Annotated in this window: 50 protein-coding genes, 10 tRNA genes and 1 other RNA gene (2 of these 61 only partly in view); 19 read left to right on the forward strand and 42 right to left on the reverse strand. The window is 67.6% G+C overall.

The window, feature by feature from the left end; translation table 11 throughout:
- Positions 1 to 298: the 3' portion of a Slp family lipoprotein gene (locus GOY17_RS12675; RefSeq protein ID WP_115842953.1), read on the forward strand. Its footprint begins 188 nt before the window's first position; the window shows 298 of its 486 coding nt (coding positions 189-486); its start codon lies off the left edge, out of view; its stop codon occupies positions 296 to 298.
- An 81-nt stretch (positions 299 to 379) separates the two neighbouring features.
- Here GOY17_RS12675 and GOY17_RS12680 read toward each other — a convergent pair whose 3' ends face one another.
- The 4 genes from GOY17_RS12680 to dnaX all read right to left on the reverse strand — a co-directional run bounded on the left by GOY17_RS12680 (position 380) and on the right by dnaX (position 3,751).
- Positions 380 to 730: a histidine triad nucleotide-binding protein gene (locus GOY17_RS12680; protein ID WP_157030679.1), complete on the reverse strand. Its 351-nt coding sequence runs from the start codon at positions 728 to 730 to the stop codon at positions 380 to 382.
- Positions 731 to 802: 72 nt separating this feature from the next.
- Positions 803 to 1,402 (reverse strand): recombination mediator RecR, encoded by a 600-nt coding sequence (gene recR, locus GOY17_RS12685; protein WP_115842951.1) that lies wholly within the window; start codon positions 1,400 to 1,402, stop codon positions 803 to 805.
- A gap of 61 nt (positions 1,403 to 1,463) precedes the next feature.
- The gene (locus tag GOY17_RS12690; protein ID WP_115842950.1) at positions 1,464 to 1,784 is read right to left on the reverse strand and encodes a YbaB/EbfC family nucleoid-associated protein; all 321 of its coding nucleotides are present in this window, start codon (positions 1,782 to 1,784) and stop codon (positions 1,464 to 1,466) included.
- Between the two features lie 68 nt (positions 1,785 to 1,852).
- Positions 1,853 to 3,751, reverse strand: coding sequence for a DNA polymerase III subunit gamma/tau (gene dnaX, locus GOY17_RS12695; RefSeq protein WP_157030680.1), 1,899 nt, complete (start codon positions 3,749 to 3,751; stop codon positions 1,853 to 1,855).
- Positions 3,752 to 3,896: 145 nt separating this feature from the next.
- On the opposite strand from dnaX, the gene GOY17_RS12700 reads away from it, so the two are divergent.
- Positions 3,897 to 3,989, forward strand: a tRNA-Ser gene (locus GOY17_RS12700).
- 56 nt (positions 3,990 to 4,045) lie between these two features.
- Positions 4,046 to 4,142, forward strand: an RNA gene (gene ffs / locus GOY17_RS12705) — signal recognition particle sRNA small type.
- A 357-nt stretch (positions 4,143 to 4,499) separates the two neighbouring features.
- On the opposite strand, the gene GOY17_RS12710 is transcribed toward ffs, so the two are convergent.
- The 7 genes from GOY17_RS12710 to GOY17_RS12740 all read right to left on the reverse strand — a co-directional run bounded on the left by GOY17_RS12710 (position 4,500) and on the right by GOY17_RS12740 (position 9,428).
- Positions 4,500 to 5,507, reverse strand: a complete 1,008-nt coding sequence (locus GOY17_RS12710; RefSeq protein ID WP_157030681.1) for a beta-propeller fold lactonase family protein — start codon at positions 5,505 to 5,507, stop codon at positions 4,500 to 4,502.
- 25 nt (positions 5,508 to 5,532) lie between these two features.
- A complete protein-coding gene (locus tag GOY17_RS12715) occupies positions 5,533 to 5,958 on the reverse strand; it encodes a molybdenum cofactor biosynthesis protein MoaE (RefSeq protein ID WP_115842948.1) in 426 nt (141 codons plus the stop codon).
- A gap of 64 nt (positions 5,959 to 6,022) precedes the next feature.
- Entirely contained in the window at positions 6,023 to 6,265 is a 243-nt protein-coding gene (locus GOY17_RS12720; RefSeq protein ID WP_115842947.1) for a MoaD/ThiS family protein, read from the reverse strand.
- Positions 6,262 to 6,750 carry a cyclic pyranopterin monophosphate synthase MoaC gene (moaC, locus tag GOY17_RS12725; protein WP_157030682.1) on the reverse strand — a complete coding sequence of 163 codons (489 nt, stop codon included), beginning with the start codon at positions 6,748 to 6,750 and terminating at the stop codon, positions 6,262 to 6,264. The genes GOY17_RS12720 and moaC overlap by 4 nt, the downstream gene beginning before the upstream one ends.
- Before the next feature lie 143 nt (positions 6,751 to 6,893).
- Entirely contained in the window at positions 6,894 to 7,922 is a 1,029-nt protein-coding gene (gene moaA, locus GOY17_RS12730; protein ID WP_157030683.1) for a GTP 3',8-cyclase MoaA, read from the reverse strand.
- On the reverse strand, positions 7,919 to 8,677 hold the full coding sequence (locus GOY17_RS12735; RefSeq protein WP_157030684.1) for an MBL fold metallo-hydrolase: 759 nt from the start codon (positions 8,675 to 8,677) through the stop codon (positions 7,919 to 7,921). Before GOY17_RS12735 ends, moaA begins: the two co-directional genes overlap by 4 nt.
- 1 nt (position 8,678) lies before the next feature.
- Positions 8,679 to 9,428 (reverse strand): 3-deoxy-D-manno-octulosonic acid kinase, encoded by a 750-nt coding sequence (locus GOY17_RS12740; protein WP_157030685.1) that lies wholly within the window; start codon positions 9,426 to 9,428, stop codon positions 8,679 to 8,681.
- 22 nt (positions 9,429 to 9,450) lie between these two features.
- On the opposite strand from GOY17_RS12740, the gene GOY17_RS12745 reads away from it, so the two are divergent.
- Positions 9,451 to 10,554, forward strand: coding sequence for a glycosyltransferase family 9 protein (locus GOY17_RS12745; protein ID WP_232338425.1), 1,104 nt, complete (start codon positions 9,451 to 9,453; stop codon positions 10,552 to 10,554).
- Complete coding sequence (locus tag GOY17_RS12750) at positions 10,554 to 10,904, forward strand: BAR domain-containing protein (RefSeq protein WP_157030687.1); 351 nt, start codon at positions 10,554 to 10,556, stop codon at positions 10,902 to 10,904. Before GOY17_RS12745 ends, GOY17_RS12750 begins: the two co-directional genes overlap by 1 nt.
- A 235-nt stretch (positions 10,905 to 11,139) precedes the next feature.
- Here the strand turns inward: GOY17_RS12750 and GOY17_RS12755 are convergent.
- Positions 11,140 to 11,230: transfer RNA gene (locus tag GOY17_RS12755), tRNA-Ser, on the reverse strand.
- Between the two features lie 98 nt (positions 11,231 to 11,328).
- Here GOY17_RS12755 and GOY17_RS12760 point away from each other — a divergent pair.
- On the forward strand, positions 11,329 to 11,736 hold the full coding sequence (locus GOY17_RS12760) for a DUF6165 family protein (protein WP_157030688.1): 408 nt from the start codon (positions 11,329 to 11,331) through the stop codon (positions 11,734 to 11,736).
- A 220-nt stretch (positions 11,737 to 11,956) separates the two neighbouring features.
- Positions 11,957 to 12,661: a PP2C family protein-serine/threonine phosphatase gene (locus GOY17_RS12765; protein WP_115842940.1), complete on the forward strand. Its 705-nt coding sequence runs from the start codon at positions 11,957 to 11,959 to the stop codon at positions 12,659 to 12,661.
- Between the two features lie 165 nt (positions 12,662 to 12,826).
- Here GOY17_RS12765 and dnaQ read toward each other — a convergent pair whose 3' ends face one another.
- Genes dnaQ through GOY17_RS12780 form a run of 3 tightly spaced genes read right to left on the reverse strand, consistent with a single transcriptional unit; the run spans position 12,827 to position 14,782 of the window.
- Complete coding sequence (gene dnaQ, locus GOY17_RS12770; protein ID WP_157030689.1) at positions 12,827 to 13,567, reverse strand: DNA polymerase III subunit epsilon; 741 nt, start codon at positions 13,565 to 13,567, stop codon at positions 12,827 to 12,829.
- Between the two features lie 28 nt (positions 13,568 to 13,595).
- On the reverse strand, positions 13,596 to 14,081 hold the full coding sequence (gene rnhA, locus GOY17_RS12775) for a ribonuclease HI (RefSeq protein ID WP_157030690.1): 486 nt from the start codon (positions 14,079 to 14,081) through the stop codon (positions 13,596 to 13,598).
- Positions 14,078 to 14,782 (reverse strand): class I SAM-dependent methyltransferase, encoded by a 705-nt coding sequence (locus GOY17_RS12780; RefSeq protein WP_157030691.1) that lies wholly within the window; start codon positions 14,780 to 14,782, stop codon positions 14,078 to 14,080. The genes rnhA and GOY17_RS12780 overlap by 4 nt, the downstream gene beginning before the upstream one ends.
- A 92-nt stretch (positions 14,783 to 14,874) precedes the next feature.
- Here GOY17_RS12780 and gloB point away from each other — a divergent pair, with 92 nt between their 5' ends.
- The 3 genes from gloB (at position 14,875) to GOY17_RS12795 (ending at position 17,822) form a co-directional block, all read left to right on the forward strand.
- A complete protein-coding gene (gene gloB / locus GOY17_RS12785; protein WP_157030692.1) occupies positions 14,875 to 15,642 on the forward strand; it encodes a hydroxyacylglutathione hydrolase in 768 nt (255 codons plus the stop codon).
- Positions 15,639 to 16,901 (forward strand): lytic transglycosylase domain-containing protein, encoded by a 1,263-nt coding sequence (locus GOY17_RS12790; RefSeq protein ID WP_232338426.1) that lies wholly within the window; start codon positions 15,639 to 15,641, stop codon positions 16,899 to 16,901. Before gloB ends, GOY17_RS12790 begins: the two co-directional genes overlap by 4 nt.
- 126 nt (positions 16,902 to 17,027) lie before the next feature.
- Positions 17,028 to 17,822 (forward strand): enoyl-ACP reductase FabI, encoded by a 795-nt coding sequence (locus GOY17_RS12795; RefSeq protein ID WP_115842935.1) that lies wholly within the window; start codon positions 17,028 to 17,030, stop codon positions 17,820 to 17,822.
- Positions 17,823 to 17,960: 138 nt separating this feature from the next.
- Here the strand turns inward: GOY17_RS12795 and GOY17_RS12800 are convergent, their stop codons facing one another.
- The 14 genes from GOY17_RS12800 to GOY17_RS12865 all read right to left on the reverse strand — a co-directional run bounded on the left by GOY17_RS12800 (position 17,961) and on the right by GOY17_RS12865 (position 28,310).
- Positions 17,961 to 19,940, reverse strand: a complete 1,980-nt coding sequence (locus tag GOY17_RS12800) for a peptidyl-prolyl cis-trans isomerase (protein WP_157030693.1) — start codon at positions 19,938 to 19,940, stop codon at positions 17,961 to 17,963.
- Positions 19,941 to 20,119: 179 nt separating this feature from the next.
- Positions 20,120 to 20,196: transfer RNA gene (locus tag GOY17_RS12805), tRNA-Asp, on the reverse strand.
- 102 nt (positions 20,197 to 20,298) lie between these two features.
- Positions 20,299 to 20,375 (reverse strand) — tRNA-Asp (locus tag GOY17_RS12810).
- Between the two features lie 41 nt (positions 20,376 to 20,416).
- Positions 20,417 to 20,491, reverse strand: a tRNA-Val gene (locus GOY17_RS12815).
- A 73-nt stretch (positions 20,492 to 20,564) separates the two neighbouring features.
- Positions 20,565 to 20,837 (reverse strand): non-specific DNA-binding protein Hbs, encoded by a 273-nt coding sequence (locus GOY17_RS12820; RefSeq protein WP_115842926.1) that lies wholly within the window; start codon positions 20,835 to 20,837, stop codon positions 20,565 to 20,567.
- Between the two features lie 220 nt (positions 20,838 to 21,057).
- Complete coding sequence (gene lon, locus GOY17_RS12825; RefSeq protein ID WP_115842925.1) at positions 21,058 to 23,496, reverse strand: endopeptidase La; 2,439 nt, start codon at positions 23,494 to 23,496, stop codon at positions 21,058 to 21,060.
- Between the two features lie 207 nt (positions 23,497 to 23,703).
- Positions 23,704 to 24,993: an ATP-dependent Clp protease ATP-binding subunit ClpX gene (clpX, locus tag GOY17_RS12830; protein ID WP_115842924.1), complete on the reverse strand. Its 1,290-nt coding sequence runs from the start codon at positions 24,991 to 24,993 to the stop codon at positions 23,704 to 23,706.
- Positions 24,994 to 25,155: 162 nt separating this feature from the next.
- Positions 25,156 to 25,782, reverse strand: coding sequence for an ATP-dependent Clp endopeptidase proteolytic subunit ClpP (clpP, locus tag GOY17_RS12835; RefSeq protein WP_115842923.1), 627 nt, complete (start codon positions 25,780 to 25,782; stop codon positions 25,156 to 25,158).
- Positions 25,783 to 25,925: 143 nt separating this feature from the next.
- The gene (tig, locus tag GOY17_RS12840; protein ID WP_157030694.1) at positions 25,926 to 27,224 is read right to left on the reverse strand and encodes a trigger factor; all 1,299 of its coding nucleotides are present in this window, start codon (positions 27,222 to 27,224) and stop codon (positions 25,926 to 25,928) included.
- 404 nt (positions 27,225 to 27,628) lie between these two features.
- Positions 27,629 to 27,713: transfer RNA gene (locus GOY17_RS12845), tRNA-Leu, on the reverse strand.
- 125 nt (positions 27,714 to 27,838) lie between these two features.
- A tRNA-Lys gene (locus GOY17_RS12850) sits at positions 27,839 to 27,914 on the reverse strand.
- Positions 27,915 to 27,979: 65 nt separating this feature from the next.
- A tRNA-His gene (locus GOY17_RS12855) sits at positions 27,980 to 28,056 on the reverse strand.
- 35 nt (positions 28,057 to 28,091) lie between these two features.
- Positions 28,092 to 28,168, reverse strand: a tRNA-Arg gene (locus tag GOY17_RS12860).
- A 65-nt stretch (positions 28,169 to 28,233) separates the two neighbouring features.
- Positions 28,234 to 28,310, reverse strand: a tRNA-Pro gene (locus GOY17_RS12865).
- 141 nt (positions 28,311 to 28,451) lie between these two features.
- On the opposite strand from GOY17_RS12865, the gene GOY17_RS12870 reads away from it, so the two are divergent.
- Positions 28,452 to 29,216, forward strand: coding sequence for a Bax inhibitor-1/YccA family protein (locus GOY17_RS12870; protein WP_157030695.1), 765 nt, complete (start codon positions 28,452 to 28,454; stop codon positions 29,214 to 29,216).
- Positions 29,217 to 29,289: 73 nt separating this feature from the next.
- Here GOY17_RS12870 and GOY17_RS12875 read toward each other — a convergent pair whose 3' ends face one another.
- From GOY17_RS12875 to grxC, 4 genes are all read right to left on the reverse strand, one after another.
- Entirely contained in the window at positions 29,290 to 30,609 is a 1,320-nt protein-coding gene (locus GOY17_RS12875; RefSeq protein WP_157030696.1) for a Na+/H+ antiporter NhaC family protein, read from the reverse strand.
- Positions 30,610 to 30,806: 197 nt separating this feature from the next.
- Positions 30,807 to 31,814: an isocitrate dehydrogenase gene (locus GOY17_RS12880; protein WP_115842919.1), complete on the reverse strand. Its 1,008-nt coding sequence runs from the start codon at positions 31,812 to 31,814 to the stop codon at positions 30,807 to 30,809.
- Positions 31,815 to 31,996: 182 nt separating this feature from the next.
- A complete protein-coding gene (locus GOY17_RS12885; protein WP_115842918.1) occupies positions 31,997 to 32,395 on the reverse strand; it encodes a carboxymuconolactone decarboxylase family protein in 399 nt (132 codons plus the stop codon).
- Positions 32,396 to 32,506: 111 nt separating this feature from the next.
- The gene (gene grxC, locus GOY17_RS12890) at positions 32,507 to 32,809 is read right to left on the reverse strand and encodes a glutaredoxin 3 (RefSeq protein ID WP_232338427.1); all 303 of its coding nucleotides are present in this window, start codon (positions 32,807 to 32,809) and stop codon (positions 32,507 to 32,509) included.
- Between the two features lie 229 nt (positions 32,810 to 33,038).
- Here grxC and GOY17_RS12895 point away from each other — a divergent pair, with 229 nt between their 5' ends.
- From GOY17_RS12895 to ppx, 5 genes are all read left to right on the forward strand, one after another.
- Positions 33,039 to 34,688, forward strand: coding sequence for a M48 family metalloprotease (locus tag GOY17_RS12895; protein ID WP_157030697.1), 1,650 nt, complete (start codon positions 33,039 to 33,041; stop codon positions 34,686 to 34,688).
- A 104-nt stretch (positions 34,689 to 34,792) separates the two neighbouring features.
- A complete protein-coding gene (phoB, locus tag GOY17_RS12900) occupies positions 34,793 to 35,500 on the forward strand; it encodes a phosphate regulon transcriptional regulator PhoB (protein WP_115842915.1) in 708 nt (235 codons plus the stop codon).
- Between the two features lie 136 nt (positions 35,501 to 35,636).
- On the forward strand, positions 35,637 to 36,965 hold the full coding sequence (gene phoR, locus GOY17_RS12905; protein WP_157030698.1) for a phosphate regulon sensor histidine kinase PhoR: 1,329 nt from the start codon (positions 35,637 to 35,639) through the stop codon (positions 36,963 to 36,965).
- Positions 36,962 to 39,058, forward strand: coding sequence for a polyphosphate kinase 1 (ppk1, locus tag GOY17_RS12910; protein WP_157030699.1), 2,097 nt, complete (start codon positions 36,962 to 36,964; stop codon positions 39,056 to 39,058). The genes phoR and ppk1 overlap by 4 nt, the downstream gene beginning before the upstream one ends.
- A 90-nt stretch (positions 39,059 to 39,148) precedes the next feature.
- Positions 39,149 to 40,678, forward strand: coding sequence for an exopolyphosphatase (gene ppx, locus GOY17_RS12915; RefSeq protein ID WP_115842912.1), 1,530 nt, complete (start codon positions 39,149 to 39,151; stop codon positions 40,676 to 40,678).
- Positions 40,679 to 40,981: 303 nt separating this feature from the next.
- Here the strand turns inward: ppx and mdoH are convergent, their stop codons facing one another.
- Together mdoH and GOY17_RS12925 are read right to left on the reverse strand one after the other, a co-directional pair.
- Positions 40,982 to 42,895, reverse strand: coding sequence for a glucans biosynthesis glucosyltransferase MdoH (gene mdoH, locus GOY17_RS12920; protein ID WP_157031725.1), 1,914 nt, complete (start codon positions 42,893 to 42,895; stop codon positions 40,982 to 40,984).
- 17 nt (positions 42,896 to 42,912) lie between these two features.
- Positions 42,913 to 44,445, reverse strand: a complete 1,533-nt coding sequence (locus GOY17_RS12925) for an OpgD/OpgG family glucan biosynthesis protein (RefSeq protein ID WP_157030700.1) — start codon at positions 44,443 to 44,445, stop codon at positions 42,913 to 42,915.
- Positions 44,446 to 44,676: 231 nt separating this feature from the next.
- On the opposite strand from GOY17_RS12925, the gene GOY17_RS12930 reads away from it, so the two are divergent.
- Positions 44,677 to 45,849, forward strand: a complete 1,173-nt coding sequence (locus GOY17_RS12930) for a glycosyltransferase family 4 protein (protein ID WP_157030701.1) — start codon at positions 44,677 to 44,679, stop codon at positions 45,847 to 45,849.
- Positions 45,846 to 46,394: a phosphatase PAP2 family protein gene (locus GOY17_RS12935; protein WP_157030702.1), complete on the forward strand. Its 549-nt coding sequence runs from the start codon at positions 45,846 to 45,848 to the stop codon at positions 46,392 to 46,394. Before GOY17_RS12930 ends, GOY17_RS12935 begins: the two co-directional genes overlap by 4 nt.
- A 691-nt stretch (positions 46,395 to 47,085) precedes the next feature.
- Here GOY17_RS12935 and GOY17_RS12940 read toward each other — a convergent pair.
- The 5 genes from GOY17_RS12940 to creB form a co-directional block, all read right to left on the reverse strand.
- Positions 47,086 to 47,973 (reverse strand): carbon-nitrogen hydrolase family protein, encoded by an 888-nt coding sequence (locus tag GOY17_RS12940; RefSeq protein ID WP_157031726.1) that lies wholly within the window; start codon positions 47,971 to 47,973, stop codon positions 47,086 to 47,088.
- A 26-nt stretch (positions 47,974 to 47,999) separates the two neighbouring features.
- Positions 48,000 to 48,629 (reverse strand): GNAT family N-acetyltransferase, encoded by a 630-nt coding sequence (locus GOY17_RS12945; RefSeq protein WP_232338428.1) that lies wholly within the window; start codon positions 48,627 to 48,629, stop codon positions 48,000 to 48,002.
- A 94-nt stretch (positions 48,630 to 48,723) separates the two neighbouring features.
- Positions 48,724 to 50,046: a cell envelope integrity protein CreD gene (gene creD / locus GOY17_RS12950; protein ID WP_157030703.1), complete on the reverse strand. Its 1,323-nt coding sequence runs from the start codon at positions 50,044 to 50,046 to the stop codon at positions 48,724 to 48,726.
- A gap of 601 nt (positions 50,047 to 50,647) precedes the next feature.
- On the reverse strand, positions 50,648 to 52,075 hold the full coding sequence (gene creC / locus GOY17_RS12955; protein ID WP_157030704.1) for a two-component system sensor histidine kinase CreC: 1,428 nt from the start codon (positions 52,073 to 52,075) through the stop codon (positions 50,648 to 50,650).
- Positions 52,072 to 52,752 carry a two-component system response regulator CreB gene (gene creB / locus GOY17_RS12960; RefSeq protein WP_157030705.1) on the reverse strand — a complete coding sequence of 227 codons (681 nt, stop codon included), beginning with the start codon at positions 52,750 to 52,752 and terminating at the stop codon, positions 52,072 to 52,074. Before creB ends, creC begins: the two co-directional genes overlap by 4 nt.
- A gap of 87 nt (positions 52,753 to 52,839) precedes the next feature.
- Between creB and GOY17_RS12965 the strand changes: the two genes are divergently transcribed.
- Positions 52,840 to 53,700: a 23S rRNA (adenine(2030)-N(6))-methyltransferase RlmJ gene (locus GOY17_RS12965; RefSeq protein WP_115842905.1), complete on the forward strand. Its 861-nt coding sequence runs from the start codon at positions 52,840 to 52,842 to the stop codon at positions 53,698 to 53,700.
- Between the two features lie 41 nt (positions 53,701 to 53,741).
- Here GOY17_RS12965 and GOY17_RS12970 read toward each other — a convergent pair whose 3' ends face one another.
- Together GOY17_RS12970 and GOY17_RS12975 are read right to left on the reverse strand one after the other, a co-directional pair.
- Positions 53,742 to 54,656: a cation diffusion facilitator family transporter gene (locus GOY17_RS12970; RefSeq protein WP_115842904.1), complete on the reverse strand. Its 915-nt coding sequence runs from the start codon at positions 54,654 to 54,656 to the stop codon at positions 53,742 to 53,744.
- 129 nt (positions 54,657 to 54,785) lie between these two features.
- On the reverse strand, positions 54,786 to 55,101 hold the 3' portion of the coding sequence (locus GOY17_RS12975; protein WP_157030706.1) for an MmcQ/YjbR family DNA-binding protein. The gene runs 44 nt beyond the window's last position; only the last 316 of its 360 coding nucleotides appear in the window; its start codon lies beyond the right edge, outside the window — the gene reads right to left on this strand; it ends in the stop codon at positions 54,786 to 54,788.

Genomic DNA, 55,101 nt, shown 5'->3' on the forward strand with positions numbered 1-55,101 from the left:
CTGCTTCGAGATGATCTCCACCAACCTCAACGAATCGGCGCGCCCGTACTGGGGCAGCGACGACACCGGCGGCCGTTTCCTCGCCTGCCGCACCGGTTTCTACGATCCGGCGGTGTTCGAGAAGAACCGCGAAGTGACCTTCGTCGGCCGCGTTGCGGGTTACGAGAACCGCCGCATCGGTGGATACGACTACCGCTTCCCGCGCGTGGAGGCCGACGTGGTCTACCTGTGGCCGGTGCGCGAAACCGTCGATGTCGTGCAGTACCCGGCGCCGTGGCCGTGGTGGGGCTGGTGGTGATCGCCAGCGCGTTCGCTTGATGAAAAAGCCCGCCGGAAGGCGGGCTTTTTCATGCGGCGCATCGCGTGGTCGACGGCAGCTTCAGCGCGGCGTACCGAACCGCCCAAGCTGCGCGCCAGCCAGCAGATGCAGGTGGATCTGGAACACCGTCTGCCCGCCGTTGCCGTTGCAGTTCATGACGATGCGGTAGCCGTCCTCGGCGAAGCCTTCCCGTTTCGCGTATTCCGCCGCGGCATGCGCGAGTCGGCCGACGATCGAGGCCTGGTCTTCCTTCAGATCGTTGAGCGTGGCGATGTCGGTCTTCGGCACGAACAGCACGTGCACCGGCGCCTGCGGCGCGATGTCGCGGAAAGCGATCAGGTTGTCGTCTTCGAAGACGACGTCGGCCGGGATTTCGCGGCGGATGATCTTGTGGAAGATGGTCTCGGACATGGGCGCGCTCCTTGCGGGGCGAGAGTTGCGGATGAGGGCATCGATGATGCCGCAATCGCCGCGAAGGCGCCGCTAGTCCGCGACCTCGGTGCGGCTGCCGAAGGCGTGCGACAGCGTGCCGCGGTCCACGTATTCCAGTTCGCCGCCCAGCGGAACGCCGTGCGCGAGGCGGCTCGGCCGCACGCCATGCTGGCGCGCCAGCTGCGCGAGGTAATGCGCGGTCGCCTCGCCTTCCACGGTGGGATTGGTCGCGATGATCAGCTCCTGGACCTCGCCTTCGGCCAGACGCGCGGCGAGCGTGTCGAGCCCCAGTTCGCGCGGGCCGATGCCATCCAGCGGCGACAACCGACCCTGCAGCACGAAATACAGGCCGCGATAGCCCGTGGCCTGTTCGATCGCCAACCGATCCGCAGGCGATTCCACCGCGCACAGCTGGTGCGCGTCGCGCGAGGCGCTGGCGCAGGTGGCGCACACCGGCGTTTCGCTGAAATCGCGGCAACGCGCGCAATGGCCGATCTTCTCGACCGCTTCGGCGAGCGCGACCGACAGCCGCTGGCCACCCGCCCGCTCGCGTTCGAGCAGGTGGTAGGCCATGCGTTGCGCGGATTTCTGACCGACGCCAGGCAGTACGCGCAGCGCGTCGATCAGTTGTTCTAGCAGGGAAGACGTCATGCGTTGCGCCTGCGACCGTTCGCGCCAGCGCGGGCCAGCGGCCGGACGGCAGCCAGCATCATCAGAACGGCATCTTCATGCCCGGCGGGATCGGCATGCCGGCGGTGGCGGCCGACATCTTGGCCTGCGACTCGGCATTGACCTTGTTCACGGCGTCGTTGAACGCGGCAGCGATGAGGTCCTCGACCATTTCCTGGTCGGACAGCACGCTCGGATCGATGCGCACCTTGCGGCACTCCATGCGGCCGGTGATGGTCACGCTGACCATGCCGCCGCCGGCGTTGCCGGTGACTTCCAGCTTGCCGAGTTCTTCCTGGGCGCGCTGGACGTTTTCCTGCATCTTCTGCGCCTGCTGCATCAGTTGGGCGATGTTTCCACGCATGTTCGTTCTCGTGTTCCGGTGGGGGCGTTGTGCCGCGACTCGCATGAGCGCGGCGGGGGTGTTTCGACTCAGTTCTCGTCGTACGGACGGATCGAATCCGGCACGACCTTCGCGCCGTGTTGCGAAATCAGGCGCTGCACGTCGGGATCGCTCATGAAATTGGCTTCGGCATTGGCCTGCCGTTCGTCGCGCGCGCGCTCGTTGCGTTCGCGAAGCGATTCGGCCGGTCGCGACGCCTCGACGAAACGGATCTGCGGCGTGACGCCCAGCGCCGGCGCCAGCGCCTCGGCGACCAGGTTCACCGTCATCGCATTGCTGCGCAGCAGATCGTCGTCCGCCGACAGCGACAGGCTCAGCACGCCGTCGGCGTACCCGACGAAGCCGGCGTGTTCGGCCAGCACGCGCGCGGGGCCGCGCAGGTTCGAGTTCGCGACGAGCGAATGCCAGGCATCGGCGTCTGCGATGCCGGCGTCATGGACGAAGCCGGGACGCGGCGCGGGCGGCGCGCTCTGGGTCGGAGCGGGCGCTGCCGGCGCGGGCGGAGCGACAGGCTGCGGCGCGCGAACCGGTTCGCGCGGAATGTCGCGGGCGACGGCCGCTTCGCGCGGGACCTCCCACGGCGGCGAGTCTTCGGTCGACGCTTGCGGTGGGCGCGACGCCTCGCGGACCGGCGCGGCCTCACGCGCCGGCGGCGTTTCCCGCGGAGCCGGCGGTGCAGGTCGCGCGGACGGCGCCGCATCGGCAAACGGATTCGGCGGCGGCGTGCGCGGCGTGGACGCCGGCGCCTGCGGAGCCGCGGATGCGGTGCTGCGCACCGGCTCGCGGCTCACGCCGGGCGACGACGACGCGGCGCGCGCGCCCTCGCCTTCGGCCGGACGGAACGCGAGCATGCGCAGCAGGCTCATCTCGAAACCGGCGCGCGGGCTCGGCGCGAGCGCTAGGTCGCGGCGGCCGTTGAGCGCCATCTGGTACCACAGCTGTACGACTTCCGGCCGCAGCTTGCCCGCCAGGGCGTCGACGTCGACGCCGTCGGCCTCGACTTCCGCCCCGGGCACCAGCTGGCGCACCTGCACGCGATGTAGCGCGTCGCTGAAGGCGTCGAGCACGCCGCCCCACTCGGGCGAGAATTCGGCCAGCGTCGCCACTTCGGCCAGCAGCCGCTCGCCATCGCCATCAGCCAACGCGGTGAGCAGCGCGCCGACGCGGGTGCGATCGACCGTACCCAGCATGGCGGCCACGCCGGCGTCGGCGAGCACACCGCCGTCGGCGCCCGCGCTGGCACCGGTGTAGGCGATGGCCTGGTCGAGCAGCGACAGGCCGTCGCGCAGGCTGCCATCGGCGGCCTTGGCGAGCTGACGAATCGCGCCCGGCTCGGCCGGAATGCCCTCGGCTTCGAGGATCCGCGTCATCTGGCCGTTGATCTGCTGCTCGTCCAGCCGCTTCAGGTTGAACTGCAGGCAGCGCGACAGCACGGTCACCGGCAGTTTCTGCGGGTCGGTCGTGGCCAGCAGGAACTTCACGTGGCCCGGCGGCTCCTCCAGCGTCTTCAACAGCGCGTTGAACGCCGACTTGGACAGCATGTGGACTTCGTCGATCAGGTAGACCTTCACCCGGCCGCGGCTGGGCATGTACTGCGCGTTGTCGATGACCTCGCGCACGTCGTCCACGCCGGTGTTGCTGGCCGCGTCGATCTCGAGCAGGTCGATGAACCGGCCGGCATCGATGTCGCGGCAGGCCGCGCATTCGCCGCAGGGTTCGGCCGAGGTGCCGCGCTCGCAGTTGAGGGACTTGGCGAAGATGCGGGCGATGGTGGTCTTGCCGACGCCGCGCGTTCCGGTGAACAGGAAGGCGTGGTGGACGCGGCCCGTGTCGAGCGCGTTGCTGAGCGCGCGGACCACGTGCTCCTGCCCGACCAGCTCGGCGAAGCGCTTCGGACGCCACTTACGGGCGAGGACAAGATAGGACATGCCCTCATTCTGCCACGCCGCATCGCATCGACTGCGACCGTGAAGGCGTCGCTTGTCCATGCCGGGCCTGGCAGCTAGAATTCACGGCCCTGGAGTGCACCCCTGACCTGGCCTTGCGCCGCGTTCAGGCCTCTCCCGGAAAAACGGAGAGGTGTCCGAGTGGTTGAAGGAGCACGCCTGGAAAGTGTGTAAGCGTCTAAACCGCGCTTCGGGGGTTCGAATCCCCCTCTCTCCGCCAGATTCGATAAAGCCCCGCTGACGGCGGGGCTTTTGATGCAAGTCTCTATGGTGGCCCCGTCGGCCCCTCGCGACGCTAGGTCGAAAACCCCGCCAGGGCCGGAAGGCAGCAACGGTATCGACTGATGCGGGTGCCGAGGTCAGCCGGCGGGGTCATCGCCCATCTGGACGCTGCGCGTCTGCGACCCCACGCTTTTGCATTCGCAAAACCGCGGGCCCCGGGCCATGCACCTCCGATCCCCGCCGCTGCCGCGGCGCCCCCTTACCAAGGGGGCTGGTTATCTCGTCACGCTTACTTTTCACTGCGGCTCCGGCTCTTCGTCTGCGCTTTCCGTTCATCCGAGTGCGGATTGGCCGATGCAATGAAAAGTCGTCATCCCGGCGAAAGCCGGGATCCAGGCCCGCACCGCACGGGCACTCCCATCGGGGTAAACGAAGCTCACCGTCATTCCAGCAAAAGCTGGAATCCATCTTGATCTTCAAACGGCGCAAGCACGAAACGCGGCTCGCCCTACTCCACGATCCCCAGCGCGTCCGGCTCGCGGCCGGTCTTCCAGTGGTCGACGACCTTCCACTGCGCGGTGTCGATCACCGCGATCTCGTCGCCGCCGCTGACGGCGGCGTACACGCGCGGCAGCTTCGGATCGGCGATCACGCCGATCGGCAACGCCGCGCGGCCGAGCATGGTGTCCCGGTATTCGACGTCCGGACGCGACAGCGCCACGGTATGCGTGACGGCGTACTTGTGGGTGTCGATGACCGACAGCGTCGCGGCACGGGCATTGGTCACCAGCGCATGTCGATTGTCGGCAGTGAAGACGACGCGGATCGGAAAACCTTCGCTCGCGATGGTGTGGCGGATCGCCAGCGTCTTCGGATCGTGCACCGTCACGGTACCGGCTTCGCGATTGCTGACCCACACTTCACCTGTGCCCGGGTGCACGCCAACGCCTTCCGCGCCCGCACCGGCAAGCACTTCGTGCGTCTTCGCGCGCGTGACCAGATCGATGCGACTGACGGTGCCGGCATCGATCTTGGTGACGAAAGCGGCCTTTCCATCGCCCGACACCGCTACCATGTGGCCGCGGCCGTCGCCGAGGTCGATCGCATGGTCGACGCGGCCGTTCGCCACATCCACCAGCAGCAGCTTGCGCGAGGCTTCGGTCGTGACCACCGCGCGCTTGCCATCGGGCAACAGGCGCATGCCGTGCGGCTTGCCGTTCTCGCCCAGGTCGATCGTGCGCGTGCCGCCGGGCTTGTCGAAGTCGAGCACGGTGATGCTGCGGCCCGGCGTCGCCGCGCCGTAATTGCTGACGAGGGCGAAGCGGTTGTCGCGACTCACGACGATTTCGTGCGGTCCCTGTCCGGCCGCGAATTCGCCGACCCGCGCGCCGTCCTTCGTCGAAAGACGCCACACCGTATCGGCGGACTTGTTGCCGACCAGCAGGTCGCCGGCCGATGCGGGCGCGGCGACGAGCATCGCGGCGACGGAAAGCGGAATCACGAAATCGCGAATCACGACGTTTCTCCGTGGGAAAGGTGTTTCAGGGCTTCGTATCGGGATGCAGCCAGCCGGCGTCGCCTTCGGCGTAGCGCTCGTGTTTCCAGATCGGCACGCGCGCCTTCACCTCGTCGATGATGTAGCGGCAGGCGGCGAAGGCGGCGTCGCGATGCGCGGCGCTCACGCCGACCCAGACGGCCATCTCACCGATCACCAGGTCGCCGACGCGGTGCACGCAGCGCGCGTCGAGGATGTCGAACTTCGCGCACGCCTCGTCGAGCACCTTCTCGCCTTCGGCTTCGGCGAGCGCGGCATAGGCTTCGTAGCGCAGGCCCAGCACGTCACGGCCTTCATTATGGTTGCGCACCCAGCCTTCAAAACTCGCGTAGCCGCCTACGCGGTCGTCGAGCAGTTCGGCGCGAAGCGTCGCGGTGTCGATGGGGGTTTGCGCGAGGGAGAAACGGGTCATGGGGAGATTGTGGCACTCGTGGTGTCCAAGGGTTCTTCGAACTGGACGCAGCGGCTCGGGCCGCTCACCCACCACTGACCGGCGGAATGAAGGCGACCTCGCTGCCCTCCTGGGCGGCATCGCTCCAACGGGCGAACGCGCCATCCACCGCGACGCGCAGACGCTCCACCGGAAGTGCAAAACCGTGGCGCTCGCGCAATGCCACGTACAGCGCGCGCAGGTCGCCGTCGAACTCGACGCGTTCAGAGTCGATGCCCGCCGCATCGCGCAGGCTCGCGAAATACAACACCGTCACCTGCGTCATCACATCGCTCCGAAATCGTGCTTGCCGCCGCGCTTGCCGAGCAGTTTCGCCGGGCCCAGCACGATGCGGTGCGACAACGCCTTGCACATGTCGTACACCGTAAGCGCGGCGACGGTGGCGCCGGTCAGCGCTTCCATTTCGACACCGGTGCGATGCGTGGTCTTCACCGCACAATCGATGCGTAGTGACGACTCGCCATCCCATTCGATGGCAATGCGACATCCGTCGATGGGCAGCGGATGGCAGAACGGAATCAGTTCGTGCGTGCGCTTCACCGCCATGGTGCCGGCGACGATCGCCGTTTCGACGATACCGCCCTTGGCGCTCTTCAGGCCGGTCGCACGCAGTTGGCGCGCGACGTCGGCGGGGAAGCGGACGCGGCATTGGGCATGCGCCTCGCGCTTCGTCGCTTCCTTCGCGGATACGTCGACCATCGCGGGGCGGCCCTTGGGGTCGATGTGCGTGAGGGTTTTCGCGGGCTTTTTCATGCGGGTATTTTGGGGGTGGGGGCGGTGGGATGCACGTTGCAGGCTGCGTCGCGTTGGCAAGGGCATCGACTTCGGCGGCGTCGGTTCGGCCATCCATGGCGCGCGTGGCCAGCAGGCCGCGCAGTCCGCGCAAGCGGCCTGCCTCATCCCCCTATCAGGAACATCTCCACGTGTTTGCGCGACGCCCCGACGCCGCCGCGCATCTCGCTGTAACGATCGCCACGGCGCGTCCATATGGTCGATACGCGCTCGCGCAAGGCGTCGACGCCCTGGGACAGCGCGGGACGAAGATCGTGCCCATCGCCGGCGAACAGGCAGGTGTAAAGGCGGCCGTCGGCAGAGACGCGGGCGCGATGGCAATCGCCGCAGAACGGTGCGCTCACCGAACTCACGAAGCCGACTTCGCCCTGTCCGTCTTCGAACGCGTAACGCGACGCCACTTCGCCCCGGTAATTCGCTTCCAGCGCGCGCAGCGGCCACTGTGCGGCGATGCGGTCGCGCAATTCCGCGGAGGGAACCACGCGATCGCGCGACCAGTCGTTGCAGGTGCCCACGTCCATGAACTCGATGAAGCGCACGACGTGGCCCGTACCGCGGAAATGCGACACCAGCGGCAGCACCTGGTCGTCGTTGATGCCGCGCTCGACGACGCAGTTGATCTTGATCGATTCGAAGCCGGCCGCGCGTGCCGCTTCCAGCCCAGCCAGGACGTCGGACAGTTCGCCGCGGCCGCCGGTCATGTCGCGGAACCGCGCGGGATCCATCGCGTCGAGGCTCACCGTGATGCGCCCCAGCCCCGCTTCGCGCAATGCGCGTGCCTGCGCGGCGAGCAGCGACCCATTCGTGGTGAGCGCGATGTCGTCCAGGCCGGGAATGCGCGCCAGCCGCTGGATCAGCGACGGCAGGCTCTTGCGAAGCAACGGCTCGCCGCCGGTGAGGCGCAGCTTGTTCACGCCCAACTGCGCGAAGCCGCGTACGAGCGTTTCGATCTCGTCGAACGACAGGCGCGTGGCCGAATCGAAACCGTAGTCGTCCGGCACGCGATCGGCCGGCATGCAGTACGGGCAGCGGAAATTGCAGGCTTCGATCACCGACAAGCGCAGGTCGCGCAGAGGGCGCCCGCGCACGTCGAGCGGCGTCGTGGCAGTCAGCGGCTGCGAAGCGGCGTTCATGCCGGCTCCGCGCGCACCGCTGACGGTTCGTGCAGCGCGACGACCTGGCCGGGATGGGCCACGCGGTAACCGCGCGCGGCGAGGATCTCGCCTTCCTCGCGATTGCCGTAGTGATACAGCAGGCAGCGGCCGAGCAGCGCGGCGGAATACTCGCGCTCCAGGTCCTCGATGCCGCTATGCGAAGGGTTGCCGTGCAGCGCGCAGTCGTGCGCGACGAGTTCGCCGGCGTCGGCATAGCGCGCGAGCATTTCCGGGATCGGGCGCGTGTCGCCCGTCCACACCATGCTGCCGTGCAGACGCAGGCCGAACGCGGTTTCCGGCCAATGGTGGCGCGTCGGGAACACTTCCAGCCGCACGCCGTCGTGCCAGAACGATCCCCCGACCGGGATCATCTGGAAGGCGTCCCAGAAGTTCACGCCGCCTTCGGCGAGCGCATTGGGATAGTCGCCCACGCGCTGGTGGAGCAGCGGCACCACGGGCGCCGGCACGTACAGCTTCACGCGGCCACGGCGCGCATCGTCGAAATAGCTGCTGACGAACAGGCGCTCGAAGCCGGCCACGTGGTCCAGGTGCGTGTGCGTGACGAACAGCGCGCGCGGCATGTCGCCGTAGTACGCCTGGTATGCGGTGAGGCCTTCGCCGCCGCAGTCGATCGTCAGCCACGGCGCGCCGTCGCGCTCGATGGTCGCCATCGCCGAGCCGAGCTCGACCGCCGACGCATTGCCGACGCCATGAAGACGCAGTTGCCACGTCATCTCAGTAGCCTCGTTCCCAGGCACGATCGTACGCCGCACGCAGGCGCGCGTAATCGCGCTCGACGTCCGAGACCGTGCGTTTCCCGCGCAGCTTCAGCAGCGAGCGCTTGAGCCGCGCGAGGTTGCGTTCGCGCCAGCCGGTGGCGGGAATGCGGACGCGACCGCGGTCCAGATCGATGATCCAGCCTCGCCCGGTCGTGGTGAACAACAGGTTGTGGGCGTTGAGGTCGGCGTGATCGAGGCCCGCGCGATGGGCGCGGGCGATCAGCCGGCCAGCCTCCTCCCACGGCGCACCATCGGCGGCGACCGCGGCGCGGTCGGCCAGCGAGCGCACGTCGTCGAGGCGTTCGAGCAGGATCGCGGCGCGGTAGAACAGGCCGTCGCGGCGGTAGCACGCGGCGATGGGCCGGGGCACAGGCACGCCCTTCTCGGCCATCGCTCGGGTCAGGCGGAACTCGGCGAAGCTGCGCGTGCTGGCCGCGCCGTGCCACCAGTAACGATCGCGGCTGACCTTCGCCACCATGCCGCCGCGCAGGTAGCGCCGCAGCAGGGCCGGGCCGAACGGCGCGTCGACGAACCATGCGCCGCCGCGACCGCCGCTTTCCACCGGGCGCGCGCGTTGCTGCCAGAACGAAGGCATGAACCAGTCCGGGCTTGCTTGCCGCACCCGGTTACGGTCGAACAGAATGGCTCCGTACCCGCTGTCGTCGCGGAACGGCGTCAACTCTTCGGCAGCATCGAACCCCGTCATTGCCCGGAGTCTAGCAATTCACGTGTCCGCTGCCTCCTCCAGCGCGCCTCCCGCGCCCGCTTCGATCTGCCTGCTCCGCCTGTCCGCCCTGGGCGACGTGACCCACGTCGTGCCGCTGGTGCGCACGCTCCAGGCGGCATGGCCGCAAGTGCGGCTGACGTGGGTGATCGGCAAGGGCGAGCACCGCCTCCTCGCCGGGCTGCCCGGCGTGGACTTCGTCGAGTACGACAAGAAGTCCGGCGTGGCCGGCATGCGCGCACTGCGTGGCGAATTGCGCGAACGCCTCGGCGCCGCGAAGCGCTTCGACGTGCTCCTGCAGATGCAGGTCGCCGCACGCGCGAACCTGTTGTCGGCCTTCATTCCGGCGCGCAGGCGCGTGGGCTACGACCGCTCGCGTTCGAAGGACCTGCATGGCGTCTTCATCAACGAGCGCATCCCCGACCGCCCCAGCATCCACGTGCTCGACGCCATCGGCAGCTTCTGCGAGCCGCTGGGCCTGCGTCAGGAGCGCGTGATCTGGGACCTTCCCGTGCCGGACGACGCGCGCGAGTGGGCGCGCGCGCAGTGGCCGCAGGACGATGTGCCGACCTTGCTCATTTCACCCTGCTCGAGCCACGTCCTGCGCAACTGGCCCGCCGACCGGTTGGCCGCCGTCGCCGATCACGCCGCCGCGCGCGGCTGGCGCGTCGTGCTGTGCGGCGGGCGAAGCGACCTGGAACGTGCAACGGGCGATGCGATCCTTTCGGCGATGGGGCATCCCGCGCTCGACCTGATCGGCAAGGACACGCTCAAGCAATTGCCGGCGCTGCTCGAACGCGGCCAGTTGCTGATGACGCCCGACTCCGGCCCGATGCACATCGCCAACGCGATGGGCACCAAGGTGCTGGGCCTGCATGCGGCGAGCAATCCCGCGCGCAGCGGGCCCTACAGCGACCGTCGCTATTGCGTGGACCGCTATGACGACGCCGCGCGCAAATACCTGGGCAAGCCTGCTTCCGAACTGCGCTGGGGCACGAAGATCGAGCACGCGGGCGTGATGGACCTGATCACCGTCGACGACGCCATCGCCGCGTTCGAACGCTACTGCGCCGATCATCCGAACGTCAGTTCGCAGGAGAACCCGTGATGGCCGCCTGGTTCACCGTCGTCGCGCCGCTGCTGCCGGAGCTCATCCGCGCCGCGCGCCCCATGTTCACGCGCAGCCGCGAGCCGTCGCAGATTCCGCAGCAGATCCGCGAACTGCAGGACGCGGTCGATCGCAACGACCAGGCGATCCGCACGCTCGCCAGCGAGATGGAGCAGACGCTGTCGGCATTGAAGCAGGCGTCCGCGCAACTCGAATCGACGCTGGTCGACCTTCGCCGCCAGCAGGTCGAACAGGACCGCCGGCTGCAGGCCATGCAGTGGGTGACGGGCGTGGCGGCGACGGCAGCGGTGCTGGCGTTTGGGCTGGCGGGTTATGCCTTGGCTAGTTGAAAGGTATCGACCAATCGCCGTTCGGGCTCACACACGCATCGCGAACTGACGACGGGGTGGACTCGCGCCACCCATGGCGCTCGCCTTCCGGCGCTACGCGCTTCAAGGCAGCCTCCCGCCGTCCAAATCGGCAGTCCTGCCGATTCGTCGAACCGAGGGTTCTCATCACGACCTCCCTCTCCGCAACGCAAAAAAAAAGAAGACGCCCCCTTTCGGGGGCGTCTTCTTTTTTGTCTGGCGGAGAGGGAGGGATTCGAACCCTCGGTACGCTATAAACGTACGCCTGATTTCGAGTCAGGTACATTCAACCACTCTGCCACCTCTCCGGGTGCAGTGAGCCGGCAATTCTACGGGGACGACGTGCGTCCGGCAAGCGGTCCGAAAGCCCGGCTACACTGTAGCCCCCTGAATGAACGGCCTCGTCATGTCCGAAATCCTCGTCCCGGTCTCCTTTGGCGAACTGCTCGACAAGATCGCGATCCTGCAGATCAAGTCCGAGCGCATGACCGATCCGGCCAAGCTGGAGAACGTCCGCAACGAGCTGTCCGCGCTGGAGAAGACGTGGATGGCGCACCCGGCCGCCGGCAAGGACATCGCCCGCCTACGCGCCGACCTCAAGGCGGTCAACGAGCGCCTGTGGGTCATCGAGGACGACATCCGCATCAAGGAGAAGGCGCAGGCCTTCGACGACGAGTTCGTCCGCCTGGCCCGCAGCGTCTACTTCGAGAACGACGAACGCGCGCGGATCAAGAAGGAGATCAACCTCGCGCTGGGCTCGGCCTACGTCGAGGAGAAGTCCTACCAGGACTACCGGACCGGCAACACGCCGTAAGCGTGTACGTGGTCCAGCGGCTCCCGGTGCAACGCCGGGGGCCGGACGCAGCAGGACGTCCGTTCCCGGTTGTTCGCCGTATTTCGGCGCCGCACGACGGTCCGCTGCCTTTGCCCAGTCCGTCGGCAACGGAAACCTTAATCGCGCTCCTTGCCACCCGGCCGCTGCGCCCCGATGATTCCGTTACCGCCTGAAAGACCGCCGCCGAATCAACGGACGCATGATCGAATTCGGACACCTCACGCACGTCGGCCTGCGCCGCGAGCTCAATGAAGACACCTACTACGGTGACGGCGAGCTCGGCCTGTGGCTGGTAGCCGACGGCATGGGCGGTCATGAATACGGCGAAGTCGCAAGCGCCCTGGCTCGCGAGACCATCGTGCGCGAGATCCGTGACGGCACGCCGCTCGCGCAGGCGATCCGCATCGCCGACGAGGAAATCATCCGCACCTCCAAGCGGCGCAACGACGCGCTGCCGATGGGCACGACCGTCGTCGCCGCGCGCATCACCGGCAACCGCTTCGAGGTGGCCTGGGTCGGCGACAGCCGCGTCTACCTGTGGCGCGAAGGCAACCTCGCGCAGTTGTCGCAGGACCACAGCTACGTGCAGGAGCTGATCGCCAACGGCGCGATCACGCAGGAGCAGGCGCGCAGCCATCCGCATCGCAACGTCGTGACGCAGGCGCTGGGCGTGACCGATCCGCGCAACCTCAACGTCGAGACCATGACCGGGGAGCTCAAGCCCGGCATGCAGTTGCTGCTGTGCAGCGACGGTCTGACCGAGGAAGTGGACGATCGCGGCATCGCGCGCGTGCTGGCGCAGTCGGACTGCAGCGCGCAGGAATGCGTCGACACGCTGGTGGCCGCGGCGCTGGACGGCGGCGGCTCGGACAACGTCACCGTGATCCTGGTGCGGCATCACTGAAGGCCGCTGGGCCTTCAGGTGTCACCCGTTTCGAAGATCAGGATGGATTCCATGCTTGGCTGGAATGGCGGGACGTCTTGCTGAAGGGCGCCCGGATTGGGTCCCGGCGTTCGCCGGGATGACGCGCGGCGAGCGCGACCGCGTAATCGCCGATGACAAGGGCGACTAGGCCGTCGCGAGTTCCGGCTCCGCGACGGCCTCGACCACGGTGAACTGGTCCCACACCGCCTTGCCGGCCTTCTTGCGCAGCTTCTCCAGTCGCGCGTCGTGCGCGGCGTGTTCCTCGACGCTGATCTGGACGCGCGGACGGGCGACGTTCGGATCGACGCGGAACTGCGACGTATCGACCGCACTCGCCGCGGCCTCGACCGCGAAGCCGATTTCCTCCTGCCCGGAGGTCAGCGCGAGATAGACGTCGCCCAGGATCTGGGCGTCGAGCAGCGCGCCGTGCAGCTGGCGATGCGAGTTGTCCACGCCCAGGCGCTTGCAGAGCGCGTCGAGCGAATTGCGCTGGCCGGGGAAACGCTGGCGCGCGAGCAGCAGCGTGTCCTCGACGCGGCATCGATCGGTGATGCGCCCGTACTGCTCGCCGAGCCGGCGCAGTTCGTTGTCCAGGAAGCCCAGGTCGAACGCCGCGTTGTGGATGATCAACTCGGCGCCGTCGATGAAGGCGAGGAATTCCTCGGCCACCTGCTCGAACACGGGCTTGTCGGCGAGGAATTCGAGCGTCAGCCCCGTCACTTCCTGCGCGCCCTGCTCGAAATCGCAGTCCGGCTTGAGGTAGACGTGGAAGGTCCGCCCGCTCGGGCGGCGCTCGATGTATTCGACGCAGCCGATTTCGACCACGCGGTTGCCGCGTTCCCAGCTCAGGCCGGTGGTTTCGGTGTCGAGGATGATCTGCCGCATCGGCTGCATTCTCACAGGTTGGTTCGGATCAGCGCGCGGTGGCGCTGGCGCGGAACTGCTGCGCCTGAAGGCGCGCGAGGACGTCGACGCGTTCGTTGTCCGGATCGCCGGAATGGCCCTTCACCCACTTCCACTCGACGCGATGGCGCAGCGTCGCGGTATGCAGGCGCTCCCAGAGGTCACGATTCTTCACCGGCTCGCCGGCGGCGGTCTTCCAGCCGCGGCGGACCCAGTTGTTGATCCACTCGGTGATGCCCTTGCGCACGTACTGCGAGTCGGTGTGCAGCAGGACGCTGCACGGCTCGCTCAGCGACTCCAGCGCCATGATCGCGCCCATCAGCTCCATGCGGTTGTTCGTGGTGTCGGCCTCGCCGCCGGACAGTTCGCGTTCGTGGCCGCGATAGCGAAGCAGCGCGGCCCAGCCGCCGGGACCGGGATTGCCGAGGCACGCGCCGTCGGTGTGGGCTTCGATGTGTTTGGGGGAAGGTGCGGACGTCGGGTCGGGCGAATTCATGGATCCATTATCGCCGGCTCGCGTCGCACGAGGTGGGATCGCGTGCCCGCCTGCCATCGCAATCCACGCAGCGGCTTGGGCGGGATCAACGCATGCACGCGCTTGTTGACCGTGAGCGCGACACCCGCGCGCAGGCGATCGGACGCGCCGACGCCCACTTCGCCATGCGCCACGCGCCAGTGCGGCCCGAGCCACTGCAGGCTCACGGTGTCGGAGGCGAAACCCGCCCGGCGCAACGCGGATTGCCACACGCCCGGATCGCGCGCGCGAAGTCCGGTGCGGGCCCAGCGCAGGCGGTACGGACTCCACGGATTGAGCACCGCCAGCCACAGCGTGCCGCCCGGCGCGAGGACGCGGGCGCATTCGTCCAGCAGCGGATCGATCGGAACCTCGTCATCCAGCGCGTGCTGGAGCAGCACCGCGCCGAGGGCTTCGCTCGCCACGGGCAAGGGCAAGCGGCAGCGGACGGCGCCGTGGAAGCCCAGGCCGAAACGTCGAAGCAGCAGTCCGCGACCGCCGACTTCCGGCGCCGGCGCACCGACCACGCCGAGCCAGCCCCAGGCCGCCGCGGGGCAACTCGCGAGCACGCGGAGCATCGCCGCTTCCTCGACCGCGAGCAGTCCCTGGCCCGCCTCGCTGCTGAACCAGCCGAGCGCAGATCCGGATGTCTCCGATTGACGCGGTGGGTGGGCGGCGGGCATGGTCGGGCCGGCTTTTCTCCGGGCGCCCCAGGGCGCCGACTCCCCGATTGTGCGGCAGGACCGGCCGATCGGGGGCATTCCACGGACTGACGATGCACCTCACGCCCCTGCCCGCCCTGAGCGACAACTACATCTGGACGCTCGCCGCCGACGATGGCGCGCGGGCGCTGATCGTCGACCCGAGCGAAGCCGGGCCGGTCTTCGCGGCCGCCGACGCCGGGCTGCAGCCGGCCGGGGTCCTGCTCACCCACCACCACGGCGACCATATCGGCGGCGTGCCGGCGTTGCTGGAACGCTGGCCGGGGCTGCCGGTCTTCGCGCCGGACGACGACCGCATCCCGGCCGACTATCGACGCGTGGCCGATGGCGAGGCGATCGATGTCGCGGGCTGGCATTTCAACGTCCTTGCCGTCCCGGGCCATACGCGAAGCCACGTCGCCTACCACGGGCATGGCCTGCTTTTCTGCGGGGACACCCTGTTCAGCCTCGGCTGTGGGCGGATGTTCGAAGGCACTGCCGAGCAGATGCACGCGTCCCTGTCCCGGTTGGCCGCGCTCCCCCCCGGGACCCGGGTGTGTTGCGGACATGAGTACACGCTCGCAAACGCGGCCTTCGCCCGCGTGGTAGAACCCGGCAACCCGGCGCTCCAGCGCCGCTTCGAGGAGGCCACGGCCATGCGCGCGACCGGACGACCCACCCTTCCCAGCACCCTGGCCGACGAACTGGCCGCCAATCCCTTCCTGCGCGTGGACCGCCCCGAGGTGCGCGCCAGCCTGGCGCGCGAGACCGGCCGCGCCCCGGCCGACGACGTGGACGCATTCGCCGCACTGCGGCGCTGGAAGGACGGATTCACCGCATGACCGGCGCCGATCGATGGCGTCGCCGGCTGGGCGCGTTCTGCCTGGCCGCCCTCACGGTCCTGCCGGTCGTCGCGCAGGAGGCTCCGGATCAGCCGCAGACGGCCGCAGACAGCAAGACTGGGACGCCGGAAACGCAGCCCGACCCGCGCACCCGAAACGGCCTGGAGATCTACAACAGCTTCCGCGAGGGCCTCGCCGAGCCCGAATGCGATGCCGATGCGACGTCGACCCGCTGGCGCCAGCACTTCGCCCACGTGCCGCGCCGGCTCGCCGCCGGCGACGACGACGTCCTGCCCCTGTTCGGCTACGTCGTCGATGCCCTGCGCGAAAGCCACGTCCCGACCGAGTTCGCGCTTATCCCCTTCGTCGAGAGCGGTTATCGCCCCGCCGCGCGCAGCGCCGCCGGTCCGGCCGGACTGTGGCAGATGATCGCGATCACCGCCCGCAACCACGGCGTGCCGATCCGCAAGGGGTACGACGGCCGATTGTCGCCGATCGATTCCACGCAGGCGGCCGTGCGTTACCTGAAGACGCTGCACGGCATGTTCGGCGGCGACTGGCGCTTAGCCGTCATGGCCTACAACGCGGGCGAATACCGCGTGCTGGGCGCGCTCAAGCGCAGCGGCCAGAACATTCGTGACGTGCAGCTCGACAAGCTCGTCGGCCTGCCGGACATCACCGTCGCCTATGTGCGCAAGCTGCACGCGCTGTCGTGCCTGATCGAGCAGGCAGACGATCGCGCCGAGTGGATGACCGCGCTCGACCGCCCGGTTCCGCGTTTGCAGGCGGTGACGCTGCCGAAAGACGTCAAGCGCCTGGATCAGTGGGCCGCCCGCACGGGGCAGACCACCGCGCAGTTGCAGCGCTGGAATCCGGTTTACGCGGAGGGGCGGATCGTGCCGGCCAGCGGTTCCACCGCGCACGTGCTCACCGTCGCCGACCGCACCGATGCGCGCGTCGCGGAGGCCGGCGACGAGGCGAAGGTCGACTTCGCCGCTGATGTCGCCAGTTCGGTGTCGATGTCCGAATCCACCCCTGCATCGACGACGGCCGCACCGTCGACGTCGGCGCGTCGCCACACCGTCGCCAAGGGCGAGAGCGCGTGGACGATCGCACGGCGATACCGCATTACCGTCGCCGAACTGATGCGGCGCAACGGGTTGGCGCTGAAGGCCGTATTGAAGCCTGGGCAGTCGCTGCTCATCGATGCGCTTGAGTCTCCGTCGGGCGCGTTGCCGACGGCGACCGGTTCGCCCTGACCGGCGGGGCTTCCACATACGCCGGCGCATCGCGGCAACGCGGCGCCGGCTGCGGCTAAACTGCATTTTTGGGCCGCCGCATGGCGGCCGTCCCCACCGCATCGGCATCAAAGAAGGAATCGGCTCATGGGTTTTCTGCAAGGCAAGCGTGCACTGATCACCGGCATCGCCAGCGAGCGTTCGATCGCCAGCGGCATCGCCGAGGCCATGCACCGCGAGGGCGCGGAACTGGCGTTCACCTACCAGAACGAGAAGCTGAAATCGCGCGTGCAATCGGCCGCGTCCGAGTACGGCAGCGACATCGTGATCCCGCTGGACGTGAGCGACGATGCGCAGATCGCCGCGTGCTTCGAGCAGCTCGGCCAGCGTTGGAACGACGGCTTCGACATCCTCGTGCACGCCATCGCCTTCGCGCCGCGCGAAGCCATCGCCGGTGAGTTCCTCGACGGCATGACGCGCGAGAACTTCGCCATCGCGCACGACGTGTCGGCCTATTCGCTCTCGGCGCTGGCGAAGGCCGCGCGCCCGATGATGAAGGGCCGCAACGGTTCGATCGTCACGCTTAGCTACCTCGGCGCCGAGCGCGCGCTCGCCAACTACAACCTGATGGGCGTGGCGAAGGCGAGCCTGGAAGCGTCGGTCCGCTACCTCGCCCTCAACCTCGGCCCGGAAGGCACGCGCGTCAACGCGATCTCCGCCGGTCCGATCAAGACCCTCGCCGCCGCGGGCATCGCGGGCTTCCGCAAGATCCTCGGCCACGTCGAAGAAAACGCACCGCTGCGCCGCACGGTCACGATCGAGGACGTCGGCAACGTGGCCGCGTTCCTGTGCTCGGACCTCGCCGCAGGCGTGACCGGCGAAGTGACCTACGTCGATGCGGGCTACAACATTCTCGGCATGACGGGCATCCACGGCGAGTAACGCCGCGCGATCGCCACACAGAAAGCCCGGCCATGCCGGGCTTTTTTGTGGTCGCCGATCGAGGGGAGCGATCGCTCCAGACGCAAAGAAAAAGCCCGGCGATCGCCGGGCTTTTTCATCATCGCGAGGACGGAACCGTCAGAGGTTCTGCTCGACGACCTGCACCTTCACGCGCTTGCGCAGCGAATCGACGAGCGCACGCACGTCGTCGCCACCGCCGACCTGCGCGATCTGCTGCTGCAGCATCTGGCGCTGCTCCGCCGGCAGCGTCGCGACGTCGCCCGGCGTGACCTGGCTTACCGCGAACAATGCGATGCCGCCGTTCGACAGCTCGGCGTGGCCCGCCGACAACTTGCCCGCGGCCGGAGCCGGCACGGCGAAGATCGCGTCGGAAACCGCGGCTTCCGGCACCGGCGCACCACGCGGCACGCCCGGCACGACCTGCGGCGGCGGCAGCTGCTTCTCGGCGGCAATGGCGTCGAGCGTCTCGCCCTTGTTCACGCGCGCGACCAGCGCGTCGGCTTCCTTGCGCGCGGCCTTGCTGGCGCGGTCGGCACGCACGGCGGCAATGACCTGATCGCGCACCTGCGCGAGCGGCTGCGCGTGTTCGGCCGTATGCGCGGTCACGCGCAACAGCACGCTGTGACCGGGTGCGATCTCGATCGGATCGCTGATCGCGCCGCTCTGGATCGCCTCTTCCGAGAACGCGACGCGCTGCACGGCCGGATTGGCGCCGATGCCCTGCGCGTTGGTGCGCGCGAACGGACCGAGCTTCTGCAGCGGCAGGTTCATGTCGCGCGCGGCGGGCGCGAGCGACGACGGATTCTTCAACGTCAGGTCGACCAGCCGGCTGGTGAAGTCGCTCACCGTGCGCTCGCGGTCTACTTCGGCCTGCTCGCGCGCGAGCTGGTCGTGCACCTGCTCGAAGGTCTGCTGCGAACCGGTCTGGACGTCGCGCAGCTGGATGATGTGCCAGCCGAACTCGCTCTTCACCGGGGCGCTGATTTCGCCGGCCTTCATCGCGAACAGCGCGTTCTCGAACGGCGCGACCATCATGCCCTTGGCCACCCAGCCCAGATCGCCGCCGGCGACCTGCGAGCCGGTGTCGTCGCTGTTGGCACGCGCCAACGCGGCGAAGTCGGCGCCCGGCGCCTTGGCCTGTTCGGCCAGGCGCTTGGCCTTCTCTTCGGCGGCCTTCTGCGCGGCGGCGTCGGCCTTCTCATCCACGCGCACGAGGATGTGCGAAGCCAGGCGCTGCTCGGCTTCGACGAAGCGCGCCTTCTCCTGCTCGTAGCGATGACGCAGCGTTGCCTCGTCGGCAGCGGCCGGCGGCGGCAGCTTGCTCGCGTCGACTTCGACGTATTCGATTTCGACCGTTTCCGGCGCGCGGAACTGGGCGGTGTGCGCGTCGTACCACTTCTGGATTTCCGTGGCGCTGACTTCGGCGGTGTCCGGCGCGGGCGGCGGCAGCAGCACCAGCGACACATCGCGGCGCTCGCCCATCAGGCGGATCAGGCGATCCATCTCCGCGGTGGTGACGAAGTTGCTGTTGCCTACGCCCATCGCGAGCATCGAACGCTGCACGTCGTCGCGCACGGTCGCTTCGAACTGCCGCTCGCTCTGCGGCGGCGTCAGCGATGCGAGCGCGAGCTTGTATCGCGCGTAATCGAACTTGCCGTCCACCTGGAAACCCGGCACGTCCATGATCGCCTTCTGCACCATCGCGTCGCTGACGACCAGGCCGTTGCGCTGCGCGGCGACCTGCTGCACGCGCGCGTCGATCAGCGTTTCGAGGATCGCGCGCTTGTTGTCCACGCTCTCGAAAGCGCGCGCGTCGAACGCTTCGCCCTGCTGCGCGCGGCGCTGCATGCGCTCCTGCTCGAAACGGCTGCGGAACTCGTCGGACGTGATCTTCTCGTGCGTCCAGAACACCGACACCGGCCACCACGCCGGCGCCGTCGGCCACCAGGTCGGAGGCGCGTCGATGCGCGCGACGGAGTTGTCGGTGCGCTGGCCGAGATACTGCTCGATGCCGACGAAGGCGAAGGGAATGATCAGCAGGCCAAGGATCACGGTGGCGATCCAGCCCGAGGTCTTGTCGCGAAGTTTCTGCAGCATGTCCGGGACGCGTTCAGTCGTAAGCCGGACAGTTTAGCGCCGTCACGGCGGCGTGAGGCAGGAATTTCGATGGCCGGCGACGCGCCGGAAATGCCATCTCCGCATAGCGCCGGATGTGGTTTCCGCCCGGACACCGAAAAAACAAAAGGCGCCGTTTCCGGCGCCTTTCGACTCAAAACTGGCGGAGTGGACGGGACTCGAACCCGCGACCTCCGGCGTGACAGGCCAGCATTCTAACCGACTGAACTACCACTCCGCTTTTTTGAAACCTGGGCCTGAAGCCCCGGATCAGCGCGATGAACCGCGTTGGACCCTCTCACTAATACAAAGGCGCCGTTTCCGGCGCCCTTGTGAAGACTGGCGGAGTGGACGGGACTCGAACCCGCGACCTCCGGCGTGACAGGCCAGCATTCTAACCGACTGAACTACCACTCCGCGTGCTTCAAAACTCGTTACAACCACCGCTGGATGCTTGATGGTGGGTGCTGAGGGTTTCGAACCCCCGACCCTCTCCGTGTAAAGGAGACGCTCTACCGCTGAGCTAAGCACCCGTTTGCACTGCTGCCTGAGGGCCGAAACCCCGGCGGTGCTAACCGATTCGTTCAGACATCGGCGGCGAGTTGATTAGTTTACGGCATCCTTCAGCGCCTTGCCAGCCTTGAACGAAGGATTCTTCGACGCCTTGATCTTGATGGTCTCGCCGGTCTTCGGATTGCGGCCCTGGCGGGCGGCGCGCTTGCGGACCTGGAACGTGCCGAAACCAACGAGCGTCACCGTGTCGCCCTTCTTCAACGCCTTGGTGACCACGTTGATCATGGCGTCGACCGCGTTGGCGGCGTCGGTCTTGGACAGCTCGGCAGCCTCGGCGACGGCGCCGACAAACTCAGCCTTGTTCATTCGTTCTGACTCCCTGTGCGGACGAACGCCGCATGTTCGGATGAAGCAGCATGGAATCGAAGGCGATTCCCCCGATCGTTCTTCGCCGCGCAACGATCGCATCGCAACGGCTGCGCGGTCCGCAGCCGTTATACCAGCGGCATTTTTGAGCCGCAAGCCTGAAAGCTAGGCGTGGCGCGGCTTCCAGCGATTTCGAACGACATCCGACAGGCGGCGGGAATCAGTGCTTGACGTCCGTCTGCGTCACCGTTTTCGAACCATCGCGAACCGGCGTTTCGCCCTCGCCCGACGCCGAGGCAGGCGCCGGGGTCGGCGCACGTTCCAGCGCGATGTTGAGCACTTCGTCGATCCACTTCGCCGGGATGATCTTCAGTCCCTGCGTCACGGTCTTCGGAAGGTCGGCGAGGTCCTTGCGGTTTTCCTCGGGGATGATCACCGTGCGGATGCCACCGCGCAGCGCCGCGAGCAGCTTTTCCTTCAGGCCGCCGATCGGCAGCACGCGGCCTCGCAGCGTGATTTCGCCCGTCATCGCCACGTCGGCCTTGACCGGATTGCGCGTGAGCATCGACACCAGCGCCGTCGCCATCGCGATGCCGGCGCTCGGGCCGTCCTTCGGCGTCGCGCCCTCGGGCACATGCACGTGGACGTCGTGCTTCTGCAGGAAATCCAGATCGATGCCGAGCTGCTCGGTGCGCGCGCGCACGACGGACAAGGCGGCCGATGCCGATTCCTTCATCACGTCGCCGAGCTGGCCGGTGAGCAGCAACTGCCCCTTGCCCGGCACCAGCGTCGCTTCGATCTGCAGCAGGTCGCCGCCGACTTCGGTCCACGCCAGGCCCGTGACGAGGCCGACTTCGTTCTGCTCTTCGGCACGGCCGAAGTCGTAACGACGCACGCCCAGGTACTTGTCGAGGTTCTTAGACGTGACGTTGACGACGTTCTTCTTCGCGCCCTTCTTCGACGGGCCGGCCAGCGCGATTTCCTTCACCACCTTGCGGCAGATCTTGGCGATCTCGCGCTCGAGCGAACGCACGCCCGACTCGCGCGTGTAGTAGCGCACGATGTCGCGCACCGCGCTCTCGGCGACCTTCAGCTCTTCGGGCTTCAGGCCGTTGCCCTTGATCTGCTTGGGCAGCAGATAGCGCATCGCGATGTTGAGCTTCTCTTCCTCGGTGTAACCCGGGATGCGGATCACTTCCATGCGGTCCAGCAGCGGGCCGGGAATGTTGAGCGAGTTGGAGGTCGCGACGAACATCACTTCGGACAGGTCGAGGTCGACCTCCAGGTAATGGTCGTTGAAGGCGTTGTTCTGCTCGGGGTCGAGCACTTCCAGCAGCGCCGATGACGGATCGCCACGGAAGTCCATCGACATCTTGTCGATCTCGTCGAGCACGAACAGCGGGTTCTTGCTGCCGACCTTGTTGAGGTTCTGCACGATACGGCCGGGCATCGAACCGACATAGGTGCGGCGATGGCCACGGATCTCGGCCTCGTCACGCACGCCGCCGAGCGACATGCGAACGAACTTGCGGTTCGTCGCCTTGGCGATCGACTGGCCGAGAGAGGTCTTGCCCACGCCCGGCGGTCCGACCAGGCACAGGATCGGCCCCTTCATCTGCTTCACGCGCGACTGGACGGCGAGGTATTCGAGGATGCGGTCCTTGACCTTCTCCAGGCCGAAGTGGTCGGCATCGAGCACGTCCTGCGCGGCCTTGAGGTCCTTGCGCACCTTGGTGCGCTTCTTCCACGGCACGCCCAGCAGCCAGTCGAGGTAATTACGCACGACGGCGGCTTCGGCCGACATCGGCGACATCTGCTTGAGCTTGTTGAGTTCGGCCTTCGCCTTGGCTTCGACTGCCTTCGGCATGCCGGCCTCGGCGATCTTGCGCGTGAGCTCGTCGATGTCGTTGGGCGCATCGTCGATCTCGCCGAGCTCTTTCTGGATCGCCTTCATCTGCTCGTTGAGGTAGTACTCGCGCTGGCTCTTCTCCATCTGCGACTTCACGCGGCCGCGGATGCGCTTTTCCAGCTGCTGCACGTCGATTTCGCCGTCGACCAGGCCGACCAGCTGCTCCAGGCGCGCGCCGACGCCGTGCGTCTCCAGCAGCTTCTGCTTGTCGCCGATGCGCACGCCCAGGTGGGCGGCGATGGTGTCGGCCAGGCGACCGGGCTCGTCGATGCCGGACAGCGTCTGCATCAGTTCCGGCGGGAGCTTGCGGTTGGTCTTCACGTACTGCTCGAACAGGCCCATCAGCGAGCGCGCGATCGCCTCGATCTCGCGTTCCTCGCGATCGCTCTCCGGCTCGACGACTTCTGCCTGGCCGCTCAGGGCGCCGCCGCGCTCGGTGACGTCATGGACGTTCACGCGCGACACGCCTTCGACCAGCACCTTGATGGTGCCATCAGGGAGCTTCAGCAGCTGCAGGACTTGGGCGAGCGTGCCGACCTTGTAGAGGTCGTCGGCGCCCGGGTCGTCGGTCTCGGCGGACTTCTGCGCGACCAGCAGGATGCGCTTGTCGGCTTCCATGGCGACGTCCAGCGCATGGATCGACTTGTCCCGGCCGACGAACAGCGGGATCACCATGTGCGGGAACACGACGACGTCGCGCAGCGGCAGGACCGGGAGGGTGAGCGTCTCGTGCTCGGTTGATACGGCCATGGGGGGGACTCCGGAAAGCGGGTGCGGGCGGGAACGCCCGGGACTTCGTGGGCTGGCTTCGCCCATGGCGACGGTTATGGGGTCCGGCGCGAACGGATGCAAGCGGCCCGCAGGCTATGCTGCGGGCCGGGGGCATTTATCCGTTGTGAATCAGACGTTTAGCCCGGCCTCCGAGATGTCGGAGGCGGGACGCCGGTCACGTCGCCGTCAGTCGGCGGCCGCGACCTTCGGGGCGGCCGGAGGCGTCTGGTAGATCAGGTACGGCTCGGTCTTGTGATCGATCACCGACTCGTCCACGACCACCTTGGAGACGTTCTCCAGCGACGGCAGCTCGTACATGGTGTCCAGCAGGACCGACTCGACGATGGTCCGCAGGCCGCGGGCACCGGTCTTGCGCTTGAGCGCCTTGCGCGCGATCGCCGAGAGGGCGTCCGGGCGGAACTCGAGCTCGACGCTCTCCATCTCGAACAGCTTCTTGAACTGCTTGGTGATGGCGTTCTTGGGCTCGGTGAGGATCTTCACCAGCGCCGGCTCGTCCAGCTCCTCGAGCGTGGCGACCACCGGCAGGCGGCCGACGAACTCGGGGATCAGGCCGAACTTGATCAGGTCTTCCGGCTCGACGTCGGCCAGGAGCTTGCCGATATCGTTCTTGCGCTCGCTGCTCTTCACCTTGGCGCCGAAGCCGATGCCGCCGGCCTCGGTGCTGCGCTGCTGGATGATCTTGTCGAGCCCGGCGAACGCACCGCCGACGACGAACAGGATGTTGCGCGTGTCGACCTGCAGGAATTCCTGCTGCGGGTGCTTGCGGCCGCCCTGCGGCGGGACGCTGGCGACGGTGCCCTCGATGAGCTTCAGCAGCGCCTGCTGCACGCCCTCGCCCGACACGTCGCGCGTGATCGACGGGTTGTCGCTCTTGCGCGAGATCTTGTCGATCTCGTCGATGTAGACGATGCCCTGCTGCGCCTTCTCGACGTCGTAGTCGCACTTCTGCAGGAGCTTCTGGATGATGTTTTCCACGTCCTCACCGACGTAGCCGGCTTCGGTCAGCGTGGTGGCATCGGCGATGGTGAACGGCACGTTGAGCAGGCGCGCCAGCGTTTCGGCCAGCAGCGTCTTGCCCGAACCGGTCGGGCCGACAAGCAGGATGTTCGACTTCGCCAGTTCGACGTCGTCGTTCTTCTGGCGGCTCTCGATGCGCTTGTAATGGTTGTACACGGCGACCGCGAGCGTGCGCTTGGCGCGCTGCTGGCCGATCACGTACTGGTCCAGGACTTCGAGGATCTCGCGCGGCTTGGGCAGGTGGCTGCGGGCCGACTGCGCCTTCTCCTCGAGTTCCTCGCGGATGATGTCGTTGCACAGCTCGACGCATTCGTCGCAGATGAACACGCTCGGGCCCGCAATGAGCTTGCGGACCTCGTGCTGGCTTTTCCCGCAGAACGAGCAGTAAAGGATCTTGTTGCTGTCGCCGGTGCTGCGGCCCTGTCGGTCGTCGCTCATGCCTGTGCCCAAATGGTGCTCGTGTCTTGAACCCGCCGGCCGGAAGTTTTGCCGGGCCGGACGCGTTCAGGTGCTGCGGCCCGAGGATAACACAGCGATCCAGCCCGCCTTGCGGGCCAGATCACGGGCCGAGAAATGGTGATGGAAGTGCCGTGCAGGGCGTCAGCCCGCCTGGATCGAGTCTTCCGGGCGGCGCTCGAGGACCTGGTCGACCAGACCGTACTCGCGGGCCGCTTCGGCGCTCTTGAAGTTGTCGCGCTCGGTGTCGCGCGCGATGGTCTCCAGGGCCTGGCCGGTGTGCTTGGCCAGGATCTCGTTCAGGCGCTGGCGCAGGGTCAGGATCTCGCGGGCGTGGATGTCGATGTCCGTTGCCTGGCCTTGGAAGCCGCCCAGCGGCTGGTGGATCATCACGCGCGAATTCGGCAGCGCATACCGCTTGCCCTTAGCGCCCGCCGCCAGCAGCAGCGCGCCCATCGAGGCGGCCTGGCCGACGCAGATCGTGCTCACGTCCGGCTTGATGTACTGCATGGTGTCGTAGATCGCCAAGCCCGCGGTGACCACGCCACCGGGCGAGTTGATGTACAGGCTGATGTCCTTCTCGGGATTCTCGGCCTCGAGGAAGAGCATCTGGGCGACGATCACGTTGGCGACGTGGTCGTCGACGCCGCCGACAAGGAAGATCACGCGCTCCTTGAGCAGGCGCGAGTAGATGTCGTACGCACGCTCGCCCCGGCTGGTCTGTTCGACCACCATCGGCACGAGGTTCAAAGCTTTGGTCAGGTTGTCCATGTTCGACGGCACCTTGGAACGGATAGGGGGCGCTTGGGTGAGCGCGGTCCGACCAACTTGGGGCCAACCGGACCAGAGCGCAAGGGGCGCGTCCTTACGATGGAACCGGCCGCGGCGAGACGCCGCGGCCGCGATGCATCCACTTACTGGCGGATCGCTTCGTTGAACGACAGCGGCTGCTCGGTGTGCTGGGCGCGCTCGGCGATCCAGTCGATCACCTGCTCTTCCATCACGCGGGCCTGCAGGCCGTTCATGAGCTGCGCATCGTTGCGGTACAGCTCGATGACCTGCTGCGGCTCCTCGTAGGTCGAGGCGATCAGGTTCAACGTCTCGGTCACGCGCTTGGGTTCCAGGCGCAGCTCGTTGCGACGGGCGATCTCGCCCACGAGCAGGCCAACCAGCACGCGCTTGCGCGCCGCATCCATGAAGCCCACGTGCGCGTCGGCCGGGATCTCGCCGATTGCACGGCCTTGGCGGCGCGCGGTCTCGATGGTCTGGCGCGCCATGTCGCGCGCTTCGGCCTCGACCAGCTTCGGCGGCATCTCGACGTGCGAGTACGACGCGATCAGTTGCTCGCCGACCTCACGACGCAGGCGGGTCATCAGCGCGCCCTTGAGCTCGCGCTCCAGGTTGCTGCGGATGTCCACGCGGAACTGGTCCGGATCGCCGCTGCGCACGCCGAAGCTCTTGATGAAGGCCGCGTCGACCTCCGGCAACACCGGCTCGGACACCTTGGTCGCCACCAGGTGGACCTTGACGGTCTTGCCCGCAAACGCCGGCACGCGCCAGTCGGCCGGGAAGTCGACGTCCACGTCCTTCTCGTCGCCGGCCTTCATGCCGACCAGCGCCGATTCGATCGCCGGGAACATCGCGGCCGAGCCGATGATGGTCGCGCCACGCTCGACGCCCTCGGCCGGCAGGCGTTCGTCGCCGACCTGCGAGTAGGTTTCGATTTCGACCGCGTCGCCGGCAGCGGCTTCGCGCTCGACCGGGTTCCAGGTGCGGCGCTGCAGGCGGAGGTTCTCGATCATCGCGTCGATGTCGGCGTCGCTCACCTCGGAGGTGTGGCGCACGACATTGAGCTTGGCCACGTCGATGTCGCCGAAGTCCGGCACGACCTCGAAGGTCGCCACGTACGAGAGGGCGTCCTCGCCCTGCGCCGGCACGATCTGCGGGTTGCCGGCGATCTGCAGCGACTGCTCGCGGATCGCGGTGCTGAAGCCTTCGCGCAGCAGGTCGTTGAGGACGTCGGCGCGAACCTGCGCGCCGAAGCGCTGCTCGATCACCTTGGCCGGCACCTTGCCGGGGCGGAAACCCTTGATCTTCGCGCCGCGCGAGATCTCGCGCAGGCGACCGCCGACCTGCGCTTCCAGCCGGTCCGCCGGAAGGCTGAAAGTCATGCGGCGTTCGAGGTTGCCGAGCGATTCGACCGAAACTTGCATATCCACTCCTGCCACCGCGGCGAGCGGCCGCGGCACGATGTTGATGGTCCTGTCCTGCCCGCGGCCCGGGCGGAATGCTTCGCGGCCAGCGGAACGGCGTAGTTTGGCCGATTGCGGGCCATCGTGCCAGCGCTGGGCGGGGGTTACGGGGGCACGATGGCGTTGTTTTGGAGCAGGGGCGCGGATGGGTGGTGCGGGAGCTCTGCCAAGCTGTCGGGAGCATCGCCCGAGAGGGCCCCTCTCGGCTTGGGACTGGCGCCGAAGCACACGGCCCGGCAGCCCTGATGCATCACTCGCGAGCGCTCGCTCTGGCCAATGGCCCTGCGGAAGCACAGCCCGGCCGCCCGATGCATCACTCGCGAACGCTCGCTCGGGCTTGTCGACCGCCGGATACTGAGGGAGGTTGGTGCGAAAGGCGGGACTCGAACCCGCACGCCTTGCGGCACTGGAACCTAAATCCAGGGCGTCTACCAATTCCGCCACTTTCGCTGGGGCCGGCCATCGGGCCGGCGCGGCGGCATTCTAGGCCGCGGGATCGGGAAAATTGAAATGCCCCGAAATCGATCGCCCGGAAAAGAAAAAAGCACCTGGGGTTGCCAGGTGCTTTCCGGGATTGGTGGGCCGTCAAGGATTCGAACCTTGGACCTATTGATTAAGAGTCAACTGCTCTACCAACTGAGCTAACGGCCCGGAACAACTTAGGAGCGAAACTATAACAACAAAAACGTGTTCCGCCAACAACCTGTCACACAATCTGGGGTGGCTGAGGGGACTCGAACCCCCGACATCTGGAATCACAATCCAGTACTCTAACCAACTGAGCTACAGCCACCATAAAGCTTGTTTTACGGCGTTTCGTACAACTTGTGGCGCGCCCGGCGGGACTCGAACCCACAACCACCGGCTTAGAAGGCCGGTGCTCTATCCGGTTGAGCTACGGGCGCCAGCGTTACATCTTAACTGACACATCCGTTGCAGCCGCCGGCAAGAGTTACCGCTCGGTCCTGGATGGTCGGGGCAGAGGGATTCGAACCCACGACATCCAGCTCCCAAAGCTGGCGCTCTACCAGGCTGAGCTATACCCCGAAGCCGGGACTTCCGTTGCGCGCCAACGCCGCGAAAGGTCGGATAGTCTGGCTGGCGCGACCGCCCCTGTCAACGGATCGCGAGGCTCGCGAGGTGGCGTTGTATGCTCCGGCCACCATTGGATACGGAACAGGGGACGACATGATCGGACGCAGCGGCAATCCCGCATTGAAGGACAGCACCTTCCTCGATCTTTCCAGCGGCGCGGTGGTCCAGCGCGACAGCAAGGCGATGACGCTCAACGGCACGGTCAACAAGACCGGCATGTTGCTGCTGCTGTGCGTGATCACCGCGGCCTTCGCGTGGAGCCAGGTGCAGTTCACCGAAACCGGCTCGGTCGGCGCGATGCCCTACATCCTCGGCGGCGCGATCGGCGGGCTGGTGTTCGCCATCGCCACGATCGTCAAGAAGGAATGGGCGCCGGTCACCGCGCCGCTCTACGCGCTGACCGAAGGCTTCTTCCTCGGCGCGATCTCGGCGATCTTCGAGCACCGCTTCCCGGGCATCGTGATGCAGGCGGTGATGCTCACCTTCGGCACGCTGTTCGCGCTGCTGTTCGCGTACCGCTCCGGCCTGATCAAGGCGACGGAGAACTTCAAGCTCGGCGTCGTCGCCGCGACCGGCGGCATCGCGCTGGTGTACCTGGCCTCGTTCGTGCTGTCGTTCTTCGACGTGCGCGTGCCGTTCATCCACGAATCTGGCCTGATCGGCATCGGCTTCAGCCTGTTCGTGGTCGTGATCGCCGCGCTGAACCTCGTGCTGGATTTCGACTTCATCGAAAGCGGCGTCGAGCAGAACGCGCCGAAGTACATGGAGTGGTACGGCGCGTTCGGCCTGATGGTCACGCTGGTGTGGCTGTACGTCGAGTTCCTGCGCCTGCTGTCGAAGCTGCAGTCGCGCGACTGACGCCGCAGCTTCTACGACGCTGCAAACGCGAAGGGCGCGGAGAAATCCGCGCCCTTTCCCTTTTCTGCCCGCTTCATGCCACCTGCGGCGCGGTCTTCCGCGATGGCCACAGCATCGCGGCAATGGTGATCGCGCCCAGCAGCCAGCTGTAATGCACATGCCCGGCCAGCGCCAGCGGCGAGACCGTTCCGAGCGACGCCGCCAGCAGGATCTGCGCGCCGTAAGGCAGCACGCCCTGCGTGACGCAGGCGAAGATGTCGAGCACGCTCGCCGCGCGCGCCGGCGGCACGCCGTGCTGTTGCGCGATGTCGCGCGCCAGCCCGCCGCTGATGAGGATCGCGACCGTGTTGTTCGCGGTGAACACATCCGTCGTCGCGGACAGCGCCGCGATGCTCACCTCGCCGGCGCGACGGCTGCGATGGCCGCGTGCGAAGCGGCCGATCGACTGCGCCAGCCACGCCAGTCCGCCGGTCGCCTTCATCAGTGCGCCTAGGCCGCCGACGAGCAGCGACAGCAGGATGATTTCCACCATGCTCTCGAAGCCTTCCCAGATGTGCGTCGCGTAGGCAGCCACACCGAATTCGTCGGTGAAGAACGCGCCGAACAGTCCAGCGATCACCAGTCCAAGGCTCAGCACGATGATCACGTCGACGCCAGCCATGGCGAGGCCCAGCACGATCACGTACGGCACGATCAGCCACGGCGACACGGGTTCGAGCGTCTGCACCGGCGCTGTCTCGCCGATGAAGCCCAGCACTACCACGGTCAGCAGCGCCGCCGGCAGCGCGAGCTTCAGGTTCTCGCGGAATTTCTCGCGCATCGTGCAGCCCTGCGTGCGGCTGGCGACGATCGCGGTGTCGGAGATCACCGACAGGTTGTCGCCGAAGGTTGCACCGCCGATCACGGCACCGAGCACCAGCGCGCGATCCAGGCCGGACGCGTCCGACACGCCCAGCGCGATCGGCGCCACCGCGGCGATCGTGCCCATCGAGGTGCCCAGCGACAGCGAGATGAAACCCGCCACGACGAACAGCCCCGGCAGCAGCAGCGCCGGATGCAGGTGGCCGATGCCGAGCGCGACGATTGCGTCCACGGCGCCGATCGCCTTGGAGACTTCCACGAAGCCACCGGCCAGCAGGAAGATCAGGCACATCAGCACGACGTTGTGGTCGCCCATGCCGCCAAGCAGCGTCTCCAGCGGTTTCAGGCCGCGGCGCCACGCGATGAACGCCGCCAGACCCAGCGCGGGCAGGATCGCCACCGGCGCGCGCAGCTGGTAGAAGCCCATGGTCTCGCCATGGCTGGTGAAGTACAGGCCGGCGCCGAAGAACAGCGCCAGGAACACCAGCAGCGGCGTGAGCGCGAGGGCGCTCGGCCGGACGGGTTCATTCATCTCTCTATCCGAATGGAGCGAAAAGGCGGCGCATTCTGAGGCCGGAGGGCGCCGGTGTCGAGATCACCGGCGGAACACAGGCGGAGCATGCGCGGGGACAAGTCGCCGGCGCGGCAAAACGGCGTGTCGCGCCCCGAAACGCGACAGGGCGCCCGGAGGCGCCCTGTCGAGGTACAGCGTGTCGGTGCGATCCGCGATCAGATGCGGCCGGCGATCGCCTTCGCGAACGACATCGTGTTGCCGGTGCCGCCCAGGTCCGGGGTCAGCGAATCCTTGGCTTCCAGCGTGGCGATGATCGCCGCGCGCAGGCGCTCGGCCTTCTCGCATTCGCCCAGGTGATCGAGCATCTGCGCCGCGCCGAGCAGCAGCGCGCACGGATTGGCCTTGCCCTGCCCCGCGATGTCCGGCGCGGTGCCGTGCACGGCTTCGAAGATCGCCGCATCGGTGCCGATGTTCGCGCCCGGCGCCAGGCCCAGGCCGCCGACGAGGCCGGCGCAGAGGTCGGAAATGATGTCGCCGAACAGGTTGGTGGTGACGATGATGTCGAACTGCTCCGGACGCATCACCAGCTGCATGCAGGTGTTGTCCACGATCATCTCGTTGCACTCGATGTCCGGATATTCGGCGGCGACCGCACGCGCGGTCTTGAGGAACAGGCCCGACGTCGACTTCAGGATGTTCGCCTTGTGCACGACGGTGACCTTCTTGCGGCCGGTCTTGCGGGCCAGCTCGAAGGCGTAGCGCACGATGCGCTCGGAACCGCGACGCGTGACCTTCTGCGTCAGCAGCGCGGTTTCGCCGTCTTCCGACAGCGTCTGGCCTTCGCCGATGTACGCGCCTTCGGTGTTCTCGCGAACGGTGATCAGGTCCACGCCGTCGGCGAAGCGCGACTTGGTATTCGGGAACGACTTGGCCGGACGCACATTGGCGTACAGATCGAAGCGCTTGCGCAGTTCGACGTTGATGGAGCTGAAGCCCTCGCCGACCGGCGTGGTCAGCGGCGACTTCAGCGCGATGCGGTTCTTGCGGATGGAATCGAGCGTCGCCTGCGGCAGCAGTTCGCCGTGCTTTTCCAGCGCGACCAGGCCGGCATCGGCGAATTCGTACTGCAACCCGAGGTTCATCGAGTCGAGCACGTGCAAGGTGGCGTCCATGATTTCCGGGCCGATGCCGTCGCCACGGATGACCGTAATCGTCTGCGTCATTTGGGGGGTTCTTCCGACTTATGGGCGCGCGACGAGGAAGTACGGCGCCGGATGGTGAGCCCCGGAATTATGCCGGAAGCCGCCCGCCCCTGCAGGCGTGAAGGATGCGACCAAAGTCCCGGCGACGCGCCCCACACGGCAAAAGCCCGCCGGAGCGGGCTCTTGCGGACGCCGAACCGCGTTCAGCCGTGGTCGTGACCGGCCGGCGTGGCCGCCTCGCCCTGTTCGAGGCGATCCAGGAAGTCCACCGCGCGGCGCAGGTGCGGAATCACGATCGAACCGCCGACGACCAGGCCCACCGAGAACGTCTCGAACATCTCGTCACGGTTCACGCCGGCTTCCTTGCACTGGGCGACGTGGTAGCTGATGCAGTCGTCGCAGCGCAGCACGAGCGACGCAACCAGGCCCAGCAGTTCCTTGGTCTTCACGTCCAGCGCGCCGGCCTGGTAGGTCTGCGTGTCCAGCGCGAAGAAGCGCCGCACGACCTGGTTCGGCTCGGCGAGGATCCGCTCGTTCATGCGCTTGCGGAACGCGGTGAATTCGGCGACGCGGTCGCCGCTGTCGGGGGTTTCGTTGCTCATGGAGGTTCCGGGCGAAAGGATGGGAGAAGTCTGTAACGAACCGGCCACGGTCGCCAGACATCGTCTCGCGCCGTGGCCGGGAACTTCATGCGGCCGATGGGCCAGAACGCCTTACTGCGGCGACAGCAGCGGCTCCAGGCCGCCGGCGCGGTGCAGGGCGATCATGTCGTCGTAGCCGCCCACGTGGGTCTCGCCGATGAAAATCTGCGGCACGCTCGTGCGGCGGGCGCGCGCCATCATGATCTCGCGCTGCGCCGGGTCCAGGTCGATCCGGATCTCCGTCCACGACTGGCCCTTGCTCTTCAGGAAGTTCTTCGCGGCCACGCAATAGGGGCAGATCAGCGTGGTGTAGATGACGATTTCCGGGCCCTTGGCAGCCGGGTCGGCGCCGGGCGCAACGTTGGAACTGGTCAAAACGGTTCTCCGATGAACTCGCGGATGGGGCTGTGGTCGAATATGGGCTTGGCTTGCGGCCATTTCCACCCCGCGCGTGGAACACACCACGCGCGATGGTGCATCCCGACAGCCATGTGAAAGGATTACCGTCGTCTGTAACGGACCCGTTCATCCCGGCCCCACGGGCGCCCCGCATCCTGCGGAGCGACCGCCGCCCGGTGGATCGCCGGTCCAGAGGGAGCCTCATTTGCGTCGCATCGTCCTGCCCGTTGCCGCCCTGACCATCGCCGTTGCGAGCCTGTGCGCGCCGGCGCAGGAATCGCGACTGCCCGATATCGGCTCGTCCGCCGGCGAACTGCTGAGCCCGCGGCAGCAGCAGGAATACGGCGCGATGATGCTGGCGCAGCTGCGCCACTACGACTACCTGCTCGAAGACCCGCTCATCGACAGCTGGCTCGACACGCTCGGCACCCGCCTGGCCGCCAACAGCGACCAGCCCAAGCAGCCGTTCACCTTCTTCATGCTGCGCGAGCGGCAGATCAACGCCTTCGCCACGCTTGGCGGTTACATCGGCGTGAATTCCGGCCTGATCCTCGCCGCCGACAAGGAGGACGAGGTCGCCGGCGTGCTGTCGCACGAAATCGCGCACGTCACCCAGCAACACGTGCTCCGTGGCGCCGAACGCGCGCAGCGCGACCAGCTGCCGCTGCTGCTGGCGATGCTGGGCGCGATCGTCGCGGCCCAGGCCGCGGGCGGCAATTCGTCCGACGACGCCGCGCAGGCGGCCATGGCCGGCGCGATGGGCCTGATGCAGCAGCGCCAGATCAACTACACGCGCGCCAACGAATCCGAAGCCGACCGGCTGGGCATCCAGACGCTCGCGCGCAGCGACTACGACCCGGAGGCGATGGCGGACTTCTTCACCATCATGCAGGCCCGCTCGCGCAGCAACGGGGCCAATTACTGGGGCGAATCGCCGGACTGGCTGATGACGCACCCGGTCACCATCACGCGCATCACCGAGGCGAAGGATCGCGCCGCGCGCATCCGTCGCGAACGCGGCAGCAGCCAGGTCTGCGTGCGCGATCCGGACGGCCCGGCACAGTGCGAGGAAGAAAGCGCCCCGCGGCCGCAATTCCCCACCGACGGGGCGGTCAATCCGCTGTTGCCGCCCACACTGCAGGCCAACCTCGGCACCGCGTTCGGCGTCGGCGGCACCGGTCGTTTCGATTACGCGCGCGAACGCCTTCGCGTGCTGAGCGCCAACACGCCGGGCGACGCGATCCGCGAATACGAGCGGATGGGCGACCCGGCCAAACGCACCGATGCGCAGCGCTACGGCCTGGCCTACGCGCAGTTGCGCGCGAACCAGCCGGCCGCGGCGGCGACTGCACTGAACGCGCTGCTGCAGAAGAATCCGGGCGACGTCTGGCTCACCCTCGCGCTGGCCGAAGCGGAGTCCAAGAGCGGCAAGGCGGCCTCGGCCGATGCGCGTTTCGAGACGCTGCTGCGCCAGACGCCGCACAGCCGCCCCGTCGTGCTCAGCTACGCGGACGTGCTTGCCGAGCGCGGCAACGCGCAGGCCGGCCGCCGCGCGCAGGAAATCCTGCGGCCGCTGTTGGGTGTGTCGGCCAACGACGCGCAGTTCCAGAGCGTGTTCGCCCGCGCCTGCGACATGGCCGGCGATCCGGTCCGAGCCGGCGAAGCCTATGCCGAAGCCGCCTATCTGAACGGCCGCCCGGAACAGGCGCTGGTGCAGCTCAACACGCTCAAGCGGCGTTCGGATCTGGACTATTACGCCCGCGCGCGGATCGAGGCGCGGATCGCCGCGATCACCCCGACGGTGCTCGAACTGAAGCGCCAGGGCATCCGCGACGAGGATCTGCGACGCAAGTAACCCTTTGCCGCAGAAGGCCCGGATGACCGTGTCATGGGCCCGTCATAAAACGGTAGTGTACTGAGGCGGCTTGCCAAAGCCCCCTCCCGCTCCCCGGTGACCGCGTGCAGAAGCGCATCCTGATCGTCGAAGACGAACCCGCCATCCGCGACATGGTGTCCTTTGCCCTGCGCAAGGGCGAGTACGAGCCGGTCCATGCCGGCGACGCGCGCGAAGCGCAGGCCGCGATCGCCGACCGCGTCCCCGACCTCATCCTGCTGGACTGGATGCTGCCCGGCACCAGCGGCCTGGACCTCGCCCGCCGCTGGCGCAAGGACCAGCTGACGCGCGAAGTCCCGATCATCATGCTGACCGCCCGCGGCGAGGAAAACGACCGCGTCGGCGGGCTGGAAGCCGGCGTCGACGATTACGTCGTCAAGCCCTTCTCCGCCCGCGAACTGCTGGCCCGCATCCGCGCCGTGCTGCGCCGCTCGCGCGAGGACGACGAGGACGGCAGCGTCGCCGTCGGTCCGTTGCGCATCGACGGCGCCGCGCACCGCGTGTTCGCCCATGCCGCCGAAGGCGACCAGCCGGTGCAGATCGGTCCCACCGAATACCGCCTGCTGCATTTCTTCATGACGCATCCGGAGCGCGTGTACACCCGCACGCAGCTGCTGGACCACGTCTGGGGCGGCAGCGTGTACGTGGAGGAACGCACGGTCGACGTGCACATCCGCCGCCTGCGCAAGACGCTGGAACCGCACCAGCTCGACGGCATGGTGCAGACGGTGCGGGGCGCGGGCTACCGGTTCTCCGCGTCGGTCGAAGCGTGAGGGATGGCCGTGATGCGTGACGGCTGAGTCGTGATTCGCAATACCGCAGCAAGCCTGCGGCTACCATCCGGGCAGTAGCCGATCGGACACGTCCGTCCACCGAATCACGAATCGCCACTCACCCATCGCCCATCCCATGCCGCCCCGATCCCATTCCGCCTGGCTGCGTACCCTTGGCCAGCTCGCCCTGATCCTGGTGGGCGCGGCGGTGCTGGGGCTGGCGATCGGTTATCCGTGGCCGGTCATCACCTTCGCCGCGCTGGGCGTGGTCGCGTGGCACTACTGGCGCCTTCGCAACGTGCTGCTGCGGCTCACCGCACGGCAGCGACTGAAACCCCCGCTGGGCGACGGCATCTGGAACGAGCTCGATCGCCTGCTCCACCGCAGCCAGTCCGAAATGCGCGCGCGCAAGAAGCGCCTCATCGAGATGCTGCGCGCCTACCGCGCCGCCGCCGCGGCGATGCCCGACGCCATCGTCGTGGTGGAACGCAACAGCCAGCGCATCCAGTGGTTCAACCATTCGGCCAACAGCCTGCTGCAGCTGCGCTATCCGCGCGACATCGGCGCCCCGCTCGCGCAGCGCCTGCAACCGCTGCAGCTGTCGCACTGGCTCGCTTCCGGACGCAACGCCGAGACGCTGGAAATCGCTTCGCCGTGGAACCCGGCCGTCACGCTCAGCCTGCGTCTGATTCCCTACTCCGATGACCTGTGGATGCTGGTCGCGCGCGACGTCAGTCGCCTGCTGCAGCTGGAGCAGATGCGCCGCGACTTCGTCGCCAACGTGTCGCACGAGCTGCGCACGCCGTTGACGGTGGTGCACGGCTACCTCGACATGCTCGATCCGGAGGAACATCCGGACTGGGCGCCGATGCTCGCCGAGATGCAGCGCCAGTCCCAGCGCATGACGCAGCTGGTCGAAGACCTGCTGATGCTGTCGCGCCTGGAATCGCAGGACAGCCTGCCGGCCGAGGAAACCGTCGCGATGGCGCCGATGATCGCCACGCTGCGCCGCGAGGCCAACGCGTTGAGCCAAGGCCGCCACGAGGTCATCGTAGAAGACACCGCCGGCGTGGATCTGTGGGGCTCGAACAAGGAACTGCACAGCGCGTTCTCCAACCTCGTCAGCAATGCCGTGCGCTACACGCCGGCCGGCGGCACGATCCGCGTCCGTTTCCGTCGCGAAGACAAGGGCGCCGTGCTGGAAGTGATCGACAGCGGCTACGGCATTCCCGCCGCGCACCTGCCGCGCATCACCGAGCGTTTCTACCGCGTCTCCACCAGCCGCTCGCGCGAGAGCGGCGGCACGGGGCTCGGGCTTTCCATCGTCAAGCACGTGCTGAACCTGCACCAGGCGCGGCTGGAGATCACCAGCGAAGTCGGTCGCGGCAGCACGTTCTCCTGCCATTTCGGCGCCGACCGCGTGCGCCCGCGCGACGAGTTCGCGCTTTCCGAGGCTTTGCCATGAACGCCGCCGCATTCGACACCGCCACCACGGTGGTCGACACCGATCCGCTGCGCGACAGCGAGCTGTACTTCAACCGCGAACTGTCGGCGCTGGATTTCAACTTCCGCGTGCTCGCGCAGGCGCAGGATCCGCAGGTGCCGCTGCTCGAACGGCTGCGCTACCTGTGCATCTCCTGCACCAACCTCGACGAATTCTTCGAGATCCGCGCCGGCACGCTGCGCCACGCGCAGGACCTGGGCGTGCCGCCAGGCCCGGACGGGCTCGCGCCGGCCACGGTGCTCGCGCACATCCACGAGCGCGCCGCGGATCTGGTGCGCTCGCAGTACGAATGCTGGAACGACGTGCTGCGGCCCGCGCTCGACGACGCCGGCGTGCGCGTGATGCATCGCGACGGCTGGAGCGAGCAGCAGACGCAGTGGCTGCGCGAGTATTTCCGCGACGAGATCATGCCGGTGCTGTCGCCGCTGGGGCTCGATCCGGCGCATCCGTTCCCGAAGATCCTCAACAAGTCGCTGAACATCGTCGTGGTGCTCAAGGGCAAGGACGCGTTTGGCCGCGAGGGGCACCTGGCCATCGTGCGCGCGCCGCGCTCGCTGCCGCGCATCATCCAGATTCCCGAAGACGTCTCCGGCGGCAAGCACGACTTCGTGTTCCTCTCCGCGGTGCTCTCGGCGTTCGTCGACGAGCTCTTCCCCGGCATGCAGGTGAAGGGCGCGTACCAGTTCCGCGTCACGCGCAATTCCGAACTCATCGTCGACGAGGACGAAGTCGAGAACCTCGCGCTCGCGCTGCGTGATGAACTCGTCGGCCGCGGCTACCTGCGCGCGGTTCGGCTGGAGATCGCCGAGCAGTGTCCCGACGACATCGTGCGCACGCTGCTGGAGAATTTCGACCTCACCGAAAACGCGGTGTACCGCATCAACGGGCCGGTCAACCTCAACCGCGTCATCCAGGTCTACGACCTGGTGCAGCGCCCGGACCTGAAGTTCGTGCCCTTCCAGCCGCGCCAGCTGTCGGGTGTGGAGGCGATGTTCGACAAGATCGCCGAAGGCGACGTGCTGCTGCACCATCCCTTCGACGCGTTCACGCCGGTGCTGGAGCTGCTCAAGCAGGCGTCCGAAGACCCGAACGTGCTGGCGATCAAGCAGACGCTGTACCGCACGGGCAAGGAATCCCCGATCGTCGACAGCCTCGTGCAGGCCGCGCGCAACGGCAAGGACGTCACCGTCGTGGTCGAACTGCGCGCGCGTTTCGACGAGGAGGCCAACCTCGGCCTCGCCGACCGCCTGCAGGACGCGGGCGTGCAGGTCGTGTACGGCGTCGTTGGCTACAAGACGCACGCGAAGATGATGCTCATCGTGCGTCGCGAAGGCCGCAAGCTGCGTCGCTACGTGCACCTGGGCACGGGCAACTACCACAGCGGCACCGCGCGCGTTTACACCGACTTCGGGCTGTTCACCGCCGATGCGGACATCGGCAATGACGTGCACCTGATCTTCCAGCAGCTGTCGGGCCTGGCGCCGACGATCAAGCTCAAGCGCCTGCTGCAGTCGCCCTTCACGCTGCACGCGGGCGTGCTCAAGCGCATCGACCGCGAAACGCGCCACGCGAAGGCCGGCAAGCCCGCGCGCATCATCGCCAAGATGAACGCCCTCAACGAGCCGCAGGTCGTGCGTGCGCTGTACATGGCATCGCAGGCCGGCGTGCAGGTCGACCTCATCGTGCGCGGCGCGTGCACGCTGCGCCCGGGGCTTCCAGGCATTTCCGAGAACATCCGCGTGCGTTCGATCGTCGGACGCTTCCTCGAACACCATCGCGTGTACTGGTTCGCCAACGACGGCGATCCGGACCTGTTCTGCTCCAGCGCCGACTGGCTCGAACGCAACCTGCTCCGTCGCATCGAAACCGGCTTCCCGATCCTCGCGCCGGAACTGGCGCAGCGCGTGTACGAGGAAGCGCTGGCGAACTACCTCGCCGACAACTGCAGCGCATGGACGCTGCAGTCCGACGGCAGCTACGTGCGACTGACGCCCGCACCCGGCGATGCGCCGCACTCGGCACAGCTTTCGTTGCTCGCCAACGTCGGCGCGTAACGCGGGCGCGGCCATGGCGTGGCGCGTGAAGGCAGGGCGTGGACACCGTCCCCATTTACGGGCGCGGGGCCGACCGGGGATCATGTGCGGATGAGCGACGCCTTCCCCACCAGCAAACTGCCGCTCGTCGATGGCGACCTCCTGGCCGCCGTCGACCTTGGTTCCAACAGCTTCCACATGGTCGTGGCGCGTTATGTGCTCGGCCAGCTGCGCATCGTCGACCGCCTGCGCGAAACCGTCCGCATGGCCGAAGGCCTGGACCGCAAGGGCGGCCTGTCGCCTGAAGTGCGCCAGCGCGCGCTCGAATGCCTGGCGCGGTTCGGCCAGCGTATCCGCGACATCCCGCCGCAGCGCGTGCGCGCCATCGCGACCAACACCGTGCGCCGCCTCGCCGTGCCGCAGGCGTTCCTGATGCCGGCCGAAACCGCGCTGGGCCACGCGATCGAAGTCGTCGCCGGCCGCGAGGAGGCGCGCCTGATCTACCTTGGCGTCGCGCACGCGCAGCCCGCGCGCCCGGGCGAGCTGCGCCTGGTGATCGACATCGGCGGCGGTTCCACCGAATGCATCATCGGCTCGGGGTTCGAGGCAATCGAACGCGAAAGCCTGCAGCTGGGCTGCATCGCGACCACGCGCCGCTTCTTCGAGAACGGCAAGCTCTCGCGCAAGAAATGGAAGGAGGCGCTGACCGAAGTCACCGCGGAATTCCAGCAGTTCGCCGGCACGTATCGCGCGTTGGGCTGGAACGAAGCGCTTGGCGCGTCCGGCACGAACAAGGCCATCGGCGACATCTGCGCGGCGATGAAGCTCACCAAGGGTGCGGTGACCGCCGAAGCCCTGCCCGTGCTGCGCGACCGCCTGCTGCAAGCCGATCGCATCGAGGCCATCGATCTGCCGGGCCTGTCGTCGGACCGCCGCCCGGTGATCGCCGGCGGCGTGCTGATCCTGGAGGCGGCGTTCGATGCGCTCGGCCTCAAGCGCATGGCCGTGAGCAAGGCGGCGATGCGCGAAGGCGTGCTGTACGACATGCTCGGCCGCGGCGGCGCGGACGATCCGCGCGATGCATCCGTCGCCGCGCTGATGCAGCGCTACGGCATCGACGATGGCCAGGCGCAGCGCGTGGTCGGCACCGCGCTGCGGTTGTTCGAACAGGTCGCGCAGGCATGGTCGCTGGATGCCGACGACAGCCTCATGCTGCAGCGCGCCGCGCGCCTCCACGAACTCGGCCTGGCCATCGCGCACAGCCAGTACCACGTGCACGGCGCCTACATCGTCGAGCACTCCGACATCGCGGGCTTCTCGCGCCAGCAGCAGCAGTTCCTCGCCGCGCTGGTGCGAACGCACCGCCGCAGCATCCCGAAGTCCGCATTCGATGCATTGCCCGACCGGTTGCTGACGTCGGCGCGACGCCTGGCCGCGCTGCTGCGCCTGGCGGTGCTGCTGCATCGCGCGCACGAAGGCGACCCGATCCCGCAGCTGGACGCGAAAGCCGAAGGCAACACGCTGACCGTGTGCGTCTCGCGCCGCTGGCTCGACGCGCGCCCGCTGGTGCGCGCCGACCTGGAAGGCGAGCCGGAGGACATCGCGGGTCTGGGGATCGCGTTGAAGCTGGAGTTTGTTTGAGGCGGAATCCCGTGAGCCGGGATGCGGCCTGTAGTGTCCACTTCCGGCGATACGCCCATCACCGTCATCCCGGCGAAAGCCGGGACCCAGGCCCGTAGCGATCGGCGCTCTCCATGCGGCGAACAACATCGCCGTCATTCCCGCGAAGGCGGGAATCCAGGGACTTTTCCCGCTCTACCCACCACGCCTCAGTTCACCCGATACGTGCGCTGCCGAACCGGACGACTCGCAGGCGAAGCATGTAACGCCCCTGGATTCCCGCCTTCGCGGGAATGACGAGCAAGAGCGGGACGCGCGCGCGCCCTACAAATGCGGCTCCGGCGGCTCCACGTGCTCGGCCACCTGCGCGCGCAGTTCCGCCGCGCGCACCAGCACGGCGGGCGGCGTGTGTTCTTCGGGGATCGAGAAGATCTTCAGCTTGCGCAGGAACAGTCCGGGCCCGCGTGCCGACGTGAACGCCACGATCGGGATCGACAGCAGCAAACCCAGGATCACCGGCGCCATCCACGCCGCGAGCGACGGCGAGATCAAATACGCCACCACGCCCGCGACCACGCCGAGCAACGTCACGCCGCCGTAGCTGCGCACCAGCCCCGACAGCGGCAGCGTACCGTCGTCGCGACGCTGCGCATCCCAGCCCGAATCCTTGCCCGCCAGCACTTCGGCGACGCCGCGCGACTGCACGTACATCGTCACTGGCGCCATCAGTGCGGCCAGCAGCGTTTCCAGCAGCATGCTCAGGAACGAACGCACGATGCCGCCGCAGCCGCGTCGTGTTTCGCGGTCGAAGAACAGCGTCAGCCATCCCATGAACTTCGGCGCCAGCAGCACCGACATGGTCAGGATGAAGACCCACAGGAAGCGTTCCGGATCCTGCTCGCGCCAGTACGCCGACGGCGAGAAGCCCGGCAGCGTGAATGCCGCCGTGCCCAGTCCGGCGTTGACCAGCGGAATCGCCAGGCCGACCAGCATCAGCATCGCCCACATGGGCGACGTGAAGTAATGGCCGATGCCCATCATCAGGTGCCAGCGGCTGACCCAGTGCAAACCCTTCGCCGGCAGCACCGCGCCGTGCTGCAGGTTGCCCTGGCACCAGCGGCGGTCGCGCACGAGCATGTCGGTGAGCGACGGCGGGCCTTCCTCGTAGCTGCCGCCCAGGTTCGGCACCATGTGCAGCGCCCATCCGCCGCGGCGCATCAACGCGGCTTCGACGAAATCGTGGCTCAGCACCGTACCGCGGAACGGCCGGGGACCGCGCAACTCCGGCAGGCCGCCTTCCTCGGCGAACGCGCGGGTGCGGATGATCGCGTTGTGGCCCCAGTAATTGCTTTCGGCGCCGTGCCACCACGCGATGCCGTGCGCGATCACCGGCCCGTACACGCGTCCGGCGAACTGCTGCATGCGCGCGAACATCGTGTTGCCGTTGACGATCATCGGCAGCGTCTGCACCAGCGCGACGTCGGGGTTGCGCTCCATCGCGCCGACGAGGCGCACGATGGTGTCGCCCGTCATCAGGCTGTCGGCATCCAGGATCAGCATCTGCGGATATGCGCCGCCGAATCGACGCACCCATTCGGCGACGTTGCCGGCCTTGCGTTCGCGATTGTCCGTGCGATGCCGGTAGAACAGTTGCGCGTGGTCGCCGATGCGATCGCGCAGCGCGCGGAACGCGCGCTCCTCGTGCGCCTGGATCGCCGGTTTCGTCGTGTCGCTGAGCACGAAGAAGTCGAAGCGGTCCATGCGACCGGTTGCCTGCAGCGACTCATGGATCGCCTGCAGGCCCGCGAGCAGGCGCTCGGGATCCTCGTTGTAGGTCGGCATCAGCAACGCGGTACGCGTCGACAGCTCGGGCAACGGGTTGTCCGACCGCAGCCCGAGCCGCGCGCGATGCCCGCCGACGATCAGCACGAAGCCGGCGAGCGCGCCCACGAAGGCCTGCGCGATCCACGCGAACAGGCCGACGAAGAGCACGAGCAGGATGCCTTCGAGCACGTCGATGCCGCCACCGCGCAGCACCCACCAGATCTGGTAGGTCGCGATCAGCGTCAGCAGCGCGGCGCCGCCGATCACGGCCAGTCGCCGCATCGCCATGCCGCGGGGCGTCGTGGGAAGGCGCGGGTTGCGCAGCGCGCCGGCGCGCAGCGTCTGCACGGGCATCGGCAGCGGCGTTTCGGGCGGCAGCAACGGCGTCGTGTCGCCGGTCGGCAGGCCGGTCATCGTCGTGCGGACTTCCGTCACAGCGTCCACCGGTACAGCCAGGTTTCGGTGAGCGGCCCGCGTTCGTCGCCGAGCACCGCGCGCAGTTCGATGCTGCGTTCGTTGCCGGGAACGAGTTCGAAGCCCAGGCGCCAGCCGCCCGCGCCGGGATTCGGATGCGCGGTGACGTTGGCGATGCGGCCCTTCGACGCGGAAACGTCGGCCTTCACCTTGGCGTTGTCGCCCAGGCCCTCGAGGCGCCCGCCGTCGAAATCGATCACTACAAGCCGCGCCTTGCCGGCGTTCTCGCCGAAGGTCAGCCCGCCGATGCGCGTGCGCGTCACGGTCGCCAGCTCCGGCTTCCAGCTGTGCTGGTCGCACCAGTGCATGCGGTAGTCGAAGCGATGCTCGCGACCGGCGGCCAGCGGCTGCTTCGGGCGCCAGAACGCGACGATGTTGTCGTGGAATTCGTCCGCGGTGGGCAGCTCGAACAGGTGCACCGCGCCCTCGCCCCACTCGCCCTGCGGTTCGATCCACAGGCTCGGGCGCTTCTCGTAATGCGCTTCGCTGTCGGCGTAATCGGCGAACGCGCGCTTGCGCTGCATCAGCCCGAAACCGCGCGGGTTGGTGTCCTCGAATCCGCTTTCCTGCACGGTCGAGGGATTCGACAGCGGCCGCCAGATCTGCTCGCCACGGCCGTTGATCATCCCCAGGCCGTCGGAGTCGTGCACGGCGGGACGGTAATCGTCGATGCCCACGCGGTCGTTCGAATCGAACTGGAACATGCTCGTGAGCGGCGCGATGCCGACCTCGTCCAGCGCGACGCGCGGGAACAGGCGCGCCGAGGCATCGAACACCGTCTGCACGCCGGGCGTGATCGTGAAGCGGTACGCGCCGGCGACGCTGGGGCTGTCGAGCAGCGCGTGCACGGTGATCTGCTTCGCACCCTTGGCCGGGCGCTCCAGCCAGAACGCGCGGAACACCGGGAATTCCTCCTGCGAACCGCCGGTCTTCAGCGCCAGCCCGCGCGCCGACAACCCGTACGCCTGGCCCTTCGCGACGGCGCGGAAGTAGCTCGCGCCGAGGAAGGCCGCGATCTCGTCGAAGTACTCAGGCTTGTTGATCGGCGCATGCAGGCGGAAGCCGGCATAGCCCAGATCGGTTTCCGTCGGCGCCTTCACTCCCTGGAAGGTGAACTGCGACGGCTTGTAGACGACCGGGGTCGCCTTGCCGTCGACCACCTGGTAGATGTCCACGCGGTCGCGGAAGAAGAAGCCGCGGTGGAAGAACTGCGCCTGGAACGGCAGGCCTTCGGCGCGCCACAGCGCCTGCGCCGGGTTGAAGCGGATGCTGCGGTACTCGTCGTAACCAATGCGTTCCAGCGAAGCGGGCAGCTGCTTGTTCTGCGGGACGAAGGGCTTGGCGGCGAGCGCCTGGGCCATCTTCGCCACGGTGTCGGCATCGAACGCCGCCGGCGCGCCAGCCGGCGCCCATGCGCGCGCCTGAGCGCCTCCCAACAACTCCCAGATGGGCCACGACAGGCCGGCCAGCAACACTTCGCGTCGGTGCACGCGCACTCCTTGGGGGATGTCAAAGCGGTTAATTCTAGGCAGGGAATTGTTAATCCGAGCGCGGCCGCCTCATCGGCGACATCGGGCCTTCACGCGCGTCACAACGGGTAACCGTTTTCAGTCGCGGTTTTTCGAATGCCGCGTCATCGCCGCGTCATTCCGCTGCCATCGCCGGTTCACCGCGCGCGACCACGATTGCGCAACGGGCTTGCCCAGGCCGGGGACCGGCGCATGCGCTACGCGATCGTCAGCGAAACCTACCCGCCGGAAGTCAACGGCGTGGCCCTGACCGTGCAGGGGCTCGAACAGGGGCTGCGTGCCCGGGGACACGACGTCCACCTGATACGTCCCCGCCAGTCGCCGCAGGACAGCGCGGCCGTGCATGAGGTGTTGGTGCGCGGCGCGCCGCTGCCGCGCTATCCCGGCCTGCGGCTGGGCCTGCCGGCGACGTCGCGGTTGATCCAGACCTGGACGCAGGCGCGACCCGACGCGGTCTACGTGGCCACCGAAGGTCCGCTCGGCTGGTCGGCACTGCGCGCGGCGCAGCGGCTGGGCATTCCCGCGGCGAGCGGCTTCCACACGCGCTTCGACGAATACATGCGCGATTACGGCCTGCCCTTCCTCACCGGCGCGGCGCTGGCGTGGATGCGCCGCTTTCACAACGCCGCCGACGCGACGCTCGTACCGACGCGCGAGCTGGTGGACTTCCTCGCCGCACACCGCTTCCGCAACGTCGTGCGCCTGCCGCGCGCGGTCGATACCGGGCTGTTCGACCCGCGCCGCCGCGACGATTCGCTGCGCGCGCAGTGGGGCGTCGGCGAGCGCACGCTGCTGGCGATCTACGTCGGCCGCATTGCCGCCGAGAAGAACCTCGATCTCGCGGTGCGCGCGTTCCGCCAGATCCAGAACGTGCGGCCGGACGCGCGCTTCGTCTGGATCGGTGATGGCCCCGCGCGCGCGAAGCTCGAACACGACAATCCCGACTTCATCTTCTGCGGCGTCCAGCGCGACGAAGCGCTGGCACGCCACTTCGCGAGCGGCGACCTGTTCGTCTTCCCGAGCCTGAGCGAAACCTTCGGCAACGTCACGCTGGAAGCGCTCGCCAGCGGCGTGCCGACGGTAGCCTTCGATTACGGCGCCGCGCGCGAATACCTGCGCGACGGCGTGCACGGCGCGGCGGTCGCGCCGAACGACGAAGCCGGCTTCATCGCCCAATGCGTGCGCATCGCCGCCGACGACGCGATGCGCGAAACCATGCGCGACGCGGCGCGGCAGGCGGTGATCGCGTTGCGTCCGGAACAGGTCAGCACCGATTTCGACGCGTTGCTCCAGCAGCTCGTCGATACGCGCCGCGAACGCGCGGCCGGCACCCTCGCCACGGCGGCAGAACGGGAGGCGTCATGAACCGTCATACCCTGCAGAAGCGTTTCGCAGCCGGCGATTCCGGCTGGTGCCTGCGCGCGAACCGCTGGGGCGAACGCGGCCGTTCGCGTTCGTACTTCGCAGCGGTGAGCCGACTTGGCGATGGCGTGTTCTGGTACGCGCTGATGGGCGTGCTGATCGTCGTGGACGGGCTGGACGGCCTCGCGGCGTCCGCACATCTGGCGGCGACGGGCGTGATCGCGCTGACGCTCTACAAGCTGCTCAAGCGCTGGACGCGCCGCCCGCGCCCGTTCGCCTCCGACCGCCGCATCCACGCATGGGTCGCGCCGCTGGACGAGTTCTCGTTCCCGTCAGGCCACACGCTGCACGCGGTGGCCTTCAGCATCGTCGGGATGGCGCACTACCCGATGCTGGCGTGGGTGCTGGTGCCGTTCACGGCGAGCGTGGCGGCCTCGCGCGTCGTGCTGGGGCTGCACTATCCGAGCGACGTGCTGGCCGCGACGGTGATCGGGTCGGGGTTGGCGGGGGTTTCGTTGTGGGTGGTGCCGGGGGTGACGTTGTTCTGACGGCTGCGCGATGGACGCGGTCGGTATCCCAATTCGCGCCACACGCGTGTTCCACATCCCTTGATCCCACCCGCGTCATCCTGGCGAAACCGGGACCCAGGCCCACAACGTACGGGTACTCCCACAGCAGTGACGAACTTGACCGTCATCCCGGCGAAAGCCGGGACCCAGGCCCGTACCGTCCGGGCACTCCCACAGCGGTGATCAACTTCACCGTCATCCCGGCGAAAGCCGGGATCCAGGCCCGTATCGTCCGGGCACTCCCACAGCGGTGAACAACTTCACCGTCATCCCGGAGAAAGCCGGGATCCAGGCCCGTACCGTCCGGGCACTCCCGACGCGGAAAACAACATCTCGTCGTTCCAGCGAAAAGCTGGAACCCATTTTGATCTTGCCTTTGCGATCTTCGGGAATACGAAAAGCAAAAGCTTCCGCTCGAAAACGAGCGGGTTACTTTTGTTTCGGCAAAAGTAACCAAAACCACTCGCTCCTGACGCGAGCCGCCGCTACGCGGCGGTGCCCTGCGCTCCTCGGCAATCAGGGGACGTCGCCCAAACTCGCTGCGCTCAAACAGTGGGCGACTCTTCGCCCCTGATTCCCTGCGGTGCTCGGCTCGCTTTAAGTCGCTGGATGATCAAAAGCCAAGCAAGAGCAAGAGCGAGCAGCAGCAGCGCATACGCAGCGGTGCACCCTACGCCGCCGCCCGCACCACCTTCGCCCTCGCGACGCTGGGGAAATACTGCGCGGCCCAGTCGCGGTCGTTCGCCACCTGCGCGTGCGCGCGGCTGTCTTCCAGCGCACCGAAATCCAGCGTGGCGACTGCCCAATGCTGGTCGCCGCGCGTCTGGACGACCATGCCGTCGTGCGGCAGGCCGACGTCCATGGGCGCGATCAACGCGGCCTCGCCGGTGTTCACGTCGAGCGCGGGGCTCCACGGCGCTTCGCCGGCGGTGACGGACTGCGCGACGAAGCAGCGGTTCTCCAGCGCGCGCGCCAGGCAGCCCACGCGCACGCGCGTGGCGCCAGCGTCGGTGTCGGTGCAGCTGGGGACGATCAGCAGTCGCGCGCCCGCCTCGCACTGCGCGCGCACCGGCAGCGGGAATTCGCTGTCGTAGCAGACCGACACTGCGCTGCGCACGCCATCGGTTTCGAAGACCTTGAGTTCATCGCCCGATTCGATGACGCCCGTGCGCTTCTCGAAGCCCGTCAGGCGCAGCTTGTCCTGCCAGACGTGCGCGCCGTCCGGAGCGAAGGCGTAGCTGCGGTTGCGATAGCGGCCGCGCCCGGTGTCGAGCAGGAACGTGCCGGCCACCACGTGCATCGCGCGCTCGCGCGACAGACGCGAGAACAGGTCGACGAACGCACCGTGATGGCGCTGCGTCGCGGCGAGGGAGGCATGAAGGTCGCCGCTGATGGTGGTGTCGAACGTCGCCGCCAGTTCCAGCGACAGGTATTCCGGCAACACGGCGATGCGCGCGCCGAGCGCCTTCGCTTCGTCCAGCCACTGCGCCTGCTTGCGCGCGAAGGCGTCGAAATCCGCCGGCGCGTCGATCGAGTATTTCGCCACGGCCACCTTCAGGGCGGCCGAAGTTTCATGCGGATGGGTCATCGGGTGCGCTCCAGGGGTCGCAGCCAGAACGTGAGGGTGTGGTCGGTTTCGCCGTCCTGCCCGATCTCGCGCCACGGCAGGCGTGCGCGAAGTTCGGGGCGCGGGCGGTAGCCGCGCTTGTTCCAGAACGCCTCGTTGCCGCGATGGAAGGCGGGACGTCGCGGGTGCGAGGGCTCGCGGTCTACCGCGCAGAAGGCGGTCCAGCCGTAGTCGCCGTAACTGCGTGCATGGGCTTCGCGTTCGTCGAAGAAGCGGTGCCCGATGCCCTTGCCGCGATACGCCGGCAGCAGCACCGATTCGCCGCAATAGAACACGTCGGTGATCGGGATCGAGGTATGCGTGAAGGGTTCGGTGAATTCGTCCGACTCGTCCGCAAGCGGAAGACCCGTGGACGCGCCGACGACCATGTCGCCATCGAAGGCGAGCACCGCGACGCTGCGCGGCGAGCGCAGGTAGGTTTTCAGGTATTCGGCTTCGTAGTCCTCGTCGCCGTCGTACAGGTACGGCCAGTCGCGGAACACCGCGATGCGCAGCGCGGCCAGATGGCCCAGCCAGGGTTCGATCGCCATTCCGTTGAAGCAGCGGATTTCGACAGGGCGAGCGGTAAAGGCGGGTTTGACGTCCATGACATACATGTTAGGGCCCCTGGCGGTGGCGAGGATGACGAGACGGGCACGACGAAGGCGGCCGCGAAGATCCTTCCTTCGCGGCCGCACTCATTCAGGCCTGACGCACCGCCGGGCGCGCACCGGCCACCTGGTACCAGTCCACCTTGCGGGTCACCACCATCACGGTCGCCAGGACCAGGAACAGCAGACCGGCGCCGAGCACCAGCGCGTTGTCCTCCGACACCAGCAGCCCGTACAGTGCGGCATAGAGCGTTGCGAGCATCGCAGCGAAGCCCAGACCGCGTGCGGTGCTGCGCAGCACGGCGCTGAGGTAGAAGCCCAGCAACCCGATGCACGCGACGCTGGCGGCCAGGTAGGCGTAGACGAAGCGGATGTGCTCGCTCAGGCTCACCAGCAAAAGGAAGAAGATCGCCAGCGCCAGCCCGACGAGGCCGTACTGGATCGGGTGGATCGGCAACTGCTTGATGAGTTCGAACAGGAAGAACCCGACAAAGGTCAGCACGACGAACAGCAGGCCGTACTTGGTCGCACGATCGGCCTGCGTGTAGATGTCGACCGGATCGATCAGCGACACGCTGACGCCCTCCTCGCGCGCAAGTTCGGCCAGCGAGGAGCCGGCGAGGAACTTGCCCTGTGCGTTGCTCGCAACCGATGCGATGTCCCAGTCGGCACGGAACCCGCGCGCGTCGGCGTCCTGTCGCGGCGAGGTGCCGGAGAAACTGGGGTGCTGCCAGCTCGAGTCGAGCGCGAACCGGTTCTTGCGGCCCATCGGCACCAGCGAGAGCGTTTCGGTGCCGCCGAGCACGACGTCCAGTTCGGTCGACAGGTCCAGCGTCTGCCCCGCGCGCGGGGCATCCAGCCGCACGTGCAGGCCGGAGCCTTCACGCGCGCCCTGCCCTTCCAGCAGCGGCAGCTCGGCGGCGTTCACGCGCAGCACCGGCGTGGAGCGCAGGCCGCGCACATCGGCGACGCCGTAGCTCAGCCACGGCCGTCCGATCTGCCGCGCCGCGGGGTCGCCTTCATTCGGGATGACCGCGTTGAAGCGCGCGGTGGCCTTGCCCTTCCATTCGTAGACGCGCACCTCGTGCAGCCCGCGCTTGCGCGTGTCGGGCACGAGCGTCCCGCGCACGTCCAGCGCGGTCGGGAAGAACACCCACTGCGAGGTCTTCGCGCGCCGCACCTTGCGCACGACGTTGAACTGGTCGGCCTCCTCGAGTTCGACCTCTTCGGTATACGGCACCACCAGCACCGGCCCGGCGAACGACTGCGCGCCGGCGTAGCTGCGCGAGATGTCGGCCACCGCCTGCGCGCGGTACATCTGCCGGTCGCTGATGACGCCGCGGATCATCAGCAGGGGAATGAGGATCGCGATGGTCATCGCGGCAACGAAACCGATCTTGAGGAACAACCGCATGGTCCAGCTCCATGGAATGGGGAACGGTCGGGAGCTTCGGCGCCTCGCATGGGGAGACGATGGCGGGACGGTGAAGTGGGGGTGAAGTGGGCTGGGGACCTGCGGCCAGCTGCGATTGCGGTTGCGGTTGCTGTCGAACAGTCTGTTCGTTGCTAGCCCCAAAGGGCGCCGCACAGGATGTGCGGCGGTGAGCGCTGAGCCATGGATGGCGAATCGCGAACGCGCCCTTGCTCTTTCCGGTCGCGGGACTGGGTTGGACTTGCACGCACTTTCTTTGGGTTACTTTTCTTTGTGCGAGCAAAGAAAAGTAACCCGAGCGCCGCAGGCGATCGGAAGCCTGGCTGGTGATTCTTCTTTGCTTTGCCGGGCTACGGCTAACGCATGGAAAGTCCATGGATGGTGCCGCCATTCGGCGGCCCAGAAGCGGCCCGCCTTCGCGGGAATGACGAGCAAGAGCAACGACAACGACAACCGCAAGATCAAAGTGGATCCCAGCTTTCGCTGGGATGACGGTGATGTGGTCCATCGCAATCGGAGTGCCCAGACGATGCGGGCCTGGGTCCCGGCTTTCGCCGGGATGACAAATATCGGGCAAGACAGATCAGCCCGGCAGCATCAACCCCGCAACCGCCCCGCCCCCGTCGCGATTCACCAGCGACGCCTCACCGCCGTGCAGCGCAGCTACTTCGGCCACGAAGGGCAGCCCCAGCCCGCTGCTGCGGCTGCCGTTGCCCGGGCGCGGCAGCGAATAGAAACGCTCGAACACGCGTTCGACGGCGTAGTCGGGAATGCCCGGCCCGCGATCGCGCACTTCCACGCGTTGCCGATCACCCTCGGCGTCCAGGCGCACCTCCACCACGCCGCGATGCGGCGAGAAATCCACCGCATTCTCGATCAGATTCACCACGGCCTGCCGAAGCAGGAAGCGATCCCCGCGCACGTCAGGCAAGCCGGCAGCCAGGTCCAGCGACAACCGCAATCCCGCCTGCGACAGCCGCGTTTCGCACTGCGATGCCGCATCGGCGACGACGTCCGCCAGCGACAGCGATTCGGGATGCTCCAGCCGCTGCCGGTGTTCCACCGCGGCCAGCGCCAGCATCTTGTCGATCATCTGCGACAGGCGTTCGCTCTGCGCGCGAATCGTCGCGGCGAAGCGCGTGCGGTCGGCATCGTCGAGCGGGCCTTCCAGCAGTTCCGCGCTGCCGCGAATCGCCGCCAGCGGGCTCTTCATTTCATGCGTCAGCGTATGCACGTACTGTTCGACGTACTGCTTGCCTTCCAGCTGCGTGCGCATGGTTTCCAGCGCGTGGCCGAGTTCGCCGAACTCGCCGGCCGTTCGGGGCAGCGTCGCGCGTTCGCCGGCGGTGACGGCATTCGCGTAGCGCCGCAACGCGCCGAGCTGGCGCGACAGCCACCACGCCGCCATCAGCCCGATCAGCAGCGACACGCCCAACAGCACCGCGCCCCAGCGCCACACCGAACGCTGGCTGCGTTCGATGAAGGGTGCGATCGCGCTGTTGGGCTTGGCGACCGTGAGCACACCAATGATGCGACCGCCTGCGTCGCGGATCGGCGCGGCAACGTGCATGACGGTCGAATTGGGATCGGCGTATTCGCTGCGCGTGGAGCGCGCGCCGTAGCGGCCGCGCAACGTCAGGTAGACGTCGTTCCAGCGTGAATAATCGCGCCCCACGTCGCGCCCGCTGCTGTCGAACACGACGATGCCGCGCGCGTCGGTGACGTAGATGCGGTACTGCGAGGTGCGCTTGCCGAAACCCCAGATCTGCGCGCCGTAATCGCGCCCGGCCATCGCGCGCACGCGGCGGGCGAAGTCGCCTTCGTCGATGCGGCCTTTGATGAAATCGTCGGTAGCGAGCTCGGCGAGCACGTTGGCCGTGTCGACCAGCGTGTCCTCCATCGCCTGGCGCACGCCGGGTTTGACCTGCGCGACGAACACCTGCGCGAGCAGCAAACCGGCGATGGCGACGATCAGGAAATAGCCCAGGAAGATGCGTAGCCCAATTTTCATGCACCAACTTCCAGCGAATAGCCGAGGCCGCGATGCGTGCGGATGGGATCCTCATCGGGCGCGACGTCGCGCAGCTTCGCGCGCAGCGTCTTGATGTGCGTGTCGACCGTGCGATCGCCACTTTCCAGCGCATCGCCCCACACGCGATCCATCAGCTGCGCGCGAGACAGCACCGCACCCGGGCGCTGCAACAGTGCCGCGAGCAGGCCGTACTCGTAGCGCGTGAGATCGAGCACGCGGCCGCGATAGCGGATGCGATGACCTTCGGCGTCGTGGGCGAACACGGCGTCGTTCTGGCGCGTCGTTGCCGGCTGCGGCGGCTGCATTCGTCGAAGCACCACGCGCACGCGCGCGACGAGCTCGCGCGGCGAGAATGGCTTGGTGACGTAATCGTCGGCGCCGATTTCCAGCCCGAGGATGCGATCGGCCTCCGCGTCCTGTGCGGTCAGGAAGATCACCGGCAGGTCGCGCTCGCGGCGCAATTGCCGGCACAGCGCGAAGCCGCCGATGTCCGGCAGCCCGACGTCGAGGATCGCCAGGTCGAAGTCCTGCCCGCGTGCCGCGGCGAGCGCGTCGCCGCCGGTGAGGCAATGCACGGCCTCGAAGCCCTCGGCGCGCAGCGCATGCGTCACGACCTGGGCGATGGCGGGTTCGTCTTCTACCAGGAGGATGCGCATGGATCGGGGATCTGGGTTCGGGATCGTAGAATCGACGGCAAGAGCATACTGGCTCCTGCCGATCCCCCTTCCGAATACCCCATCCCCATGAATTACCGCCACGCCTTCCACGCCGGCAACCATGCCGACGTGCTCAAGCACATCGCCGTGCTCGCCCTGTGCGACGCCCTGACCGCCAAGCCGGCGGCGGCGTTCGCGCTCGACACGCACGCCGGGCGCGGCCTGTACGCGCTGGACAGCAACTCCGCGCAGCGCACCGGCGAGGCCGAGGGCGGTATCGGCCGGCTGATGGCCGAGGCACCGAAGCACCCGGCCATCACGCGCTACCTGTCGGCGATCCGCGCGTGCCGCCACGACCACGGGCCCACCGCCTACCCGGGCTCGCCGTGGCTGCTCGCGCATGCGCTGCGCGAACAGGACCGCATCGCCGCGTGCGAACTGCACCCGGAGGAAGCGAAACAGCTGGAATCGGTGTTCGCGCGCGACAGCCGCGTCGCCGTGCACGAGCGCGACGGCTATGGCGCGATGAAGGCGCTGCTGCCGCCGCGATTCGGCGAGACGCGCCTCAATCGCGGACTGGTGCTGATCGACCCGCCGTTCGAGGCGCAGCTGGAGGAGTTCGATGCGGCGCTGGGCGCCTTGCGCGACGCGCTCACGCGCTGGCCGCAGGGCACGTACGCGTTCTGGTATCCGATCAAGCTGCGCCGCTCGCTGCAGCCGTTCTACCGCCGCGCGGCGACGCTGCCGGCGAAGTCGTCCTTCGTCGCCGAACTGCTCGTGCGTGCCGACGATTCGCCGCTGCGCATGAACGGAAGCGGCCTGCTGATCCTCAATCCGCCGTGGCAGCTCGACCAGACGATGGCCGGCGTGCTGCCGCTGCTGGCCAAGGTGCTCGGCGAGGACGCCGCGGCGTCCGGGCGGCTGGAGTGGTTGAAGCGCGAGGACTGACGGCGCCGCCGGCAGTCCTGTTGTCGCGCGTCAGTCGCGGGTTACAGCCCCGCCTTGCAGTCCGGCTCGAAGAAGCTCCACCGCACTTCCGGGAAGCTCTGCTTCATCGCGCGCTCGATGCCGTTGATCTGGTCGACCAGCGTTTCGACATCGCGACGCTCGTGCATCTGCGCCTGCACCGACACCATCACTTCGTTGCCAAGCTGCAGCGTGATCAGGCTGATCACGCGCTGCACCTCCGGACGCGCTTCCAGGAAGTCGCGCATCTGCTTCTGGCGCGCCGGATCGACGCTCTGGCCGATCAGCATCGCCTTCACTTCGATGGCGACGAAGACGGCCACGACGATCAGCAGCGCGCCGATGGCGATCGTGCCGATGGCGTCCCACAGCGGGTTGCCGGTGTAGACCGCCAGCAGCACGGCGACCAGCGCGAACACCAGGCCCAGCAGCGCCGCGAGGTCCTCGCCGAAGATCACGACCAGTTCGGCCTGGCGGCTTTCGCGGAACCACTGCCACAGGCTCCGATCGCCGCGCGCCTTGTTGACCTCGTGCAGGCAGGCGCGCATCGACACGCCCTCGGCGATGATGCCGAACACCAGCACGCCGGCGGCCCAGTACCAGTGCTGGAGGGGTTCGGGATGCTGCAGTTTGTGGATGCCCTCGTACAGCGAGAACATGCCGCCGACGGTGAACAGCATCACCGCCACCAGGAACGACCAGAAGTAGATGGCTTTGCCGTAGCCCAGTGGGTAGTCGGGCGACGGCGGCGCCTTGGCCTGGCGCATGCCCAGCAGCAACAGCAGCTGGTTGCCGCAGTCGGCGAGCGAGTGCACGGTCTCGGCCAGCATCGCGCTGGAACCGGTGAAGAACGCGGCCACGCCCTTGGCGACCGCGATCGCGAAATTGGCACCGAGCGCGAAGAAGATCGCGCGGGTCGAATCACCACCACCAGCCATGCGTCGTCCTTAAAGAAGTGTGGATCGATGAGTGCGTCGAAGCGGCGCGAGTCTAGCATCGGGGCATGTGGCGCCGATGCAGGCGCGGGGTGTGCGCTTCGTCAAGACCGCCACCTCGACGCCAGCATGTCAGTCGGCGAGTTCGCGCTGCGTCTTCTTGGGCAGCTTTTCCCGGACCAGTTCGTAACTTCGACGCAACAGCGCGCGCAGTTCGTCCGGAGGCAGGCGGCCGGGCTCTTCCACCATCACCCAGTGCGAACGCGCCAGGTACGGCGCCGGCTGGAAGCCGGGCCGCTCGGTCAGTTCGAGGAAGCGGTCGTCCTCGACCTTGAAGCTCACCGCGCCGGCGCCGTGTGCCCCTGCTTGATCGGCACGCGTCACGCAGAACATCTTCCCGGCCACCGAGAACACCAGGTCCTCGCCCCATTTGATCGAGCCTTCCACG

The organism is Lysobacter soli (assembly GCF_009755585.1).
Taxonomy (GTDB): Bacteria; Pseudomonadota; Gammaproteobacteria; order Xanthomonadales; family Xanthomonadaceae; genus Lysobacter_J; species Lysobacter_J soli.

What these genes read in the sequence shown, in the direction of transcription:
- GOY17_RS12680 (WP_157030679.1), bottom strand. Translation starts at nt 730, where the DNA reads ATGTCCGAGACCATCTTCCACAAGATCATCCGCCGCGAAATCCCGGCC.
- recR (WP_115842951.1), bottom strand. Translation starts at nt 1,402, where the DNA reads ATGACGTCTTCCCTGCTAGAACAACTGATCGACGCGCTGCGCGTACTG.
- GOY17_RS12690 (WP_115842950.1), bottom strand. Translation starts at nt 1,784, where the DNA reads ATGCGTGGAAACATCGCCCAACTGATGCAGCAGGCGCAGAAGATGCAG.
- dnaX (WP_157030680.1), bottom strand. Translation starts at nt 3,751, where the DNA reads ATGTCCTATCTTGTCCTCGCCCGTAAGTGGCGTCCGAAGCGCTTCGCC.
- GOY17_RS12715 (WP_115842948.1), bottom strand. Translation starts at nt 5,958, where the DNA reads ATGACCCGTTTCTCCCTCGCGCAAACCCCCATCGACACCGCGACGCTT.
- moaC (WP_157030682.1), bottom strand. Translation starts at nt 6,750, where the DNA reads ATGAAAAAGCCCGCGAAAACCCTCACGCACATCGACCCCAAGGGCCGC.
- moaA (WP_157030683.1), bottom strand. Translation starts at nt 7,922, where the DNA reads ATGAACGCCGCTTCGCAGCCGCTGACTGCCACGACGCCGCTCGACGTG.
- GOY17_RS12735 (WP_157030684.1), bottom strand. Translation starts at nt 8,677, where the DNA reads ATGACGTGGCAACTGCGTCTTCATGGCGTCGGCAATGCGTCGGCGGTC.
- GOY17_RS12740 (WP_157030685.1), bottom strand. Translation starts at nt 9,428, where the DNA reads ATGACGGGGTTCGATGCTGCCGAAGAGTTGACGCCGTTCCGCGACGAC.
- GOY17_RS12750 (WP_157030687.1), top strand. Translation starts at nt 10,554, where the DNA reads ATGGCCGCCTGGTTCACCGTCGTCGCGCCGCTGCTGCCGGAGCTCATC.
- GOY17_RS12760 (WP_157030688.1), top strand. Translation starts at nt 11,329, where the DNA reads ATGTCCGAAATCCTCGTCCCGGTCTCCTTTGGCGAACTGCTCGACAAG.
- GOY17_RS12765 (WP_115842940.1), top strand. Translation starts at nt 11,957, where the DNA reads ATGATCGAATTCGGACACCTCACGCACGTCGGCCTGCGCCGCGAGCTC.
- dnaQ (WP_157030689.1), bottom strand. Translation starts at nt 13,567, where the DNA reads ATGCGGCAGATCATCCTCGACACCGAAACCACCGGCCTGAGCTGGGAA.
- rnhA (WP_157030690.1), bottom strand. Translation starts at nt 14,081, where the DNA reads ATGAATTCGCCCGACCCGACGTCCGCACCTTCCCCCAAACACATCGAA.
- GOY17_RS12780 (WP_157030691.1), bottom strand. Translation starts at nt 14,782, where the DNA reads ATGCCCGCCGCCCACCCACCGCGTCAATCGGAGACATCCGGATCTGCG.
- gloB (WP_157030692.1), top strand. Translation starts at nt 14,875, where the DNA reads ATGCACCTCACGCCCCTGCCCGCCCTGAGCGACAACTACATCTGGACG.
- GOY17_RS12790 (WP_232338426.1), top strand. Translation starts at nt 15,639, where the DNA reads ATGACCGGCGCCGATCGATGGCGTCGCCGGCTGGGCGCGTTCTGCCTG.
- GOY17_RS12795 (WP_115842935.1), top strand. Translation starts at nt 17,028, where the DNA reads ATGGGTTTTCTGCAAGGCAAGCGTGCACTGATCACCGGCATCGCCAGC.
- GOY17_RS12800 (WP_157030693.1), bottom strand. Translation starts at nt 19,940, where the DNA reads ATGCTGCAGAAACTTCGCGACAAGACCTCGGGCTGGATCGCCACCGTG.
- GOY17_RS12820 (WP_115842926.1), bottom strand. Translation starts at nt 20,837, where the DNA reads ATGAACAAGGCTGAGTTTGTCGGCGCCGTCGCCGAGGCTGCCGAGCTG.
- lon (WP_115842925.1), bottom strand. Translation starts at nt 23,496, where the DNA reads ATGGCCGTATCAACCGAGCACGAGACGCTCACCCTCCCGGTCCTGCCG.
- clpX (WP_115842924.1), bottom strand. Translation starts at nt 24,993, where the DNA reads ATGAGCGACGACCGACAGGGCCGCAGCACCGGCGACAGCAACAAGATC.
- clpP (WP_115842923.1), bottom strand. Translation starts at nt 25,782, where the DNA reads ATGGACAACCTGACCAAAGCTTTGAACCTCGTGCCGATGGTGGTCGAA.
- tig (WP_157030694.1), bottom strand. Translation starts at nt 27,224, where the DNA reads ATGCAAGTTTCGGTCGAATCGCTCGGCAACCTCGAACGCCGCATGACT.
- GOY17_RS12870 (WP_157030695.1), top strand. Translation starts at nt 28,452, where the DNA reads ATGATCGGACGCAGCGGCAATCCCGCATTGAAGGACAGCACCTTCCTC.
- GOY17_RS12875 (WP_157030696.1), bottom strand. Translation starts at nt 30,609, where the DNA reads ATGAATGAACCCGTCCGGCCGAGCGCCCTCGCGCTCACGCCGCTGCTG.
- GOY17_RS12880 (WP_115842919.1), bottom strand. Translation starts at nt 31,814, where the DNA reads ATGACGCAGACGATTACGGTCATCCGTGGCGACGGCATCGGCCCGGAA.
- GOY17_RS12885 (WP_115842918.1), bottom strand. Translation starts at nt 32,395, where the DNA reads ATGAGCAACGAAACCCCCGACAGCGGCGACCGCGTCGCCGAATTCACC.
- phoR (WP_157030698.1), top strand. Translation starts at nt 35,637, where the DNA reads ATGCCGCCCCGATCCCATTCCGCCTGGCTGCGTACCCTTGGCCAGCTC.
- ppk1 (WP_157030699.1), top strand. Translation starts at nt 36,962, where the DNA reads ATGAACGCCGCCGCATTCGACACCGCCACCACGGTGGTCGACACCGAT.
- ppx (WP_115842912.1), top strand. Translation starts at nt 39,149, where the DNA reads ATGAGCGACGCCTTCCCCACCAGCAAACTGCCGCTCGTCGATGGCGAC.
- mdoH (WP_157031725.1), bottom strand. Translation starts at nt 42,895, where the DNA reads ATGACCGGCCTGCCGACCGGCGACACGACGCCGTTGCTGCCGCCCGAA.
- GOY17_RS12930 (WP_157030701.1), top strand. Translation starts at nt 44,677, where the DNA reads ATGCGCTACGCGATCGTCAGCGAAACCTACCCGCCGGAAGTCAACGGC.
- GOY17_RS12935 (WP_157030702.1), top strand. Translation starts at nt 45,846, where the DNA reads ATGAACCGTCATACCCTGCAGAAGCGTTTCGCAGCCGGCGATTCCGGC.
- GOY17_RS12945 (WP_232338428.1), bottom strand. Translation starts at nt 48,629, where the DNA reads ATGGACGTCAAACCCGCCTTTACCGCTCGCCCTGTCGAAATCCGCTGC.
- creD (WP_157030703.1), bottom strand. Translation starts at nt 50,046, where the DNA reads ATGCGGTTGTTCCTCAAGATCGGTTTCGTTGCCGCGATGACCATCGCG.
- creC (WP_157030704.1), bottom strand. Translation starts at nt 52,075, where the DNA reads ATGAAAATTGGGCTACGCATCTTCCTGGGCTATTTCCTGATCGTCGCC.
- creB (WP_157030705.1), bottom strand. Translation starts at nt 52,752, where the DNA reads ATGCGCATCCTCCTGGTAGAAGACGAACCCGCCATCGCCCAGGTCGTG.
- GOY17_RS12965 (WP_115842905.1), top strand. Translation starts at nt 52,840, where the DNA reads ATGAATTACCGCCACGCCTTCCACGCCGGCAACCATGCCGACGTGCTC.
- GOY17_RS12970 (WP_115842904.1), bottom strand. Translation starts at nt 54,656, where the DNA reads ATGGCTGGTGGTGGTGATTCGACCCGCGCGATCTTCTTCGCGCTCGGT.